General features: G+C 62.6%; 52 protein-coding genes (1 of these 52 cut by a window edge). 33 read left to right on the top strand and 19 right to left on the bottom strand.

The window, feature by feature from the left end; genetic code table 11:
* Nucleotides 1-200: 200 nt before the first annotated feature.
* Nucleotides 201-2,051, top strand: a complete 1,851-nt coding sequence (locus tag AC1DYO_RS06440) for a phospholipase D-like domain-containing protein (RefSeq protein WP_477261391.1) — start codon at nt 201-203, stop codon at nt 2,049-2,051.
* A 576-nt stretch (nt 2,052-2,627) separates the two neighbouring features.
* On the opposite strand, the gene AC1DYO_RS06435 is transcribed toward AC1DYO_RS06440, so the two are convergent.
* The gene (locus AC1DYO_RS06435; protein ID WP_477261389.1) at nt 2,628-3,656 is read right to left on the bottom strand and encodes an aldo/keto reductase; all 1,029 of its coding nucleotides are present in this window, start codon (nt 3,654-3,656) and stop codon (nt 2,628-2,630) included.
* Nucleotides 3,657-3,833: 177 nt separating this feature from the next.
* Between AC1DYO_RS06435 and AC1DYO_RS06430 the strand changes: the two genes are divergently transcribed.
* From AC1DYO_RS06430 to kdgD, 4 genes are all read left to right on the top strand, one after another.
* Nucleotides 3,834-4,910, top strand: a complete 1,077-nt coding sequence (locus AC1DYO_RS06430; RefSeq protein ID WP_477261387.1) for a substrate-binding domain-containing protein — start codon at nt 3,834-3,836, stop codon at nt 4,908-4,910.
* 110 nt (nt 4,911-5,020) lie between these two features.
* Nucleotides 5,021-6,094 carry an ABC transporter permease gene (locus AC1DYO_RS06425; RefSeq protein WP_477261385.1) on the top strand — a complete coding sequence of 358 codons (1,074 nt, stop codon included), beginning with the start codon at nt 5,021-5,023 and terminating at the stop codon, nt 6,092-6,094.
* Nucleotides 6,091-6,918, top strand: coding sequence for an ATP-binding cassette domain-containing protein (locus AC1DYO_RS06420; protein WP_477261383.1), 828 nt, complete (start codon nt 6,091-6,093; stop codon nt 6,916-6,918). The genes AC1DYO_RS06425 and AC1DYO_RS06420 overlap by 4 nt, the downstream gene beginning before the upstream one ends.
* Nucleotides 6,919-6,997: 79 nt before the next feature.
* Nucleotides 6,998-7,930, top strand: a complete 933-nt coding sequence (kdgD, locus tag AC1DYO_RS06415) for a 5-dehydro-4-deoxyglucarate dehydratase (RefSeq protein WP_477261381.1) — start codon at nt 6,998-7,000, stop codon at nt 7,928-7,930.
* 168 nt (nt 7,931-8,098) lie between these two features.
* On the opposite strand, the gene AC1DYO_RS06410 is transcribed toward kdgD, so the two are convergent.
* Nucleotides 8,099-8,818, bottom strand: coding sequence for a FadR/GntR family transcriptional regulator (locus AC1DYO_RS06410; RefSeq protein WP_477261379.1), 720 nt, complete (start codon nt 8,816-8,818; stop codon nt 8,099-8,101).
* A 155-nt stretch (nt 8,819-8,973) separates the two neighbouring features.
* On the opposite strand from AC1DYO_RS06410, the gene AC1DYO_RS06405 reads away from it, so the two are divergent.
* Nucleotides 8,974-9,801: an NAD-dependent epimerase/dehydratase family protein gene (locus tag AC1DYO_RS06405; protein WP_477261378.1), complete on the top strand. Its 828-nt coding sequence runs from the start codon at nt 8,974-8,976 to the stop codon at nt 9,799-9,801.
* A 4-nt stretch (nt 9,802-9,805) separates the two neighbouring features.
* Here the strand turns inward: AC1DYO_RS06405 and AC1DYO_RS06400 are convergent, their stop codons facing one another.
* The gene (locus AC1DYO_RS06400; protein WP_477261376.1) at nt 9,806-11,320 is read right to left on the bottom strand and encodes a GMC family oxidoreductase; all 1,515 of its coding nucleotides are present in this window, start codon (nt 11,318-11,320) and stop codon (nt 9,806-9,808) included.
* A gap of 217 nt (nt 11,321-11,537) precedes the next feature.
* Here AC1DYO_RS06400 and AC1DYO_RS06395 point away from each other — a divergent pair, with 217 nt between their 5' ends.
* From AC1DYO_RS06395 to AC1DYO_RS06380, 4 genes are all read left to right on the top strand, one after another.
* On the top strand, nt 11,538-12,608 hold the full coding sequence (locus AC1DYO_RS06395; protein ID WP_477261374.1) for a sugar ABC transporter substrate-binding protein: 1,071 nt from the start codon (nt 11,538-11,540) through the stop codon (nt 12,606-12,608).
* 159 nt (nt 12,609-12,767) lie between these two features.
* Nucleotides 12,768-13,751 (top strand): ABC transporter permease, encoded by a 984-nt coding sequence (locus tag AC1DYO_RS06390; RefSeq protein WP_477261372.1) that lies wholly within the window; start codon nt 12,768-12,770, stop codon nt 13,749-13,751.
* Nucleotides 13,752-13,756: 5 nt separating this feature from the next.
* Nucleotides 13,757-15,259, top strand: a complete 1,503-nt coding sequence (locus AC1DYO_RS06385) for a sugar ABC transporter ATP-binding protein (RefSeq protein ID WP_477261483.1) — start codon at nt 13,757-13,759, stop codon at nt 15,257-15,259.
* 4 nt (nt 15,260-15,263) lie between these two features.
* Nucleotides 15,264-16,232 carry an ABC transporter permease gene (locus AC1DYO_RS06380; protein ID WP_477261370.1) on the top strand — a complete coding sequence of 323 codons (969 nt, stop codon included), beginning with the start codon at nt 15,264-15,266 and terminating at the stop codon, nt 16,230-16,232.
* Between the two features lie 74 nt (nt 16,233-16,306).
* On the opposite strand, the gene gloA is transcribed toward AC1DYO_RS06380, so the two are convergent.
* A complete protein-coding gene (gene gloA / locus AC1DYO_RS06375) occupies nt 16,307-16,717 on the bottom strand; it encodes a lactoylglutathione lyase (protein ID WP_019856614.1) in 411 nt (136 codons plus the stop codon).
* Nucleotides 16,718-16,872: 155 nt separating this feature from the next.
* Between gloA and AC1DYO_RS06370 the strand changes: the two genes are divergently transcribed.
* Together AC1DYO_RS06370 and AC1DYO_RS06365 are read left to right on the top strand one after the other, a co-directional pair.
* Nucleotides 16,873-18,315, top strand: coding sequence for an FAD-binding oxidoreductase (locus tag AC1DYO_RS06370; RefSeq protein WP_477261368.1), 1,443 nt, complete (start codon nt 16,873-16,875; stop codon nt 18,313-18,315).
* A gap of 3 nt (nt 18,316-18,318) precedes the next feature.
* Nucleotides 18,319-19,116 (top strand): FadR/GntR family transcriptional regulator, encoded by a 798-nt coding sequence (locus tag AC1DYO_RS06365; RefSeq protein ID WP_477261366.1) that lies wholly within the window; start codon nt 18,319-18,321, stop codon nt 19,114-19,116.
* A 116-nt stretch (nt 19,117-19,232) separates the two neighbouring features.
* On the opposite strand, the gene AC1DYO_RS06360 is transcribed toward AC1DYO_RS06365, so the two are convergent.
* The 5 genes from AC1DYO_RS06360 to AC1DYO_RS06340 form a co-directional block, all read right to left on the bottom strand.
* Nucleotides 19,233-20,981: an adenylate/guanylate cyclase domain-containing protein gene (locus AC1DYO_RS06360; protein WP_477261364.1), complete on the bottom strand. Its 1,749-nt coding sequence runs from the start codon at nt 20,979-20,981 to the stop codon at nt 19,233-19,235.
* A 145-nt stretch (nt 20,982-21,126) separates the two neighbouring features.
* Complete coding sequence (locus AC1DYO_RS06355; protein ID WP_477261481.1) at nt 21,127-22,002, bottom strand: AraC family transcriptional regulator; 876 nt, start codon at nt 22,000-22,002, stop codon at nt 21,127-21,129.
* A 409-nt stretch (nt 22,003-22,411) separates the two neighbouring features.
* Nucleotides 22,412-22,903 (bottom strand): DUF4411 family protein, encoded by a 492-nt coding sequence (locus AC1DYO_RS06350; protein WP_477261363.1) that lies wholly within the window; start codon nt 22,901-22,903, stop codon nt 22,412-22,414.
* A 7-nt stretch (nt 22,904-22,910) separates the two neighbouring features.
* Complete coding sequence (locus AC1DYO_RS06345; protein WP_477261361.1) at nt 22,911-24,110, bottom strand: ImmA/IrrE family metallo-endopeptidase; 1,200 nt, start codon at nt 24,108-24,110, stop codon at nt 22,911-22,913.
* A gap of 128 nt (nt 24,111-24,238) precedes the next feature.
* A complete protein-coding gene (locus tag AC1DYO_RS06340) occupies nt 24,239-25,144 on the bottom strand; it encodes an NAD(P)-dependent oxidoreductase (RefSeq protein WP_477261359.1) in 906 nt (301 codons plus the stop codon).
* 104 nt (nt 25,145-25,248) lie between these two features.
* On the opposite strand from AC1DYO_RS06340, the gene AC1DYO_RS06335 reads away from it, so the two are divergent.
* The gene (locus tag AC1DYO_RS06335; protein ID WP_477261357.1) at nt 25,249-25,989 is read left to right on the top strand and encodes a FadR/GntR family transcriptional regulator; all 741 of its coding nucleotides are present in this window, start codon (nt 25,249-25,251) and stop codon (nt 25,987-25,989) included.
* Between the two features lie 47 nt (nt 25,990-26,036).
* On the opposite strand, the gene AC1DYO_RS06330 is transcribed toward AC1DYO_RS06335, so the two are convergent.
* The 5 genes from AC1DYO_RS06330 to AC1DYO_RS06310 all read right to left on the bottom strand — a co-directional run bounded on the left by AC1DYO_RS06330 (nt 26,037) and on the right by AC1DYO_RS06310 (nt 30,639).
* Nucleotides 26,037-26,756 carry an ABC transporter ATP-binding protein gene (locus tag AC1DYO_RS06330; protein WP_477261355.1) on the bottom strand — a complete coding sequence of 240 codons (720 nt, stop codon included), beginning with the start codon at nt 26,754-26,756 and terminating at the stop codon, nt 26,037-26,039.
* Entirely contained in the window at nt 26,753-27,475 is a 723-nt protein-coding gene (locus tag AC1DYO_RS06325; RefSeq protein WP_477261353.1) for an ABC transporter ATP-binding protein, read from the bottom strand. The genes AC1DYO_RS06330 and AC1DYO_RS06325 overlap by 4 nt, the downstream gene beginning before the upstream one ends.
* On the bottom strand, nt 27,472-28,482 hold the full coding sequence (locus AC1DYO_RS06320) for a branched-chain amino acid ABC transporter permease (RefSeq protein ID WP_477261351.1): 1,011 nt from the start codon (nt 28,480-28,482) through the stop codon (nt 27,472-27,474). Before AC1DYO_RS06320 ends, AC1DYO_RS06325 begins: the two co-directional genes overlap by 4 nt.
* A complete protein-coding gene (locus AC1DYO_RS06315) occupies nt 28,479-29,351 on the bottom strand; it encodes a branched-chain amino acid ABC transporter permease (protein WP_477261349.1) in 873 nt (290 codons plus the stop codon). Before AC1DYO_RS06315 ends, AC1DYO_RS06320 begins: the two co-directional genes overlap by 4 nt.
* A 73-nt stretch (nt 29,352-29,424) precedes the next feature.
* Nucleotides 29,425-30,639 (bottom strand): ABC transporter substrate-binding protein, encoded by a 1,215-nt coding sequence (locus AC1DYO_RS06310; RefSeq protein ID WP_477261347.1) that lies wholly within the window; start codon nt 30,637-30,639, stop codon nt 29,425-29,427.
* 177 nt (nt 30,640-30,816) lie between these two features.
* On the opposite strand from AC1DYO_RS06310, the gene AC1DYO_RS06305 reads away from it, so the two are divergent.
* A complete protein-coding gene (locus tag AC1DYO_RS06305) occupies nt 30,817-31,803 on the top strand; it encodes an aldo/keto reductase (RefSeq protein WP_477261345.1) in 987 nt (328 codons plus the stop codon).
* Nucleotides 31,804-31,944: 141 nt separating this feature from the next.
* On the opposite strand, the gene AC1DYO_RS06300 is transcribed toward AC1DYO_RS06305, so the two are convergent.
* On the bottom strand, nt 31,945-32,217 hold the full coding sequence (locus tag AC1DYO_RS06300; protein ID WP_477261343.1) for a hypothetical protein: 273 nt from the start codon (nt 32,215-32,217) through the stop codon (nt 31,945-31,947).
* 200 nt (nt 32,218-32,417) lie between these two features.
* Between AC1DYO_RS06300 and AC1DYO_RS06295 the strand changes: the two genes are divergently transcribed.
* A complete protein-coding gene (locus AC1DYO_RS06295) occupies nt 32,418-33,005 on the top strand; it encodes a TetR/AcrR family transcriptional regulator (protein WP_477261341.1) in 588 nt (195 codons plus the stop codon).
* A 110-nt stretch (nt 33,006-33,115) separates the two neighbouring features.
* Nucleotides 33,116-33,697: a DUF308 domain-containing protein gene (locus tag AC1DYO_RS06290; RefSeq protein WP_477261339.1), complete on the top strand. Its 582-nt coding sequence runs from the start codon at nt 33,116-33,118 to the stop codon at nt 33,695-33,697.
* A 288-nt stretch (nt 33,698-33,985) separates the two neighbouring features.
* On the opposite strand, the gene AC1DYO_RS06285 is transcribed toward AC1DYO_RS06290, so the two are convergent.
* On the bottom strand, nt 33,986-34,444 hold the full coding sequence (locus AC1DYO_RS06285; protein ID WP_477261337.1) for a DUF3237 domain-containing protein: 459 nt from the start codon (nt 34,442-34,444) through the stop codon (nt 33,986-33,988).
* Between the two features lie 93 nt (nt 34,445-34,537).
* Here AC1DYO_RS06285 and AC1DYO_RS06280 point away from each other — a divergent pair, with 93 nt between their 5' ends.
* From AC1DYO_RS06280 to AC1DYO_RS06265, 4 genes are all read left to right on the top strand, one after another.
* Nucleotides 34,538-35,395 (top strand): LysR family transcriptional regulator, encoded by an 858-nt coding sequence (locus AC1DYO_RS06280; RefSeq protein WP_477261479.1) that lies wholly within the window; start codon nt 34,538-34,540, stop codon nt 35,393-35,395.
* Between the two features lie 140 nt (nt 35,396-35,535).
* On the top strand, nt 35,536-35,745 hold the full coding sequence (locus AC1DYO_RS06275) for a hypothetical protein (protein WP_477261335.1): 210 nt from the start codon (nt 35,536-35,538) through the stop codon (nt 35,743-35,745).
* Between the two features lie 24 nt (nt 35,746-35,769).
* On the top strand, nt 35,770-36,078 hold the full coding sequence (locus tag AC1DYO_RS06270; protein ID WP_477261333.1) for a PilZ domain-containing protein: 309 nt from the start codon (nt 35,770-35,772) through the stop codon (nt 36,076-36,078).
* A 297-nt stretch (nt 36,079-36,375) separates the two neighbouring features.
* A complete protein-coding gene (locus tag AC1DYO_RS06265) occupies nt 36,376-38,727 on the top strand; it encodes a trypsin-like peptidase domain-containing protein (protein ID WP_477261332.1) in 2,352 nt (783 codons plus the stop codon).
* A 704-nt stretch (nt 38,728-39,431) separates the two neighbouring features.
* Here AC1DYO_RS06265 and AC1DYO_RS06260 read toward each other — a convergent pair.
* Together AC1DYO_RS06260 and AC1DYO_RS06255 are read right to left on the bottom strand one after the other, a co-directional pair.
* Nucleotides 39,432-39,623 (bottom strand): hypothetical protein, encoded by a 192-nt coding sequence (locus AC1DYO_RS06260; RefSeq protein WP_477261331.1) that lies wholly within the window; start codon nt 39,621-39,623, stop codon nt 39,432-39,434.
* Nucleotides 39,624-40,016: 393 nt separating this feature from the next.
* Nucleotides 40,017-40,961, bottom strand: a complete 945-nt coding sequence (locus tag AC1DYO_RS06255; RefSeq protein ID WP_477261329.1) for a DMT family transporter — start codon at nt 40,959-40,961, stop codon at nt 40,017-40,019.
* A gap of 362 nt (nt 40,962-41,323) precedes the next feature.
* Here AC1DYO_RS06255 and AC1DYO_RS06250 point away from each other — a divergent pair, with 362 nt between their 5' ends.
* Both AC1DYO_RS06250 and greA read left to right on the top strand, forming a co-directional pair.
* The gene (locus AC1DYO_RS06250; protein ID WP_477261327.1) at nt 41,324-43,324 is read left to right on the top strand and encodes an AI-2E family transporter; all 2,001 of its coding nucleotides are present in this window, start codon (nt 41,324-41,326) and stop codon (nt 43,322-43,324) included.
* Between the two features lie 232 nt (nt 43,325-43,556).
* Nucleotides 43,557-44,039, top strand: coding sequence for a transcription elongation factor GreA (gene greA / locus AC1DYO_RS06245; protein ID WP_477261325.1), 483 nt, complete (start codon nt 43,557-43,559; stop codon nt 44,037-44,039).
* Nucleotides 44,040-44,238: 199 nt separating this feature from the next.
* On the opposite strand, the gene AC1DYO_RS06240 is transcribed toward greA, so the two are convergent.
* Nucleotides 44,239-44,898 (bottom strand): GntR family transcriptional regulator, encoded by a 660-nt coding sequence (locus AC1DYO_RS06240; protein ID WP_477261477.1) that lies wholly within the window; start codon nt 44,896-44,898, stop codon nt 44,239-44,241.
* A gap of 323 nt (nt 44,899-45,221) precedes the next feature.
* On the opposite strand from AC1DYO_RS06240, the gene AC1DYO_RS06235 reads away from it, so the two are divergent.
* The 11 genes from AC1DYO_RS06235 to AC1DYO_RS06185 all read left to right on the top strand — a co-directional run.
* Nucleotides 45,222-46,349, top strand: a complete 1,128-nt coding sequence (locus AC1DYO_RS06235; RefSeq protein ID WP_477261323.1) for a BMP family ABC transporter substrate-binding protein — start codon at nt 45,222-45,224, stop codon at nt 46,347-46,349.
* A gap of 17 nt (nt 46,350-46,366) precedes the next feature.
* Nucleotides 46,367-47,509 carry an ABC transporter permease gene (locus tag AC1DYO_RS06230; RefSeq protein ID WP_477261321.1) on the top strand — a complete coding sequence of 381 codons (1,143 nt, stop codon included), beginning with the start codon at nt 46,367-46,369 and terminating at the stop codon, nt 47,507-47,509.
* Nucleotides 47,509-48,435 (top strand): ABC transporter permease, encoded by a 927-nt coding sequence (locus AC1DYO_RS06225; RefSeq protein ID WP_477261319.1) that lies wholly within the window; start codon nt 47,509-47,511, stop codon nt 48,433-48,435. Before AC1DYO_RS06230 ends, AC1DYO_RS06225 begins: the two co-directional genes overlap by 1 nt.
* 14 nt (nt 48,436-48,449) lie before the next feature.
* On the top strand, nt 48,450-49,151 hold the full coding sequence (biuH, locus tag AC1DYO_RS06220) for a biuret amidohydrolase (protein ID WP_477261317.1): 702 nt from the start codon (nt 48,450-48,452) through the stop codon (nt 49,149-49,151).
* A 10-nt stretch (nt 49,152-49,161) separates the two neighbouring features.
* On the top strand, nt 49,162-50,685 hold the full coding sequence (locus tag AC1DYO_RS06215; RefSeq protein ID WP_477261315.1) for an ABC transporter ATP-binding protein: 1,524 nt from the start codon (nt 49,162-49,164) through the stop codon (nt 50,683-50,685).
* A complete protein-coding gene (locus AC1DYO_RS06210; protein ID WP_477261313.1) occupies nt 50,685-51,353 on the top strand; it encodes a cysteine hydrolase family protein in 669 nt (222 codons plus the stop codon). The genes AC1DYO_RS06215 and AC1DYO_RS06210 overlap by 1 nt, the downstream gene beginning before the upstream one ends.
* Complete coding sequence (locus tag AC1DYO_RS06205) at nt 51,346-51,696, top strand: cupin domain-containing protein (protein ID WP_477261311.1); 351 nt, start codon at nt 51,346-51,348, stop codon at nt 51,694-51,696. Before AC1DYO_RS06210 ends, AC1DYO_RS06205 begins: the two co-directional genes overlap by 8 nt.
* Nucleotides 51,693-53,543, top strand: coding sequence for an allophanate hydrolase (atzF, locus tag AC1DYO_RS06200; RefSeq protein WP_477261310.1), 1,851 nt, complete (start codon nt 51,693-51,695; stop codon nt 53,541-53,543). The genes AC1DYO_RS06205 and atzF overlap by 4 nt, the downstream gene beginning before the upstream one ends.
* Nucleotides 53,544-53,859: 316 nt before the next feature.
* On the top strand, nt 53,860-55,869 hold the full coding sequence (locus tag AC1DYO_RS06195) for a CocE/NonD family hydrolase (RefSeq protein ID WP_477261308.1): 2,010 nt from the start codon (nt 53,860-53,862) through the stop codon (nt 55,867-55,869).
* An 18-nt stretch (nt 55,870-55,887) separates the two neighbouring features.
* A complete protein-coding gene (locus AC1DYO_RS06190; protein WP_477261306.1) occupies nt 55,888-56,838 on the top strand; it encodes an ABC transporter permease in 951 nt (316 codons plus the stop codon).
* Nucleotides 56,822-57,253, top strand: the start of a protein-coding gene (locus AC1DYO_RS06185; protein ID WP_477261304.1) for an ABC transporter permease. It continues 456 nt past the right edge of the window; 432 of the gene's 888 nt are visible here — the first part of the coding sequence; its start codon is at nt 56,822-56,824; the stop codon falls past the right edge of the window. The genes AC1DYO_RS06190 and AC1DYO_RS06185 overlap by 17 nt, the downstream gene beginning before the upstream one ends.

The following is a 57,253-nucleotide window of genomic DNA, read 5'->3' as shown; positions in this document are numbered from 1 at the left end:
GTTCTATGGGCGGCATGGCGGGGTTTGGCAAGCCAGGCCATCAAAGCATGGCCTGGCATCCGCCCCTGCCGGGAGCGTGAGCAAATTCATAGAGGAGCACCGGCTGAGGCGTAAGATGGCTGTGCACCGCAATGTCTTTGCGAGGCTGTCATCCAATTCTTGCATTGTTCAGCATTCAACTCCAGCCACTGGGAGCAGCCATGCGTGTGACTAAGGGCAATGATCATCTCAAGGTGAAGGCGGTTGCCGGCACGCGTGTCGTGCTGCTGGCGCTGGATATGGACGAAGCGTCCCGCGAGGGCTTGCTCGGCTTCGCGGTCAAACGCGGGGTCAAGGGACACGAGCAGACCTGGCTGAGAGGCACCAAATATTTTAGGGATCTGGTTCCGCATCCCGACCCCAAGGACGACTATTCCTCGCGCGACCAGCCGTTCCAGACCTTCCTGTGGTCCGACTACAAGGCATTCGCGGATACGGACTACGATTTCACCATCGTCGCGCTCTATGGCGACATTCATGCGTTCGAGGAAAGGTATGAGCTCACATTCTCGATCCGTACTGAGGCTGAGGACGATCAGTATCATGGCGTCTGGTTCAATCGCGGTGCCATTGCCAGCCACGCTTTCGAGACAAAATTTCACAACAAGCGGCTGACCGACGAGATGACGGACAACGTCAGCGACGACGGCAAGCTGCTCGACGCGGAAACCGAGTGGCTATCGCGCGGCCTGGCGGAAGCCTGCCTGAAATACATCAACGAAACCGGCCCCGGCGAGGGGCTCCGCGTCTGCGCCTACGAGTTCACCTATCTGCCGATCCTGCGGGCGCTGAAACGCGCGCTCGATCGCGGCGTCGACGTCCAGATCGTTTATCACGACACCAAGAAAGACGACGATGCCAACCGCGCGGCGATCGTCAAGGCGGGGCTTCCGGACAAGGTTGTTCGCGGCGGCCAAGAGACGCAAATTCTGTTTCGGCGCACGCGCACGCCGATCCCGCACAACAAGTTCATCGTCAAGCTCGTCGGCGGCAAGCCGAAACGGGTCTGGACCGGATCGACCAATTTCACCGACACCGGCTTTTTCGGACAGACCAATGTCGGCCATCTGGTGACGGACGTGGATACGGCCAGGACCTATCTTGCCTATTGGACGGAACTGTCCGGTGATCCGACGCACAGCGTCGCGTTGAAGAACGCGACCGGGCTGACGCCCAATCCTCCCAACGTCATTGCAAAAAAGTCGATCGCGGCATTCTTCTCGCCGCGCATCGCCGACAACATGCTCGACTGGTACGGCCAGCGCATCACCGACACCACGACGCTGGCGATGATGACGATCCCGTTCAACGTGGCCAGCACGATACTTGCCGCGCTCGGCAAGAAGCAGGATGCGATGCGGCTGGTCGTGCTCGAGGACGTGCCGGCCGCCGAGGTCGCCGCGGCCGAAAAGGCCAATCGCGGCAAGCTCGCCTTCTCCAACGGCGCAATCCTGGGAAAATCCTTCATCAAGTACAAGGTGGGCGGCGCCAAGGTGGTGCCGATCGCCAATTCCGATCTCGATGAGTGGTTTGTCGAGGAAGAGCTGGCGCGCCCGACCAACAATGGCCACGTCTTTTTCATCCATTCCAAAGTGCTGCTGATCGACCCGTTGTCCGACGATCCGCTGATCTGCTCGGGGTCGGCGAATTTCTCCACCAACTCGCTGATCTCCAACGACGAGAACATGCTGCTGATCCGCGGCAATACACGTGTCGCCGACATCTACATGACCGAGGTCGATCGCATTTTCCGCCACTTCCGCTCGCGCGACATCATCAACCACAATGCCGAGGCGGGCGAGCACAACAAATGGCTGGAGCTCGACACGACCGGCAAGTGGATAAGCCCGAATTTCAAGGCGGGCAACTACAAGAACAACCGCCGGCTGCTGTTCTTTCCCGAGGCGGATGCCGGGACGTGGAGCGATCAGGCGGCCAACGATCCCGATCCGTTTGCGGACGAGAAGGAACGCGCCGCTGACAAGAAAAAGAAGAAACCGCCGCAGGCGTGAGCGCCGTTGGCGCTCGCCGTGGCGTGCTGTCTTCCTTGCGAGGGGAGGGGGATGGCCGGCGCCACAGGGGGCGGGGGGTTGGGATGGGGTTGCCTGAAGCACCGGCCAAAGCGGGACAAGTCCCACGCCCAACAAGCTAGCAGAGGTTGGATCGGTTCATATGGTGTGATCGCGGAACTGGCGCAAAGCCGCGTTTGCCGCGCCGCTTCGGTGTCGCCAAAGGCCGCGCAACCGGGGGTTTCCAGTGGGTTGCGTGGGTTGCGCAAGCGCCGGTTGAAGCTCGGCGGACGGCTGTCGTTTTGAGTGCGGCTCGGGCGTGACGTGTTCATAGCAAGGCAGGGCAATCGCATAGGGCGGCGCCGGCCCCCACTCCGTCTCGGCTTCGCCGAGCCACCTCTACCCCCACATAGTGGGGGAGAGGAAATACCAAGCTTTTTGAGGGGAGAGCGAACCCAAGTTTTTGGAGGTCGTGGCCCTCGCGATTAGCGTTTCCTCTCCCCCACGGATGTGGGGGTAGAGGTGGATCGGCGAAGCCGAGACGGAGTGGGGGAGCGCCCTATGCGATTACGCTGCCGCTCAAGGCGTCGGCGCGGTTGCTTCAATCAACCCGGCCTGCTTCAGATCGGCCCACAGCGCTGGCGGAATGGTCTCCCTGAGATAGCCAAGGTTCTGCTTCAACTCATCGACAGAGCGCGCTCCCGGAATGACGCTCGATACCAGCGGGTGACCGAGCGGGAACTGCAGCGCTGCCGCCGGCAGCGACACCTTGTGTTTGGCGCAGATCGCCTCGATGCGGCGCACGCGCTCCAGCACCGGCTCCGGTGCCGGCCTCGTGTTGAACGTCGCGCCCTTCACAGCGCCGGTTGCCAGGATGCCGGAATTGTAAGGGCCGCCGATGATGATCCTGGTGCCGCGCTGTTCGCAGAGCGGCAGCAAGGTTGCCAGCGGCTCCTGCTCCAGCAGCGTGTAGCGGCCGGCGAGCAGGAAATAGTCGAAGGCGCCGGCGACGACGAAATCGGACAGCATCTGCCATTGGTTGATGCCGACGCCGACCGCCTTGATGACGCCTTGCGCGCGCAACTCGTCGAGTGCCGGATAGGCGCCGTCCATCGCCTCCTTGAAACGGCTCCTGGCATAGGGATCCTCGCCGGGACCGAAATGGATGGCCTCGTCGGGATCGTGGATCGAGACCATGTCGACATAGTCGGTGTCGAGGCGCTTCAGCGTGCCTTCGAGCGAGCGCATCACGGCATCGCGCGAATAGTCGAACTCGGCGCGGAAGGAGCCGGGCTGGTCCCACAGCGCCGGCTTCAACTCTTCGGGCGGGATCGGCACGAGGTCGTAGCCGATCTTGGACGAGATGACGATGTCCGCGCGGGGCAGCGACTTGATCGCCAGCCCGAGACGCATCTCACTGACACCAAAGCCGTAGACGGGTGCTGTATCGAAATAGCGGATGCCATTGTCATAGGCTGCCTGCACCGTGTTGACCGCGGCGTCCGTATCGACGGCGCGGTACATGTTGCCGAGCCCTGTGCCGCCGAGCCCGATCGTCGTCACCTTCAGGCCATTCTTCGCGACAGCCCTGAATTCGATTTCAGCCATTTTCTCTTCCTGTAATCCCTGATCGTCATTTTTGCCGGCCGCCTTCCCGCGCCCATTCAGACCGCCAAGGCCGTCGTGAATTCGGCGGCGAAAGACCATTGACACAAAAGTTGTCATATAACAATGTAACCAGACGACAAATGTAGCGACGCCTACAAAACGACAGGGGAGGAATGCATGGACGACGACACGAAAAATCAGATGGCCGGCATCAGCCGGCGCAGCGCTTTCGCGCTGGCGGGAAAACTCGGCCTCGGTGCCGCTGGCCTCGCCAGTGGACTGGGCGCCGGCCTTGCAGGCGGTGTCAGTGCCGCCCGGGCAGCCGATTCATCGCCCGGCCTGCCGAAGAAGCCCTACAAGTTCCACTTCGTCTGCCATGTGACGCTCGACCAGTTCTTCACGCCGACGGTCTATGGCATCCAGGATGCCTGCGCGGCCTTCGGCTGCAGCTACCAGTGGACGGGTTCGCAAAAGAACGTCGTCTCCGAAATGGTCAGCGCCATGCAGACGGCGATTGCGCAGAAGTCGGACGGCATTGCCGTTTGCCTGGTCGATCCGACGGCGTTCGACGCCGCCACCGACATGGCGGCGCAGGCCGGCATTCCGGTCGTCGCCTTCAACGCCGACGTGCCGGTCGGCAGCCCCAACAAGCGCCTGTCCTATGTCGGTCAGCCGCTCTACCAGTCGGGCTACAACTCGGCGCTGAAGTGGCTGAAGCTGATCCCCAAGGGCGGCCATGTCATGCTGTCGATCGGCGTGCCGGGTTCGCTCAATACGCAGCCGCGTCTCGACGGCTACATCCAGGCGATCAAGGACAGCGGCAGCGGCGTCACCTACGATGTCGTCAACACCGGTCCGGATCCGGCAACGGAAATCTCGCGCGTCGAGAGCTATTATCTCAGCCACAAGACCGTCAATGGCCTGTTCGGCACCGGCGGCTCCGACACCTATGCCTGCGGTTTCGTGTCCAACAAATACGGGCTGGTGAAAGCCGGCGGTGCGGTTGCCGGCTTCGACCTGTTCCCGCAGACGCTGGACTTCATCAAGGGCGGCGACGTCAACTTCACCACCGACCAGCAGGCCTATCTGCAGGGCTTCCTGCCGGTGCAGCAGATGTATCTCTACAAGCTCTCCGGCGGTCTCGTCGGCCCGGCCAACAGCGACACCAGCCAGGCCTATGTGACCAAGGACAATGTCGACGCCTATGTCGGCAAGTCCCGCTTCGAGGGCCGCTCGGACGTCGAGCCGACCTGACGCTGTCAGCCTATAAACTCCAGCCCTCGCCGCGTCATCCCGGGATGATGCGGCGAGGGTGCCGGTTGCTGCCGTTCAGGCAGTCGTTTCAGAAATCAGGAAGACAATAAGTGCCGCCAAGCAAAGCCATAACAGCCGGGAAAGGCGCCGTCGGCGTCAAGGTTCCGCAGACGATGACGGAAAGGCTGCTCATCCTCTTGTCGCGTTACCGCGAGGCGAGCATCGCGGTCGTCGCCATCGTGCTGGTGATCTATTTCCAGGTGGGCAGCGACGGCGGTTTCCTGTCGCCGCAATTCATGAGCGTGGTGCTGCGCGACACCGGCCGGCTCGGGCTGATCGCCGCGGCGGAAGTCATGCTGATGATCACCGGCGAGATCGATCTGTCGCTCAGCGCCATCTTCTCGATCGCGCCCTATGTCATGGCGCTGCTGTCGGTTACCTATGGTGTGCCGCTGGCCGTCGGCGCGCTGATCGGGGTCCTGATCGGCATCCTGGTCGGCGCCATCAACGGCATCATCACGGTGCGCTTCAAGGTGCCGTCGCTGATCACCACGGTCGGCATGCTGTTCTTCCTGCAGGGCATCGTCGTCTCGATCTACAACAGCCAGCCGATCGTGGCGCCGGTCGAGCAGCCCTTCAACGCCATTTTCGGCCAGAGCCTCTACCAGCCTTCGGACGGCCTGTTCTCGTTGCACGGCATCACGGCCTTCACGCCCTTCCTGTGGGCGGTGGTGCTGGTGCTGGTGCTGGCGCTGGTGCTTTCCCGCACCACATTCGGCCTGCACACCATTGCCACCGGCTCCAACATTATCGGCGCGCGCGAGATCGGCGTGCGCACCGACCGGATGAAGATCTACAATTTCATGATCGCCGGCGGCTTCGCTGCCTTTGGCGGCATCATCAACACGGCCCAGTTCACCTCGGCCGACCCGCAGGCCGGCAGCCCGTTCCTCACCTTGCAGGCAATTGCGGCCGCGGTCATCGGCGGCACTTCGCTACTGGGTGGCTCCGGCACCGTCATCGGCGCGCTGATCGGCGCCTTCGTCGTCGCCTCGCTCAACAACGGCCTGGTGATGATCGGCGCCCAGGCCACTGTGTCCGACATCTATCTGGGTGCTGCCATCATCGCCGCCATGATCCTCTCAATCCAGGTCGACCGCCTGCGCACACGGAGGCGCGTATGAACACGCTGACCATTCCACCGCTCGCCGCCGATGCGCCGACTGTGCTGGAGATGAACAATATCTCCAAGAGTTTCGGCGCCGTCACCGCGCTGGTCGATGTCTCGATCAAACTGCGCAAGGGCGAAGTGCTGGCGCTGGTCGGCGACAATGGCGCCGGCAAGTCGACGCTGATCAAGATCCTGTCCGGCTTTCACCGGCCCGACACCGGCACCATCGTCTCGCAAGGCAAGGAAGTGCGCTTCGCCTCGCCGCGCGATGCGCGCGCGCAAGGCATCGAAACCGTCTATCAGGACCTGGCGCTGGTCGGCGACCTTAGCGTCTTTCACAACATGTTTCTCGGCCGCGAGTATCACAAGCGCTTCCTCGGGCTGAACCTGCTCGACAACAGGAAGATGCGCGAACAGGCGAAGCTCTATCTCGACACGCTCGGCATCACGATCCCCAGCGTCAACAGCACCGTCGACCTCCTGTCGGGCGGACAGCGCCAGTGCATTGCGGTCGCCCGCTCGATCTATTCGTCGCCGAAAATCCTGGTCCTCGATGAACCGCTGGCGGCCCTTGGCGTGCGCGAGAGTGCGCATGTGCTGGGCCTGATCCAGAATTTGCGCCAGCAGCGCCAGGTCTCGGTGATCCTGATCGTCCACAACTACAACCAGATCTTCGAGGTCTGCGACCGCATCAACTTCCTGCATGCGGGCGAGGTCGCGCTTGACGCCTCCACGGCCGACACCAGCGAGGAAGAACTGATCCGCATCGTCAAGTCGGGCCTTGGCACCAGGGCGATCGAAGCCGCCGCGGCCGAAGTCCGGCCGGGCCTCGTATGAACCAGCCGCCGTCAGCGGCTGCCAAAATCCTTGCCGGCAAGAGCTCCCACTTGCCGGTGCCTCGCATGGAGTATTCGTCTTGACGTTCTCACCCACTGAACTCACCAGATCCCTTGGCCGTGGCCTGCTGTCCTTTCCGCTGACCTTTTTCGACGATGACGGCGCGTTCAACGAGGACGGCTATCGTGCCCATGTCGCCAGCCAGGGCACCGCCGGCGCGAGCGGGCTTTTCGCCGCCGGTGGCACCGGCGAGTTCTTCTCGCTGACGCTGGAAGAATACAAGCGCGTGGTGCGCGCGGCGTCGGACGAAGTTCCCGACACCATGCCGCTGCTCGCCGGCGTCGGCTACGGCACGCATATGGCGGTCGAGTTCGCCAAGGCCGCCGAAGCCAATGGCGCCGACGGGCTGCTGGTGCTGCCGCCCTATCTCGTCAAGTCCGAGCAGGAAGGCCTGCGCCGGCATCTCACCGCCATCTGCCGCTCGGTCGGCATCGGCGTGATTGCCTATAACAGGGACAACGCCATTCTGACGCCGGAGACGCTCGAGCGTGTTGCGCAGGATTGCCCGAACCTGATCGGCTTCAAGGATGGCGTCGGCGATATCGAACTCCTCACCGCAACGCGCTACCGCATGGGCGACCGGCTGGTCTTCATCGGCGGCATGCCGACGGCCGAAGTCCATGCCAGTGCGGCGGCGGCGATCGGCATGACGACCTATTCCTCGGCGATCTACAATTTCGCGCCTGATATCGCGCTGCGCTTCTTCAACGCTCTTCGCGCCGGCCGCGCGGCGGAAGTCGGCGATCTCATCCGCTCGTTCTTCCTGCCCTATCTCGCCATCCGCAACCGGCGTGCCGGCTATGCCGTGTCGATCGTCAAGGCGGGCGCGCGCATTGCCGGCATCGATTGCGGACCGGTGCGGTCGCCGCTTCTCGACCTGACCGCCGACGAAGAGCGTCAACTCACTGATCTCATGCAGTCCTGCAAGATGCCGGTGGCGGAGCTGGCGTAGGCACAAATGGATTGGGCGGGCGAATTGAAGACCAACGGCGCGTCAGGGCGGTTCGCCGTTTCGCGGAAACGCCGAACAGCCTTATCCCTTTGTTTGGACGCAATTCCCAAGGGAAAGCGCTATGCGCTTTTCCCGGGAAAACCGTCTCACACTTTTCCTGGAATTGCTCTAGCCGTCGACCATGCGGCGGTAGCGCTCGCGCCCGGCTTCGAGATGCTCGCGCAAGGTGAAGCGGGCGGCTTCGACATTCTGCCGCTCGATCGCCTGATAGATGCGGCGATGCTCCATCTGGACCTGCTCCAGATAATGCCGCCGCTGCTCGGGCGTCTCGTCCCGCGGGCGCATCAGCTGGCGCGGAATGAGGACGGGTCCGAGGAAATGCATGAAGCGTTCGAAATAGGGATTGCCGGTGGCAGACGCGATCGCCCGGTGGAAGGCGAAGTCCGGCTCGATGGCGCTTTCGCCGGCGGCGATCGAGGCGTCGATGGCATCGAGGCAATCGCGCATGCGTGTAAGGTCGTCGTCACCGCGCTTTTCGGCGGCAAGGCCCGCGGCTTCCAGTTCCACCGCGAGCCGAAGCTGCAGCACGTTCTGGACTTCGGTCAGCGAATGCAGCTCGTCGGAAATAATGCGGAATGTGGTGTTGGTCTCATGATCGGCAACGAACACGCCGGAGCCTTGGCGGCTCGTCACCAGTCCTTCGGAGCGCAGCGACGCCATGGCCTCGCGGATCACCGTGCGGCTGACGCCGAATTGCGCGATCAACTCCTGCTCGGTCGGCAATTTCTCGCCACTGGTCAAATGACCTGCCCGTATTTCGCGCGCAAACCAGTCGGCAACCTGCGCCGTGCGGCTGATCTGCGGGGGAAGGCCAAAGGAACGTTTCATCGTCCCCAAGCAATAAACGAACCGCGTTTCTTGGCAACCCATTATTTGTCTGGTGATATGATAAGATTTCCAGCGCGCCAGCCGCGCCCAACCTTCATTCGCCTTGCCTCATCCGCGCAAACATATCCGCCGTCTCGGCGAAAGGGCAGAGCGTGATGATCTCGGAAAAACCGGTGCTGCTGACTGGAGCTTCCGGCACGATCGGACGGCTGTTGTCAGCTAGGCTCGCGGCGCTGGGCTGGACCTTGCGGCTCACCGATATCGTGCCCTTGCCGATCCCGCTGCCGCACAATGCCAGCTTCACCATCGCCGATATCGAGGACCGGCAGGTGGTGAACGATCTCGCGCAGGGCTGCGGCCTGATCCTGCATTTCGGCGGCATCTCCACCGAGCAGTCCTTCGAGACCGTGCTTGGCCCCAATTTCCGCGGTGCCTTTCACATTTACGAGGCGGCGCGCAGAGAGAAGGCGCGCGTGGTGTTCCCGTCTTCGGTGCATGCGGTCGGCCTTTACGAGCGCACGGAGATTCTCGACCAGGACTGCCTGCTCAGGCCCGACGGTTACTACGGCCTGTCGAAGGCCTATGGCGAGATGTTGGCGCGGCTCTATTTCGACAAGCATGCGGTGGAAAGCGTGCTGATCCGTATCGGCTCGGTGCTGCCCGAAGTGCCCGACGAACGCATCCTGTCGACCTGGATATCGCATGACGATTTCGTGCGACTGATCGAGCGCTGCGCGGCGGCCGAAAAAGTCGATTGCTCCGTCATCTGGGGCCAATCCAACAACAGCCGCGGCTTCTGGCGGCACGATGCCCGAGAGACGCTCGGCTGGGCGCCGCTCGACAGTTCCGACAGCCAGGCCGAACGGGTGCGCGGCAAGGTGACGGACAATCCGGTGGTCGAGCGTTATCAGGGCGGCAAGTTCATCGTCGTCGACTACAGCCGCGACGGATTGCCGCCGCGCGAGATGTTTCCGGAGGAATAGTCCCTTAAGCCGCCGGCGCCTTCCGCCCGGCGATCAAATCCGCCGCCTTCTCGGCAATCATGATGACGGCCGCGTTGGTGTTGGAAGACACGATGCTCGGCATGACCGAGCTGTCGCAGACGCGCAGCCCCTGCAAGCCGCGCACGCGAAGCTCAGGATCGACGACGCTGTCGGCGCCCTGCATGGCCGCGCCCGGCAGATGCTCGCGGCTGATGTATTTGGCGAAGGCCGGCTGCGACAGGATCTCGCGGCTGATCTCGATGCCGTCAATGGCGCGTTCGAGATCGTAGCGCTCGGCAAACGGGTTGGGGTCGATAACAGGGGCTTCGCGCAGGTCTGCGGACTTGAGCGTGACGCTGCCGCGCGAACGAGGCCGCACATGGTAGGAATTCAGCGTGCAGCCATTGCCGCCGGGCACCGAGCCGATGCCTTCCTCGACGCCGGCGCCGGGCAGGAAATGGAACTGGATGTCGGGCGTTTTCTCCGCGCGGTCGCCCCACCAGAAGCCGCCGGCCTCGACGATGTTGGAAGCCACCGGTCCCTTGCCGAACAGCGCGTATTCGATACCGGCAACGGCCTGCCAGCGCTTCTTCTTGTAGCGGTCGATGCCATGCGGTCCGTTGAGCTCGGCGACGACATCGACATCCATGTGGTCGTGCAGATTCTGACCGACGTTTTTCGCGTCGTGGATCACCTTGATGCCGTGCTCGCCGAGATGCGCGGCCGGGCCGATGCCGGACAGCATCAGCAGTTTCGGCGAGCCGATGGCGCCGGCGGTGACGATGACCTCGCGTTCGGCGCGCAGCAATTCCGTGCGGCCGTTGACGAGGATCTCGACGCCGATGGCGCGGCCGTTCTCGACCACGATGCGGCTGACCGTTGCATCGGTGCGCAGCGTCAAATTCTTGCGGCCGAGCGCAGGCTTCAGATAGGCGACTGCCGTGCTTGAGCGTTTCCCCCGGCGCGTCGTCGTCTGGTAGAAGCCCGCGCCCGCCTGTTCGCCGGCATTGAAGTCGGCGCGGAAGGGAAGGCCGGCCTGCTGCGCCGCCTTGACGAAGACCCGCGTCAGCGGATGCGGTGCGCCGCTTGAGACGCCGAGCGGCCCGTCAATGCCGTGCTGCGCATCGGCGAAGGTGTCGTTGCCCTCGGAGCGGACGAAATAGGGCAGCACGTCGGCATAGCTCCAGCTCGTGCAGCCATCGTCGGTCGCCCAACCATCGTAATCCTGCGGGCAGCCGCGGGTGAAGACCTGGGCGTTGATCGAGGAGCCGCCGCCCAGCACGCGCGCCTGCGGATAGACCATGGTCCGGCCGTCGATCGCCTTGCCGGGCGCGGTGTCATAACCCCAGATCAGCGGTCCCGACGTCATCTTGAAGAAGCCGACCGGTAGATGGATGTAGCGGTCGGTGTCGGGCGGGCCGGCTTCGAGCAGGACGACTGAGACGTCCGGGTCTTCGCTCAGCCTAGCGGCCAGAATGCAGCCGGCCGAACCGCCGCCAACGATAATGTAATCCGGCATTCTCACTCCCTTTGCCGGGGCAAAATCACTGCCCCCTTCTCTTGCGCGCGACGATCTCAAGTCGCTTGTGCCGCGTCAAGAGAAAGGGTATGGTTATCGTGTTGAAGGGTTGTCGTACAAGTAGAGGAACTTGACGACCAGTCACCAGGAGGTCCCGGCCGCGCTCCCCGCGCAAGATGCCGGGCGGAACAGAATTCAATCGGGAGGTTTTCGAGACATGAAGGACACGAAGAATTTTACGGTCAATCGGCGCACGCTGATGATGGGCGCCACCGCCGGCGTGGCGGCACTCGCCATGCCGAGCGTGCTGCGCGCGCAGGACAAGCCGACGCTGGTGACATCGATCCGCTCTTTGTCCAACCCGTATCACGCGGTGTGGAAGACCGGCGCCGAGGCCTACGCCAAATGGGCTGGGCTCGAACACGTCACGCTGGTTTCGGAAGGCAACAGCGAGAAGGGCATTGCCGACATCAAGGCGATGCTGGCCAAGACCGGTGGCAATATGGTGCTGAACTCCGATCCGAACGACACGCCGGATGCGCGCCCGATCGTCGAAGCCTGCGCCAAGGCCGGCGCCTATGTGGTGACGCAGTGGAACAAGCCTGGGGATTTGCATCCCAAGGACTTCAACCCGAACTATGTCTCGCATATCGAGTTCGACGGCATCGACAGCGGCAAGACCATCGCCGAGATCCTCTTCAAGACCATCGGCGGCAAGGGCGGCATCGTCGCGCTCGGCGGCCTGATCTCGACCACGGCGGCGATCGAACGCAAGAAGGGTCTCGACGCGGCGCTTGCCGCCAACCCCGACATCAAGTTGCTCGACTTCCAGGTCGCCAACTGGAAGTCGACCGAAGCCTTCGACCTGATGGGCAATCTGCTCACCCGCTTCGGCGACGACATCAAGGGCATCTGGGCCGCCAATGACGATATGGGCTCCGGCGCGCTGGAAGCGTTGCGCGCCGAGAACCTCGCCGGCAAGGTGCCGATCGTCGGTGTCGACGGCATCAAGACGGCGGTCGACGCGGTGCGCACCGGCGAGTTCGCCTGCACCGTCACGTCGGATCCGTTCTGGCAGGGCGGCATGGGTCTGGCCATCGGCTACAACGCCAAGATCGGCAAGTTCGACCCGACCAAGGAGCCGCCGGAACACCGCGAATTCTACGGCAAGGCGGTGCTGATCTCGCACGACAATGTCGAGGAATATTACAAGACCAATGTCGACGCGAAGCCCGAGATCGACTGGAACGATCTGTGGGGCCGGGTGACCGGAGCGATCCGCACCTGATCCATCGGAGCGGGCTGCAACTCCCTGGCGGCCCGCTTCCTCCCGCAGCCGTCGCGATCCCCTTGTCGCGACGGCTGTCACCAGCAGACGGGAAGCGGTTTCTTGACAATCCATACAGAACCCCTGAAGTCCGTTTCGGACATCGAGCGGACGACTTCCATGAGTTTGATCCCCGGCCGCATCGCCACATTCTTCGGCGGCAGGCGCTGGCGCAGCCTGGCGCCGCTGGCGGTGCTGATTGTGCTGTGCGTCCTGATCGCCATTGCCAATCCCAATTTCATCGAAGTCCGCAATCTGGTGCGGCTTGCCAATTCGGCCGCCGTGCCGCTGACGCTGGCGATGGGGCTGACCTTCATCATCCTGATGGGCAGCATCGACCTGTCGGTCGAAGGCACTCTATCGGTGTCGGCGATGGTGCTCGTGCTGCTCGCAGCCAACGACGGCAATGGCAACGACTATGGCTGGTGGGCGGTGCTCGCCGCAATCGTCGCCGGCACCGCGATGGGCTTTGTCAGCGGTCTCGTCCAGACCATGCTGCGCATCCCGTCCTTCATGGGCACGCTCGGCATGTGGTTCATCGGCCTTGGCTTGTCGGTCTATATGCTCGGCGGCTCGGCCATCAAGCTGAACGATGCCTCGATCCGCGACCTCGCCCTGCACCGTTTCCTCGGCCTGCCGGTGGCGGTCTGGGTCGCGACCGGAGCTTTCCTGTTCGCCACTGTCATCCAGTACCACACCAAGCTCGGCCGCCACATTCTGGCGATCGGCGGTGACGAGGATGTCGCCAAACTCTCCGGCGTCAATGTGGTGCGCGTGCGCATCACCGCCTTTGCGCTGGCCGGTTTCTTCTTCGGTATTGCCGGCGTGCTGGCCGCAGCGCAGCTCGGCCAGTCGCACGCCGTCATCGGCGACGGCAGGCTGTTTGCGGCCGTCACCGCCGTGGTCGTCGGCGGCACGGCTTTGACCGGCGGCGAGGGCGGCGTCGTCAACACCCTGATCGGCGTGCTGATCGTCACCGTGCTTGCCAATGGCATGATCCTGCTCGGCATCTCGCCCTACATCCAGCAGACGGTGCAGGGCCTGATGATCATCGCCGCGGTGGCGCTGTCGCTCGACCGCGTCCGGCTCAGAATCGTGAAGTGAGCGCCATGCTGCAGGCGTCCAACATCATCAAGAATTTCCCCGGCGTCCAGGCCTTGCGCGACGTCTCCATCGAGGTGCGGCCCAACGAAGTGGTCGGGCTGATCGGCGAGAACGGCGCCGGCAAGTCGACCCTGATGCGAGTGCTGGCCGGCGGCTACCGCCCGGACGGCGGCAGTCTCACCCTGGACGGGGAACAGCTGCGCATGCGCAATGCCCGCGACGCCGCGCGGCACGGCATCGGCATGGTGTTCCAGGAACAGTCGCTGGTGCTCAACCTGACGGTCGCCGAAAACATCTATCTCGGCGAGGAGGACCGCTTCACCCGTTTCGGCCTCGTCAACTGGCGGGCCATGAACGCGGCGGCACGGCGGCAGCTGGCCAAGATCGGCATCGACATCGACGTTACCGCGCGCACCTCCGAACTCACCTTCGCCGCGCGCCAGATGGTGGAGCTCGCCAAGGCGCTGACCCTGGAGGAAGTGGTCGAGCGGCAATTGCTCATCCTGCTCGACGAGCCGACCTCGGTGCTCAACGCCGCCGACATCGAAGTGCTGTTCGCACGCGTGCGCTCGCTCAAATCCCGCGCCAGCTTCGTCTTCGTTTCGCACCGGCTCGACGAGGTGCTCAACATCTCCGACCGCGTCTACACGATGAAGGACGGCGCTGTCGTTGCCGAGCACCGGGCCGCCGAGGTGACCGCGCCGGAGTTGCATGAGATCATGGTCGGGCGTGGGTTGCAGGCAGAGTACTACCGCGAGGCCCGCCAGCAACCGCCGCGCAACACGGTGATGGTCGAGGCCAAAGGCCTTGGCGCGAACGGCTTCTATCACGGCGTCGATCTCTCGATTCGTGCCGGCGAGATCGTCGGCATTGCCGGCGTCGTCGGCTCAGGCCGCGAAGAGGTGACGCGGACCATTGGCGGCTTCGTGCAGCATGATGCGGGCGAAATGAAAATCGCCGGCGATGCCGTGCGCTTTGGCTCGCCGGAACCGGCGGTGCGCAAGGGCATCGGCTATGTGCCGCGTGAGCGCCGGCTCGAAGGGCTGGTGATGTTCCTGTCGATCGCGGAAAACATTTCGCTCGCCGATCTCTCCAGCGTCATGCGCCATGGCGCCATCGATTATGGCAAGGAGCGCAGGCTTGCCGCCGACTGGATCAAGCGGCTGCGCATCAAGGCGCCGGGTCCCGATGCCGCCTGCCGCAAGCTCAGCGGCGGCAACCAGCAGAAGGTGGTGCTGGCGCGCTGGATGACGGCGGGTTCGCGCATCCTGGTGCTCGACCATCCGACGCGCGGGCTCGATGTCGGCGCCAAGGAAGAGGTCTACGAACTGGTGCGCGATCTCTCGGCGCAAGGCGTGGCGATCCTTTTGATCTCCGACACGCTGGAGGAAACGATCGGCCTGTCGCACCAGGTGCTGGTGATGCGCGACGGCGCAATCACCGCGCGCTTCGATGCCAGCCCCGGCAACAAGCCCAAACAGGTCGATTTGTTAAGAGCGATGGTGTGAGCCGATGAATGAACCGTTCTCCATCAAGCGGGTGTTCGAAGGCAAGTGGACGCAGGGCGCCATTCCGCTGATCCTGCTGGTCGCGCTGCTGTTGATCATCGAGATCGCCGCGCCCGGCTTCCTGACCGGCGAAACCGTGGCGCTGCTGTTTGCCAACACCGCCGTGCTGTTCATCCTGGCGACCGGCGTCACCTTCGCCATCCTGCTCGGCGGCATCGATTTGTCGATCCAGGCCGTGGCGTCGCTGGCCAGCGTCATCCTGGCGCAATTGCTGCCCTCGCTCGGCCTTGCCGCCTTTCCGGTGGCGATCCTGTCCGGCCTTGCCTTCGGCATCCTGAGCGGCGTCGTCCACGTCAAGCTGCGGGTGCCATCCTTCGTGGCGACTCTCGCCACCGGCGGCGTGGTCACCGGTTTGGCGCTCTGGGTCTCCAATGGGCGCGCCATCACCATCGAGGAAGGCGGGCGCGAAAACACCGCGTGGATCAATGCCACCGTCGCCGGCATTCCGGTGGTGGTGCTGATCTCGGCGGTCATCGGCATCGCTGCCTTTCTGGCGCTGCGCTACACGCGCTTCGGCCGCCAGGCGATCGCGGTCGGCGCCGGCGAGCCCGCGGCCTGGGCGGCGGGCATCAATGTCGACCGCACCAAGATCATCGCCTTTGCCGCCTCTGGCATGCTCGCCGCTGTCGCCGGCGTCGTGCTGGCAGCCAGGCTGTCGAGCGGCTCGCCGGTGCTGGCCAACCAACTGCTGCTGCCGGCCATTGCCGCCGTCATCGTTGGCGGCACGGCGATCACCGGCGGGCTGGGCGGCGTTGCACGCACGGCGGTCGGCGCGCTGATCATCTCGATCGTGCGCATCGGCATGACCTTCGTCGGCGTCAACATTTTCCTGGAAAACATGGTGTTCGGCGCGGTGCTGATCGCCGCCGTCGCCATCACCATCGACCGCAGCAAGATCGCGGTCATCAAGTGATCCCGCCTCCCAAGCAAGCGCGGACAGGACGGGACCGCATCGGCGCGAGGCCGATGCGGTCCGGCCTGATCAGATCACATCGTGTCGAGGCCGATCAGTTCGATCTTGTAGCCGTCGGGGTCTTCGACGAAGGCGATGTGGGTGGTGCCGTGCTGCATCGGGCCGGGCTTTCGCGGGATCTTGGCGCCGCGCTTTTCCAGTTCCGCGCAGACGGCGTAGATGTCGTTGACGCCGAGCGCCAGGTGGCCGAAGCCGGTGCCGATCTCATAGGGTTCCTCGCGGCCCCAGTTCAGCGTCAGCTCGACAACGGCTTCCTTGTCCTCGGGGCCGTAGCCGACAAAGGCGTTGGTGAATTTGCCGCCGGGATAGTCGTCGCGGCGCAGCAAGGTCATGCCGAGCACTTCGGTGTAGAAGGCGATCGACTTGTCGAGGTCGAGCACCCTGATCATGGTGTGCATATAGCGAAAGCCCGGGGCGTCGCTCATTGGGTAAGTCCTCCGAATTCAGGGATTTGCTGGTCTGACCGTCCACATCAAACGGTAGGCGTGGCTTCGCTTGATGTTCTAAATCAGGGTTGTATGATAACACGACAACGCCAGTATTTGTCCAGTCGTTTTCCCGAGGGGTCCAGAGCCAATCCATGAATGCCGTGCCGCCACCCTCCGCATCGCAGATCGCTGCCCTGGCCGGCCTGCTGCCGAATGGCGGGCTGCTGACCGAGGAAGAGGATCTGGCGCGCTACAGCCGCGACTGGTCGGGCGACCATTTCGGCCGGCCGCTGGCGGTGGCGCGGCCATCCTCGGTGGAGGAAATGTCGGCGCTGATGCGATTCTGCCATGCCGAGCGCATTCCGGTCGTGCCGCAAGGCGGCCTGACCGGGCTCGTCGGGGCAGCGGTGGCGGCGGATGGCGGCGAGGTCGTCATCTCGCTGGAGCGCATGAACAGGATCCGCTCGATCAGCCCGATCGACTTCGCCATGGTGGTCGAGGCCGGCTGCATCCTCGAGGATGCCAAGCGCGCCGCCGAGGAGAGCGACTGCCTGTTGCCGATCACCTTCGGCGCACAAGGCAGCTGCCGCATCGGTGGCAATGTCGCCACCAATGCCGGCGGCTTCAATGTGCTGCGCTACGGCATGACGCGCGACCTGGTGCTCGGCCTCGAAGTGGTGCTGGCCGACGGCCGGATCTGGAACGGGCTAAAAGTGCTGCGCAAGGACAATCGCGGCTATGATCTGAAGCAGATTTTCATCGGCTCGGAAGGCACGCTCGGCATCGTCACCGCCGCGGCGCTGAAACTGTTTCCCAAGCCGACGCAGATCGAAACAGCACTGGTTGGCCTGCGCTCCGTCGAGGACGCGATGGCGCTTTATGCCCGCGCCCGGCGCGATTGCAGCGATCTGCTCACCGCTTTCGAACTGATCCTGCGCATCGGCATCGAGATCACCATGCGCGAAGGCCAGGATTTTGCCGATCCGCTTGATAAACCCTATCCGGTCTATGTGTTGATCGAGGTTTCCTCCGGCGGTCTGATCGACCTCTCCAGCATGCTGCTCGGTTTCCTCGGCAGCGTCGACGATATCGTCGAGGACGGCATCATCGCCTCGACGCGAGCCCAGGCCGAGCGGCTGTGGCTCTACCGCGAGATCATGGTCGAGCGGCAGGGCAGGGGCGGCCGCTATCTGCGCACCGATGTGTCGGTGCCGATCTCCAGGCTTGCCGATTTCGTCAGGGATGCGCTGACCGCTCTCGACAAGGCGCGGCCCGATGCGCTGGCGGTCACCTACGGCCATGTCGGCGACGGCAACATCCACCTCAATGTGGTGCCGCCGGCAGGCATGGCACCGGAAGCGATCGAGCATCTGTTCGAAGAGGCGGAAGCCGAGATTTTCACCGTCGTCGACCGCTATGGCGGCTCGATCAGCGCCGAGCATGGCATCGGCCGGGTCAAACAGAAGGCATTCCTCGAACGCATCGATCCGGTGACGCTCGATCTTGCCGCCGGCATCAAGGACGCGTTCGACCCGCGCCATATCTTGAGCAACGGCCGCATTCTGGCGTCCGCATCCGCCGTCGACTATAGGTGAGCGATGACGCTGAAACTCGACAAGGTCAATCGCGGCCCACACCTCTCCACTCTGGTGGCCAGTTCCATCTCGCGCGAGATCGCGCAAGGCCGGCTGAAGACGGGCGACCAGCTGCCGACCGAACAGGCGCTGGCGACCACCTTCGGGGTCAGCCGCAACGTCGTGCGCGAGGCCATCGCGCGGCTGCGCTCGGAAGGCCGCATCTGGTCGCAGCAGGGCCGCGGCGCCTTTGTGGCGGAGACCAACAACCCGACGGTGCTGACCATCGACCATGAGACGCTGCAGCGCGCCGATTCCTTCCGCAACCTGTTCGAACTGCGCGGCATCCTCGAAGTGCAGGCGGCAGCCCTTGCCGCGAAGCGGCGCGGCGACGCCGATCTGAAAGCCATGGGCGATGCGCTGTCCGGCATGCGCGCCGCGCCCTATGGCAGCGTCGCCTGGCTGCGCAGTGACCTCGAATTCCACCGCACCGTCGCCGAGGCGACGCGCAATTCCTACATGGGCCAGTTCCTGGTCTTCGTGTCCGAGCGCGTGCGCGAAAGCATTCTTGCCGCCGGCAACCAGCAGAAATCCGACGACATGGCCCGCATTACGCTCGGCGAGCACGAGCGCATTTTCGCCGCCATCCGCAATGGCGATGTCGAAGGGGCGCAAGCAGCGATGCGCGACCACCTGGCGGGCGCGGCACTGCGGGTTGGGCTGCATGATGGGGAGGCGGTTGTTGAGGCAGCGCCGGTGCCGGAGGTGGCATCGCCGGTGCGGCATTCGAGGTTGCGGAAGGCTGTGCGTGAGCAGTTCTAGGCCGTGAGCCCATAAATCAGCCGGGCGGACGACTTGCCGGCGTCCGCTATGCACCGAAAGCGACCAACGTTTGCAGCGCAGCTAAAAGAAGCAATGGGCCACAAGCAGAAGTTAACTCAACTTGCTCGTAAGGGGCGCACATACTGCTCCGGCAGGCCCGCCTTCCGCAGGGCATCAATCAAGTGTTGCTGAGCTTCAGGGCGTGCGTAGTGCAGTACCTGGATCACATTCCGAAGCGATAAATCCGGTTTCACCAGCTTCACCTTGGCGATCACCTCACTTGCACCAGTTAAGTCGCCTAATTGCGCGCGCGCGGCGGCTAGATACAAGAAGCCACTGGAGCGTTGTACAGGGACACTCTCGAGCGCTTCGACTGCGTCAGCATATCGAGCGAGGTCAAAGAGCGTCAGGCCGCGAACCGCTGCAAACCAATCGGGCACGAAGGGACCCAAGCCTATGGCGGCATCGATTGTGGCCAACGCATCGGCCGGCCTGCCACTGGCGCGCTGCCAGTTCGCGTAGTCGCCCTTAATCTGTATATCGGCCGGATTGAGTGTCAGCGCCCTGTCAAAATGGAAGCGTGAACGGTCATGGTCGCCTGTCCAAAGGTAGTAGAGCGCTCTTGCCCAATGAGACGTGGCGTCGTTGGCATCTAGTTCCAGCGCTTGTTTCGAAGCGCTCTCAGCCTTGGCCATCTGATCGTCATCGAGCAGAATGACATTGCTCATGGTAAGAGCTATCGCCAGCCAGGCATGAGCGAGTGCAAAATGCGGATCGACGGCAATTGCGCGCTCAAGTAGGGGTACGGCTTCGGCATCACGCTGATGGTCACATAGGTCGCGGCCTTGTAACAGACAGTCATAAGCCGACCAGCTAGTAGTTGGTTTTGCACGGGCTTTTGCTGCTTCTGCAGCGTACATACGGCCCTCCAGCGTTGTTACGATTGCGGCCACAACAAGGTCCTGGATAGCGAAGATATCCTGCGCATCGCGATCGTAGCGGTCGGCCCAGACGTGATTGCCGGTTCTGGCATCGACCAATTGGGCTGTGATGCGTATTCGGTCGCCCAATTTGCGTAGACTACCCTCAACTACATAGGCAACGCCCAGTTCCCGCGCTACTTCGATATGACTTTTTCCTCTGTTGGCAAAATGAAACGACGCGTGGCGAGCTACTACGGATAGGCCGCGAAAGCGGGCGAGTTCGGTAATGATATCCTCGGTGATCCCGTCGGAAATGTACTGTTGCCCGGGATCACCACTCATGTTGGTAAATGGCAGTACTGCTATGGACGGTTTGATTCGTTCTACCGCTGTTGGTCGCACCGATGTTCCTGAGGGAGCTCCCAGACGATAGACCCGGACCGGCTGGGCGATATTCTTGAGTTGCTGCTCACCCATGTCTTCAAACGAGAGATCAAGGCGACTTCCTACGCTGTCATGAACCATGCCGGTGACTGCAACGCCGCCCGCCGGGGCAAGTCCCTCGATCCGCGCAGCGACGTTCACGCCTTCACCGAAAACATCGCCATCCTCAGCAATCACATCCCCCAAGGTGACGCCAATGCGGAGTTGGATGGCTCGGTCCTCTGGCAGCTCTGCGTTCCGTGCTGCCATATCCTTCTGTAATGCAACTGCGCAGGCCACGGCCTTCACGACGCTGGGGAATTCCGCGAGAAAGCCATCCCCCATAGACTTAAACAGCCGACCTTGGTGCTCGGCGATCCTAGTTTCGATCACTTCGGCGCGGAGGTTCCGTACGACCGTCAGAGTGCCGTCCTCGTCCACGCCCATGAGGCGACTGTAACCGACTACATCGGCTGCAAGGATGGCAGCCAGATGGCGCTGAACGGAGTTCTCCACCACTCGATAGTGCCCCAGTTGGTCACCTGGGCTCCTTGCAGAGCCTGGTTGATGACACGATAGCACTGCCGCGCCTGGCCGCAACCAGTGGTCCCGGAGCGAAGTCAGGCTGCTACGCGTCATGTCTGCTAGGGGCCACTCCACCGCGCTATTTCAGCGGCAGAAAAAGCACAAGCACCACTTCGCGCAGCGGCCCGTTCGGTAAGAACGAAAAATGTCGTTGGCAATAGATCGGAAAGTCGCGCGCCTCCTCGCCGCTGGCGGGAAGCCATTCGCGATAGAGGTAAAGTGCTGCGGGCTCGAGATTGTTGGTGTTACCGGGATAGCGCAGCACCGCGCAGCGTCCGCCGGGAATCACGCCAGCCTTCATCTGCGCGTCCTCGATCGGCAGGTCGGTTCCGGCGCAGATGTCCATGCTGTAGTCGGCAGGCACCGCCGGCTCCCTTTCGGACCGGAAGATGTTGAAGGTCGAGCTTGTCTCGGGCGACAGGCCGGCGGCTTTGCACCAGGCGATGAAGCGCTGGATGGTGTCCTGGAGCGTCGCCCGGTCGCCGCGATGCTCCATGATCGCCACCGGTGTCGGCGGCACATCGCGGATCGTTACGTCGTTGGGTTCGAAGATTATCTGCATGAGCGTGGTCCTTGCTTTTTCGAGCGGCCCGAAGGCTATGAGCCACGCCCCCCAGTCGGGAGACTTCCGGAACGACGAAGGCGATTGTCCGAACCGTTGCCGAAAGGCTCGGGCGAAGGCATCCGGTGCGTCGTAGCCGGCGTCCATCGCAATATCGGTGACGCTTTGGGCGTCGCTCTCGGCAAGCCTATAGGAAGCGCGCTTCAGGCGGGCGAGCTGGACATAGCGATGCACGGACAGCCCGAAGGTTGACGTGAACTGCCGGTGGAAATGGAACTTCGAGAACGCCGCAACGCCGCTCAAAGCTTCCAGGCCCAGATCATCGTCCAGATGCTGGTCGATATGATCCAGCACCCGCTGCATCCGGGCTTGGTAGTTTTCAAGTGGCGTCATCAAACGTCTCGTCCTGCGTGGCGACACCAGATAGGCGCTCCGGGACATGTCGCGCTCGACCGATCTTGCGGTTTGACATGGAAGGACGAGTGGCCGCCAGCCTACAGGCGCGGCTGATCTGGCGGAGAGTGATGCGGCTGCGGAGGTGACGCCTGCGGCATTCACGGCTGTGGAAGGCTGTCCGCGGGTAAGCTGGCGGATAGGTAATGGTATTGTGGCGGCCAAACACATGGACCGCTACCTGCTGATTCACTTTCCGGTCGAACTCATGATCCACAACGCGATGTTCGACCTGATTGTGCTCCCGTCTAATCACTTTGGACGCCGCCCTAGGAAGGCGACCTCATCAATCAGATCGATCCCGCAGCTTCGGCGTGGCGGATAGATCCCACGAATGCCGCCGCTAAAGTCATATCTTAATTCCTTTCGCGCGGAGCAAATCGTTGAAGTCCATGTGCGACACCTTCTCAAGGCTGCATATGTCCGGGATCCGGCGCTTGTTTGTGCTCGGCTGGAAAACGTTAGCCTTTTCCATGCTCACCACAGGAAGTTTCAGCGTCTTGGCGAGAGCGATGATGGATATGTCGTTGAGGCCGACGGTCCCTTTTCGGTTCCCATTGTACTCTGAAATCACGGATTCATGAACGACCCTCATGCGTTCAACATGCTCCAGGTAGGCTTCCCAAGCCCAGTCACCGTTGCCTATTTCCCTGATTAGGCAGTGGCCATGATCCTTGATACAGGTGCCAAGGGTGCCTGTAATGGACAGCATTTCATCATAGATTTCGGGCGTGCAGCAAAATACGCCCTCCTTGATGAGGTTTTGGACCCGGTCCCACAGCCCCTCATAGATATCCCCGGGGAGGACTTCCCACGGATTGCTGATCCCGGATGTGTCCAAGCAATACTCAGTCATTCGACATCCAGTTCGACCGAATGTCATTAAGATGATCTAGGTTCCTAATCCCCATGAACTCGGCGGCGTTGTGGTTCGTGATCCGACCAGTGTTCCACGCCTCAAGGACAAGGCCCGTGTATAGATCACCCTTGGAACTGCGATAACGCGAGCCGTAATATTTTGGCCTACCAAAGCTCTGATATTCTTCTTCCTGCTTCACAAACTCTGGTCTTTTCACGCGCCAGTAAAACGATGGCTGCACATAACCAAGGTTGACAAGACGTATGAGAGCGGCGTGTGGGCTGACTGCGTATCTTGCGGAGACTGATGCCAGATGGTCATCTGCTATCGATTGAGAACCCTTCGGGAATTTCCCCATGAAAGCAGTCACCGAATCTGCTGGCATGAGAAAAGCAGCCGCGAAGCGATTGCACCACCCTTCTATTTTTTTTAGCGAAGTGCCATTTCCAAAGCGCGGGTAGCTGCTGAGAGCGCTTTGCCTCAGCAGGATATGTGCAAACTCATGTACCAGCGTGAATGCTGTGCCGCCCGGCGACTCGTTGCCAAAAACGATGATTGGGAAAGTCTCGCTATAGAGACATATACCTCGGGTTCTGACACGGCTCAGGCCGCTTTGTTTGAGTACAAGAATTCCAAGTTCTTCCAGCCTCTGCCGAAGGATGGCAGGAAAGCCATCTCGGTCCTTACTCGACCGCATCCTTGTCTGTATCTCTACGGGGAACTTGATCTGTTCACGGACCCGAGATGCCGCTCTGTCGACATTGTCTTCGATGCTGCAATATAGCTCGGATGGGAATGCAGTTGGATGCTCCCCAATCAGGTCTAGGAGATCGAGGGTGTTCAGCCGGCTCTCTTCAGCCCAAGCTTGCACTTCGACAAGGGCAGCAGCTTCAGAGGCCGCCGGCGGGATCCTATGGAAGCGAAAATCGGGAGCCAGTTTAGGCTGCTGGACAGCAGGTATGTCTCTTGAGAAAAATTCGAGAAACGGTCGCCCATACATATCCGCAAGCGCTCGTGCCTGCCTGACGGTCGGTGCGTCCGACCTTTCATCGTGCTCCCACGCGATAACTCTCTCTGGCGGAACATGTATCCGGCGGGCCGCGTCTTCAACACCAATGCTCACCCGCTCCCGCGCCCATCTCATGACGCGTGGATTGTATGGAATCTCCCTTTTTGCTGCCGTTGCCATGCAGTGAGTCTAGAAACCTCGCCCCTCGAAATCCATCGCTTTCTTGGCAGGGTGAACCGATTTCGTTAACGCCAGCCCAAAATCTGTGGTGGCACTCAAAATGCTTCGTAGGCCATCTGCCTATCTCGTCACTCCGCCGCCGGCCCCACCAGCGACACCCCGTTCAGTCCCGCCACAATATCCGACAGCGCCGGCACAAACTTCTCACCATGGCCGGTGGTAACTGCCGTGGCAAACCCATTCCGCACCGCCGAGCCGATCGGGTTGGCGACGCCGGCGGCCTGGGCGAAGGAGGCGAGGTAGGTCATGTCTTTCAGCGCGTTGGCGATGGCGAAGCGCTGGGCGTTTTCGTTGCGGTTGAGGACGAAATCGAAGAAGGCCTGGTAGAAGCCGCAATCCATGCGGCTGCCGGAGATGACGCTGTTGAAGACCTGCGGCGTCAGGCCGGCCTTGGCGCCCAGCGTCAGCGCTTCGGAATAGATCGCGGAATAGCCCATCGAGACGAAATTGTTGAGCAGCTTCATGGTGTGGCCGCTGCCGGTCGGGCCCGTGTGGACGACACGGGCGGCGAAGGCTTCGAGCACCGGCCGCGCGCGGGCGACGATCTCGGCCGGGCCGCCGACCATGACGTCGAGCTTGCCCTCGGCGGCTTCCTTGGGCGTGCGCGCCAGCGGCGCGTCGATCAGCGTTATGCCTTGCTGGGCGAGGTCGGCGGCCAGTGCTGTCGTCGATGAGGGATTGGAGGTCGAGCAGTCGATGATCAGCAGCGGCTTTCCTGCTGCAGCAAGGCCGTCCGGACCCTTGATCAGCATCTCGACTTCGCGCGAACCGGTGACGCACAGGATGACGATGTCGCAGGCGGCGGCGAGTTCGCGCGGGCTTGCCGCTTCGGTGGCACCGGCCGCGATCAAACGGTCGGCGGCGGTGCGGCTGCGATGCACATGCACCGTCAGCGGCCAGCCCTTGCGCAGCAGATTGTCGGCCATGCCGGCGCCCATGCTGCCCAGGCCGATGAAGCCGATGCGTTCCTTCATGCAATCCTCCTATCGCCCGCGCCTGCAGGCTGAACTTTCGTCACCTTGCGGCGGGCACCTGTCGATGCAATCCTTTGAACAAGAATCGAACCGGAGTCGCGCCGATGGCGGAGCCCATGACTTTCGATGCCATACCGCAGGCGCCCAATCTCAGGACCGGGCTGGTCAACACGCTGATCGCGCAGATCGAATCCGGCGACCTTGCGCCGGGCCAGCGGCTGCCGACCGAACAGGAGATCGTTGCAGCGACCGGCGTCAGCCGCACCGTGGTGCGCGAGGCGCTGGCGGCGCTGCGCGCCCGCGGGCTGATCACCACGCGCCAGGGCCTCGGCGCTTTCGTCGCCAAGGACCCGCTGCCGAAGACGTTTTCCGTGCTGCCCGACGATCTCGAATCGATCGACGAGGTGCTGCGGGTGCTCGAACTGCGCATGGGCATCGAGGTGGAAGCGACCGGCCTTGCCGCCGAGCGGCGCAGCGAGGCGGCGCTGGCGCAGATGAGCGCGCGGCTCGATGCGCTGGAGGCGGCGGTGCGCGCCGGCGGCTCCGGCTCGGAAGAGGATTTCGGTTTCCACCGCGCCATTCTTGCGGCGACGCAGAACCCGAATTTCACCCGGCTGTTCGACACGTTCGGCAGCGCCATGATCCCGCGCCAGTGGACGCGGCTCGACCGGATGACGGATGCCGAGCGGGAAAAATATCTCGACCGCATGCAGCGCGAGCATCGCGCCATCCTCGGGGCGATCGAGGCGAGGGACGTCAACGCGGCGCGGCGCGCCATGCGCAGCCATCTGACCAAGAGCTATGCCCGCTTCGAGGATCTGCGCGACAAAGCTGTTCACGAATAAGGGGCCGCTCACGAATAAGGGGCAAGTCACGACTGATTGCTTGCTCATCAGGCGACCCCGCCGAGATAAAGTTCGCGCATCAGCGACATGTCGCGCAATTCGGCGATCGGTCCTGAGACGACGATCCTGCCGTTCTGCATGAGATAGCCGCGTGACGCCACGGCGAGCGCCAGGCCGGCATTCTGCTCGACCAGCAGCACCGAGGCGCCGAAGCGTTCGCCGATGCCGAGAATGATCGCCTTGATCTCCTTGACCAGCAGCGGCGACAGGCCGAGCGACGGCTCGTCCAGCAACAGCACGCGCGGTCGTGTCATCAGCCCGCGCGCAATGGCCAGCATCTGCTGCTGGCCGCCGCTCAGCGAGCCGCCCCGGTCGCGGCGCTTGGTGGCGAGGATCGGGAAGAAGGCCAGCATGGTTTCGAAATCGGCCTCGACGGCGGCCTCGTCACGGCGGGCATAGGCGCCGAGGCGAAGGTTCTCCTCCACCGTCATGTCGACGAAGATTTTTCTCCCCTCCGGCACCAGCACGACACCGCGCCTGGCCATGACGTCGGCGGCAAGCCCGGTGACATCGGCGCCGTCGAAGGCGATGCTGCCGGCGCGTGGCTTGATCAGCCCGGCGATGGTCTTGAGCAGCGTCGACTTGCCGGCGCCGTTGGGGCCGAGGATGGTGACGATCTCGCCCTTGTCCAGCGTCAGCGAGACGCCGCGATTGACGATGGTCGGGCCATAGCCGGTGACGACATCGGAGACGGCAAGCAGGCTCACAGCTCGCCTCCGAGATAGACGTCGAGCACCCTGGGGTCGGCAAGCACCGCCTCGGTCGCGCCGTCGGCGATCTTGGAGCCGAAGTCGAGCACGGCAAGGCGCCGGCACAGCATCTGCATCAACTTCATGTCATGGTCGATGACGCAGACGGTGATGCCGTGGCCGGGAAGCTGGCGTACCAGCCCGACAAGCGCCGTGGTTTCGCGGTCGTTGAGGCCGGCGGCCGGCTCGTCGAGCAGCAGCAGCGACGGCCGTGTGGCCAGCGCCAGCGCAAGGCCGAGCAGGCGCAGGCTGCCGAAGGGCAGCACGCCAGCCTTTTCACCGGCAAGGGCGCTCAACCCCACAAAGTCGAGCAGCGCCTGCGGCATCGGCCATGGGCTGGCGGTGCCGGCGGCTCGCGCATGCTCGCCGGCGATCTGGACATTTTCCAGCACGCCAAGGCCGGCGAAGGCCATGGCCTGCTGGAAGGTGTAGCCGATGCCGGTTCGCGATATGGCATGCGGTGCGAGGCCGGTAATGTCGCGGCCACGAAACATCACAGTGCCGCCACTGGGTTTGTGGACGCCGGTGACGACATTGAACAGAGTGGTCTTGCCGGAACCGTTGGGGCCGACGACGCCAAGGATTTCGCCCTCCTCGATGGCGAGGTCGACGCCGGCAAGCGCGGTGACGCCGCCGAACTGTTTGCTCAACCCGTTGATCGCCAGGATCGGGCTCATTGCCGCGCCTCAGAAGGTGCGGCGTCGCGCTGGTCTGCCTCAGACTTCGGCTTGCCGGCGAACAGGCCGCGCAGCGCGCGCACGATGCCGCCGATCAGGCCGTCGGGCAAAAGCATGATCACCGCGATCAGGCAGACGCCGTAGACGATGCGCGATTGAACCGGGTCGAGGTTGAGCACCTCGGACAGGAAGGCGACTAGGATACCGCCGGCGAGCGGCCCCTCGATCAGCCTGGCGCCGCCGATCATCACCATCAGCGCGAGATAAATGCTGGGGAAGGAGGAGAATTGCGAGGGCGAGATATGGCCGAGGAAATAGGCGAGCAGCACGCCGGAAATGCCGGCAAAGACGCCGCTGACGACGAAGGCGCCGATCTTGTGCCGGCCGACATTGATGCCGAGCGACGCCGCCAGCTTTTCATTCTCCCGGATGGCGCGCAGCGTGCGGCCATAGGAGGAGTGGATGATGGCCCAGCTTGCCACCGCCGCTGCCGTGACGAAGGCCACCACCATCAGATAGTAGCGGGTAAGGTCGGTCATGTCGGCGCCGAACAAGGTGACGTGATCGGTCAGGTCGAGACCGGTCGCGGCACCCGTGTAGTCGCCGCCATTGGTGAGCACGATGGCTAGCAGCTGGCCGAACGCGAAGGTCATGATGACGAAGTGATGGCCGCCGACGCGCAATGAGGGAATGCCGACGATCATGGCAAACAGCGCGCTGGCAAGAGCGGCGGCGGGCAGTGCCAGCCAGAAACCGACGCCGAAGTCGCGCGCAAGGATCGCTGCCGCATAGGCGCCGACGCCGACCAGGGCGGCATGGCCCATCGACAGGATGCCGGTCTGGCCGAACAGCACCGACAGGCCGTAGAGCGCAATGACGTTGATGCCGGCCGAGATCGCCAGCGACAGGAAGCGGTTCGAGGGCGAGGCGAGCGGCACCAGCGCGATCAACGCCAGGATGACCAGCACGGGAAGCAGCGAGCGCAACGCCTTCGGGGCGATGCTCATGACGCCATCCTCGGTCCGCTGGTGCCGCCGAACAGGCCATGCGGGCGTACGATCAGCACCAGGATCATCAGCACGAAGGAGTAGGCGTCGGTCCATTGCGAGAAGCCGTAGCCGGCACTGAAACCTTCGACGATGCCGAGGATGAGGCCGGCGGCGACGGCGCCGTAGATGTTACCGAGCCCGCCGATCAGCGCCACGGCAAAACCCTTCATAACCATGGTGCCGCCGGTGAAGGGGGTGATCGGGAACAGCGCGATCAAAAGTGCGCCGCCGAGCCCGGCCAGTGCGCTGCCGAGCACGAAGACGCCGGTGATGTAGCGGCGCACCGGAATGCCCATCAGCGCGGCGGTGTCGCGGTCCTCGACGCTTGCCCTCAGCGCGCGGCCATAGCGGCTGGCGGTGATCATGCGGAAGCTCAGCGCCACCACGGCGATGGTGATCAGGATGACCATGACGCGCACCGAGGCGATGCGCACGCCGCCGACCTCCCAGACGGTGGTCAGCGGGCGCGGAATGCTCTTCTGGTTGGGGTTCCAGAACAGCACGACGACATGCTGCAGGACGACGATGAGGCCGAGCGAGACGATGAAGCCGTTGGTCGGTCGCTCCAGCGTGAAGCGGAACAGGCCGCGCTCGAGGATGTAGCCCATCAGCCCGACGGCCAGGATCGCCAGCACCGCCGCTACGGGGAAACCAAGCCCGGCGCTGACGGCGAGCCAGGTGACGATGCCGCCGATCATCAGGAACTCGCCATGGGCGAAGTTGATGATGCCGGTGAGGCCGAAGATCAGCGTCACGCCGATGGCGATGAGTGTGATGACGCTGGCGATGGAAAGGCCGTTGAGGATTTGCTGGATGAAAATATCCACGGCGATCGAGACCTGCTGCATTTCAGAAAAGAAAAGCTGGCGGCGGGTGGCGCCGCCAGCTTGTGATGATGCCTTAGCTCTTCGGCGCTTCGGCCGGCGGCTGCTGCATCGAACAAGAGATATCGCCGCCGGGTGCTGCCGCGCAGACCTCCGTCGCGTGGGTGACCTGATGCGTCGGGTTGAAGGTCAAATCATCCGAGACCACGCCCTGATGGTGGAGGCTGAGCAGCGCCTCGACCGTATTGTCCGGATCGAAGCTGTCGGCCTTCTGCCAGGCTTCGACGAGGAAGTGGACATAGTCGTGGTAGAGCAGCGACACCGACGAGGTCACGCCATGCGGTGCGCCGGCAGCGAAATAGGCGTCGAAATAGGCCTTGGACTTCGGGTTGGACGATTCACCCCAGCACACCGGCACGCAGCTCATCGCCACCGGCACATCGGCGGACAGCTGCTTTTCCTTCCAGATGCCGGGGTCGACGCCGAACAGGAAGTAGCTCTTGGCCGCGCCCAGTTCGACCGCCTGTGGCAGCGCGGTGAGCGTTGAATCGCCATTGTACCAGAAGTGGATGACATCCGGATTGAGGCTCTTGGCCCGGGTCAGGAAGGGCGAGAAATCGGTGGTGTCAGGCGGGTAGAAGATGATGTCGGGAACGTCCTGGCCCTCGGCCTTCAGCGCCTTGAAATAATAGGACGACAGGAACTGGCCGRTGGCGTCATTGCCGACGATCATCACCGACTTCTTCGGCTTGAAGCCGAGCAGCGGCTCGAGCAGGGTCAGCACACCGCGCGCGGTCGATCCGGAGCGCTGGAATTCCTGCGGTTCGGACTGGAAGAGATAGTGATCCTCGCCGCCGGGCTTGACCGAGTCCGGCGTCAAGATTTTCGCCAGCGTCGAATTGCCGGCGAAATGGATGATCTTGGCCGGCTGGGTGATCTTGGCCATGGCCAGCGTGAAGTCATGCGTTTCCGAGCCGAAGATCGCCTGCACCTTGACGTCGCGCACCAGCTCCTGTGTGGCGGCGATGGCAGTAGCGATATCGGTGCGGTCGTCGCGCTTGACCATTTCGAGCTTGTAGGTCTTGCCGCCGACCTTGAAGCCGCCGGCATCGTTGATCTGCTTGACGGCGAGGCCGACGCCTGCCGGCAGCGTATGGCCGGCGGAGACGAACGAGCCGGATTCAGCGGCGACGACGCCGATCTTGACGATGTTGTCTTCGGCCAGGGCTGGATGGGCAAACGCACCAAGGCATAAGGCCGCTGACGCGGCCAGTTTCAGAACGGTTTTCAACTTGAGATCCTCCCGACTTCAAATCATTGCATTCTTACCGGGTTGTCATACAACCCTGTAATCTGGTAAATCTTACCGAAGGGGATGTCAATCGCGTTGCCATGCGATATGAGGCTTCCCGAAAATCGGAATCATGGAGCCGGTATCGCCGGCCAAGCCGCAGTCAGGAACAGCGAGATGCATTCACGGAAATTTGGCCGGACCGGCCGTACTGTCAGCGAGATCGGCTTTGGCGCCTGGGCGATCGGCGCCGCCTGGGGCGAGGTCAATGACGACGATGCCATTGCCGCCCTGCATGCGGCGCTCGACGCCGGCGTCAGCTTCCTCGATACGGCCGACGTCTACGGTGACGGCCGTTCCGAAAAGCTGATCGCCAGGGTGATGAAGGAACGCGGCGGCGCGCGCCCGTTCATCGCCACCAAGGCCGGACGGCGGCTGCCGAAGCAGAGCGTCGAAGGCTACAGCCTCGAGAACCTGACCGGCTGGATCGACCGCAGCCTGAAATACCTCGAGACCGACACGCTCGACCTGGTGCAGCTGCACTGCCCGCCGACCGATCTCTATTACCATCCGGACGTGTTCGAGCGTCTCGACAAGCTCACAGAGCAGGGCAAGATCCGCAATTACGGCGTCAGCGTCGAGCGCGTCGAAGAGGCGCTGAAGGCGATGCAATATCCCGGCATCGTCAGCGTGCAGATCATCTTCAACGCCTTCCGCCAGCGGCCGGCCGAACTGTTCTTCGACCAGGCGAAAAAGAATGATGTCGCCATCATCGCCCGCGTGCCGCTGGCCAGCGGACTTTTGTCGGGCAAGTTCAAGGCGGACACCAAGTTCGAGAGCACGGACCATCGCCTGTTCAACCGTAGTGGCGAAGCCTTCGATGTCGGCGAGACGTTTTCGGGCGTGCCCTATGAGGTCGGCCTGGCGGCGGTCGAGAAGATCCGGCCGCTGGTGTCGGGCGATACGACGATGGCGAAATTCGCGCTGCGCTGGATCCTGATGTTCGACGCGGTGACGGTGGTCATCCCCGGCGCCCGCAACCCGGCACAGGCGGTTTCCAATGCGGAAGCGGCGGAGCTTGCGCCGCTGTCGGATGCGCTGATGGCCAAGGTGAAGGCGATCTACGACCAGGGCATCAAGCCTTACGTGCATCAGCGCTGGTAATGAAATGCCTGCAGCCTTGACGAGACCTTGGGCTCGTCAAGGGCGGGGCCCAGCCGAAGAGGAAGCTGCTCTGCGGCGCTGTACAGTTGGTCGCCGCTGTCCTGGCCGCGCGCGGTGGGCCGCCGTCCATGAACGCCAAAACTAGGGCGGTGTCAGGACGTTGAAAATGGCGACGCCGACGACCGCACACAAGACTGTGACCCCAAGTCCTCCCGCGATGATGCACCACCAGGCGCGGCCATTTCCCTGAAGCATGGGATTCAGTTTCAGCATCCGTCGCGCCCGCACTCCTTGGTAAAGCGCATAGGAAGATCCGAAACCGGCGAGCCAGACAATGGAATATACGATGCCGCGTGTGAGCATGCTGTTGAGCCTGGCTTGCTCGATCGTCAAACTTGCATTCTCAGTATCCATGCTTCGCCCCTTTTGCGAACCGCCTGTTGCGGTTGGCTCGTGCGTTTGTTGTCGAGCCGTTTTTGAGATTTGTCGAGACGTTCGGAGAGGCCTCGCAACACGCGCCCATACTTCGCCTTTGCGTATCTGGCCTTGGCGTATATTTCCCTGCTTGAAAATTGGGGATTGACAATCATCCTACTAGTAGGTAGGTAAGTTCCATGAGCAATCTTGTGATGACCTCCGATCAGATCCTGGCGTCGGCGCGAAACTTCATCGTGGCGGGCGGCTACAACGGATTCAGCTATGCCGATATCGCCGGCGAAGTGGGAATCCGGAAGGCGAGCATTCACCATCATTTCCCCAGCAAGGTCGACCTTGTTCGCAGCCTTGTGGCGCGCCATCGCGAGCGTACCGAGGTCGGCATGGCAGATCTGGAAGGTAAATTCCCTGACTCGCTTGCACTGCTTCGAGCCTATGCCGGGCACTGGGCGAAATGCATTGAAGACGCGAGCGTCCCGTTTTGCGTTTGTGCGCTGCTTGCCAGTGAACTCCCGGCACTCCCGCCGGAGGTTGCCGTCGAAGTGCGGACCTACTTTCGATTTCTGTCGTCCTGGTTGACCAAGGTCATGGAGCGGGGCGCCGAACAGGGGGCACTCAAATTCGCCGGCTCTGCCGGGCTGGAGGCTGAGACCTTCATGGCGACTGTCCATGGCGCGATGCTGTCGGCGCGTGCCTATGGCAACCCTGCCGTCTTTGACGCCATCCTGACGCCGACCGTGCAGCGTCTATCGGCGAAGGTTCACTAACAGGGAATTTGCACGACTGAAGGGCAAGCCCTCCACCGACTCCCCGCAACGTGTTCATCTCGCCTACCTTCTAGTAGGTATACCAAGCCAAGCACGAAAGGAAAATCACAATGCTTGCCAAGACGAATGAAACCAACCTCGTCCAATCATCCTGGCTGAAGAGCTACTATTTCACACGCTTTGCCGTGGCGGCCGCCTGGGTCTTGCTCGCGTTCACGGTCGCCAAGGCAATGCCGTCCCTGGCAGCCATCATGCTGGTCGCCTATCCCGCCTGGGATGCGCTGGCCAACTTCGTCGACGCCCGGCGTAGCGGCGGCTTGAGCCGCAACAAGACGCAGCTGCTTAACTTCGTCATCAGCATCGTCACCACGGTCGCGGTCGCCATCGCTCTCGGCAAAAGCATGAATACGGTGCTGGCGGTGTTCGGCGTCTGGGCGGTGCTGTCAGGCCTTTTCCAGCTCGCCACCGCGATCCGACGCTGGAAGTCCGGCGCGCAGTGGGCAATGGTGCTGAGCGGCGCCCAGTCGGCGCTGGCCGGCATTTTCTTTGTGAAGATGGCGGGCAGTGCGGAGGCGATCGACATCACCAATGTCGCGCCCTATGCCGCCTTCGGCGCCTTCTACTTCCTGGTCTCCGCCGTCTGGCTGACGGTGAGCGACGCTAGGCGCAAGTCGGCACAGGCAGCTGGGTGAAGGTATCGCACGGCTGGCGAGGATGGGATGGCGGCCTTGCCGATTGCGCCGCACCGTTCAGCGACCGAAGTGACATGGCCTGGCTAGCGTTCATCGAGGCGGTCTGTTGGCCGTGGCGAGACTTTTCCGTTGGAGCTGCGGCGCTGGCCAATGTCGCTGAGTTGCTCGTCTGTCAGCTCGCGCAGCATGCGCGAGCTTTGGCGCCTCTGCATTTGGAGCCAAAACCAGCGAAGCATCATCTGCCATGCTCGCACCAAGCGAGGCGTATTGGGTAGCCGCGCTTTCACGTCAGAGGATTTCAAAGACCTCATATTCGACACCGCTTGCCGTCCGGCCACCGCTGGCGACCGATACAATGCTGTTGAGCCAGGCATGGGCCGGCGCAGCGGTCTCGAAATATGGCGTTGTGCGTAGATAGTATTCGGATGCATCGACCAACTCTCCGCGTGCCAGGCGTTCGTCGATGGCCTGAGACGCGCGCCTGACGCCGCGATAGGTCATGATGATCAAGCCGCCATCGTTGGCGACGAGAAGCAGCCTGACATCCTGTTGGAATGTGCCGTCCGCTCGGCCGAGAAGCAGATCGGACCCGATGAGCGGCGAGACTGTGCCGCTAATGCGCTCGCCCTCGAAGTTTCCGCCCGAGACCGCGAAAATACGTCGGCCGCCCGCCGGCGTGTGCCCAAGATCCATGACCGGGTGAAGCGTCATGAAGAGGGTAAACAAGTGTCTTGATTGCAGCGACATGAAATGCCTCCTAGTTTCGAGGCCGGCATCTACACCAGTGCGCGTTTCTCAAAAAACGCGCTCTTCTTGTCGCTGTCACAAGGAAAACTAATCATGCGGCCCTCCCTGGAATCCTTGCGCATTCTCGAAGTATGCGTTGCGACCGCCAGCTTTGCGCGGGCGGCCGAACGCCTTTTCCTGACGCCTGCGGCTGTTAGCCTGCGTATCCGCTCGCTGGAGGCCGAGCTTGGGCAGCCGCTTTTTGTACGCGTTCATGGGCGCGTTGTGCCGACACCTGCCGCCGCCGCGCTGGCAAGCCGGGTTCGGGAATCACTCGCCGGAATAGCGGAGGCGGTCGACCGATTTCAGGCGGCGACGCCTCCTCTAAAGGTGACCGCACCACCCACGTTCGCATCACGCTGGCTCGCACCGCGTCTACCGCACTATCCTGAGTCGGGACCGGCCGGCATCGAGCTAGATGTCTCGACGGATATACGCGATCCCAACGCATTTGACGTCATCATCAGAACGGGTCGTGGTGGGTGGACCGGCCTTGAGGAACACCGGCTCATCCCGGTGGACGTGACGCCAATGCTGGCGCCGTCCCTGCTCGGAGCGCATTCGCTTGCAGTTCCGGCGGAACTGGTCGATTTCGAGCTCTTGCCGCATCCCGACTGGGAACAATGGTTCATCATGGCGCACGGCGAAATCCCGTCGGCCATACGGTTCGCCGCAGTCGATTTCCCGACCCATGAACTCAATGCCAATGCCGCATTGGCAGGTGGTGGTGTGGCACTGCTGTCGCCCACCCTGTTCGGTTCTTTGTTGGCCCAGGGCCTTCTGGTCGCCCCCTTCCGTCACGTGCTGAGCGGTCCTGCCTGGCACTATGCGCTGATGCGCGTCGACGACCGCCGCACGGCTCCGAGGCATTTCTGCGCCTGGCTGTGGGAGCAGGCCGGCAATCCGCCATGAAGATGGCGAGCGCGGCACAGGCCGCTGTGTGAGAGCTTCGCACGTTCGAAACGGCATTCGCGCCGCCTGGGCGCCCTCAACAGGTGAGTTGAGTTTCCTGGCCGCGGTCGTATGTTCGTGACTGCGGTGGAGGATAACAAGTGACCATTCGAAGCAAGGCCACGGAGGCTGGCATTCTGCGGCCATCCGAACTCGACCTGTTGGGGCGTGTATTCCAGCAGCTTAAGCTCGACGGTCAATCGCCAGAAGCACGCGACGCTCTCGCATCCCGGATTATCGCGAACTATATGGCCGGCGTGTTCGACGAAGCCGAGCTCGTCACTCTTTCGAGGCAGCCGCTCGGCCGGTAGTGCGCTTCCATCCCGCGTGCCGGAATGAAGGGTTTCGGTTCGTCAACTCAGAGGAACAAGGCAATGCCGACTGACCCACCAATAGAGCGACGGTCGCATATCCGTGACCTTGTTCTGAAGGAAGCGACAATCCACGCCGGCGACGCCACTATCAATTGCCTGGTTTGTAACCAGCACGCTCACGGTGCGGAGTTACGGGTGAAGGCCGACATCGCAATTCCCGACCGTTTCGTGCTTCACGTGCCTGTAGATCATACCAGTTATCGCGCCGTGGTGCGGTGGAGACGGAAGGAGCGACTTGGCGTGCAACTCGATTCGGGAAGGCAGACATAGATGGCGGTTGCCAAGTCCGCGTGGCGTGCCGCTCAGCGCCGCAATGGAAGGTTGCTGGATGTGCCGGGTATCAGAACCTAATTATGCCTTGCGATTGGAGAAGGTAGGGAACACCAAGATTGCGATCCAGTCGGCTCATAAGGCGATCCTCATTAGCATGAGCTTGGTTGCGTCCGTCAACGCGCAAGCCTCGCCCCGCAACAGAATGATCCTTAGACCTGACGACCCCGCACCGCTTGCGTTGACGCGCACAAGATAAGATCATCTACGCGCGTTTCTGCAGTGGGGTGGGGAGCAATGGATCTAGACGGCCCGCAGAAGAAGATGTTGCGGCGTGCGTTGCTTGCGGCGTTCGACCGGGATTCGCTGAACAGGTTGCTTCGCGACAAAGGCCATCAGAGCCTCGAAGAACTGGTCAAAGACAATCCGTTCCGAGATGAAGTGTTCGACCTGATCGAGGTTGCACAAAAGGAGGGATGGCTAAACGTTCTAATTGGCGACGCAGAGCAGGAGTCGGCCAATCCCAAAATAGCAAGCCTTCGTGCAGACTTGGCTATTGTCCACGTCGCGGAAGGGGACTTACCGAGGCTCGTTGAGGGTTCGTTGGAGCGGACCGTCAGTAAGGCTGCGGGGTTTGCGAAGTTCGATGATTGGTTGGAGAAGATCACGGAGCGTCGCGGCTGGGTCTGCCGGATTGAAGATCCTCGAGACTCTCGGAAGGCCTTGGGAACTGGGTTCCTCGTCGGTCCCGATCTAGTCCTAACCAACTATCATGTGGTTATGGACTATTTGCCCGGACCAGATGGCCGCGCCCCGAAATCAGATACCAGTCAGCTTGCCTGCCGCTTCGATTTCTCAACGGAGCAACCTCAAATTGATGGGAACGTGGTTCCCGTCGTAACGGACTCGCCTTTTCTCTCGTTCGCACCATTCAGTCGCTTTGACCCTGGCGACGCGGGTGGTCTCCCGGTTGTTGGGGAAGCGGACTATGCCCTGCTGCGGATCAGTAGGAAGATCGGAGACGAAGGCAAACGCAAATGGGGTAGGCTCTCAAACATGGTGCCGCGGCCGGCGTCGCCAGACACCCTGATCATCCTTCAGCATCCCGAAGGCGCGCCACTCAAACTTGCCATAGGCACTGTTCTGCGCCTCAACCAAAACGAGACACGACTACTCTATAGTACAAATACTGAGGGGGGCTCTTCCGGGTCGCCGTGCTTCAATTTCAATCTCGAACTCGTCGCCCTTCATCATGGTGGCGACCCTGATCACTCGCGGAGTGCTGAATTCAACCAAGGCGTTCCGGTTGAACGGATCCTGGATCATATTCGCAAAAATCCGAAGCTGGATCAGGCAGTTAAGACAATTTTATTCATTCAGCCCCCGGTAAATCCTGCAGCGGCGCTTGAGGTGAATAAGCCACTACCTTCGCCGCCGACTACGCCAAAGCCGTCATCGCCAAGGAATATCCCCTCTGATAGGCAATTTGAGGATGCGATGAGGAGTTCGCCAGGATCGGTCAGAAATGTCGTCAATGCTGCGTATGCTGTCCTTGCCATTTCGGCATTGTTACTATCGTGGAAATTCGCGCCTGGAGTTCTTTGGCCGACGGCTATCGCCGTATTTTTACTTGGTTTCATAGTTTATCTAGCCGCAAGAGGTGCAACGGGACCTGGCTCTTCATCCCCAGCTAGAACGGTGTCCTGGTTCGTAATAGCCGTTGTGGTGGTCGTGACATCCCTCTTCATTTCGGCAGCGTTTTTCAGATGGCCGCCTGGCGGCACCGAGTTATTGGCACGCATACTAAACCAGCCAGGCTGGATGGGACCGGACGAAACCACGACAGTTACCGTGCGATCAGCCGCTGACATCCCTCCAATCGTATTTGCCACAGCGGAAGGCAGCGGAGAATTCGACCGGTCTGTATATCTGTCGAAGCTGCCCGCAATAAAGCTGGATCCCGGTGCAAAAATTGAGATCGGCGGGCGAGAGGTCTTGTCTGCTTCAAGCCTCGATCTCAACAACGGGACAATTATTACAAACGGCGACTTTTCGATCGAAACGCTCAACCTCATCGGCAACGGCGGAGTGATAAGAGCGCGTGCTAGTGATGGAAAGGTGCCGTTTGGCAGTTTAGGAGGCGCAGGGGATATCACTTTGATCGTGCATTCAAAGCTAGGAGGGAAGTTCTTGGTGGATGCTTCCGGGCGATCAGGGGCTGACGGGGCTCAGGGGACCCCCGGCGTGAACGGTGCACCCGGCGCGGAAGGTGATCATTCAAGCTCTCGTGTTTTTTGCGACCGTGGGCCTGGACGAGGCCAGGACGGAAAGCCTGGCGGGAATGGCGGCCCCGGCGCCCCGGGCGCGGATGGTGAAGATAGTGGTATCATCAGAATTGTAGTAGGTGACCAAAAGGTTTTCAGCCGACCTGGAAACTTGGTTGTGTCTGGTGGGAAAGCTGGCATGGGGGGGGCCGGCGGCATGCCCGGCCAAGGTGGCGATGGTGGGAACGGCGGGGCTTCCGGAGGCGCGTGTACTGGACGAGGCGCCCACGGCAGTCAGGGACCCTCTGGTAACCCGGGCACTCCCGGAGCCAATGGAAAGCCAGGAAAGGATGGACAGGTGATAGTGGAGCAGGTTGGCCAATAGGGGTGTTTGTGCACGACGAATTGCTGTCGCGTCCTTTCATGTGTCTAGAGCCAAACGTCTGATCGTGTAGGCGGCAGACGACCAGGCCAGATCGACGCGCTCACCTCAGTACCCACCAAACAATGGCGGCACACAGCAAAAACACGAGCGCGGCACACGTAATCAATATACCTCTTCGCGATTGCCATCCTGGCGGCTCAGCCGGCACAAGCGTGAATTGCCGGGCATGCTCCGTAGCGATTTTCAGGAGGGATGAAGCCGTTTCGCGCGGCGTCCACCCTTGCGCTTCCGAGGCAGTCACCAGCGCTGCGAATGCGGCTTCCAAGGCGACTTCACAGTTTGCCTCCCGGTCTGGGCTATCCTTTGGCAATATGGGTGGTTCGACGGCTCGGGACATGCAGACAAATCGGCTGGCCGATAAAAGGTTCCCCGCGTGATCAGGGGCAACCTGTCGATCAGCTGGCAAGGGTCAGCAATCATTCACCGTTTGTTGACCATATTAGGCCACGCTCATAAACGGACATGCTAGGTAGCCCGTACATGCCTAAGGCCCCAGCGCATCGACCCAGCGCCGGGGCCTTTTTAGTTTTTCGCCCCTCCAGCTGGGTAGCGCCCTATACAGGCCTGCCAGCGGCCAATGCGCCTCTATCACCTTGGGCGAGGCGTCCAGCCGTTCCATTGCTCATGCAAAGGCTACTGCTGGTCTACAATCGCTTGAAGTCCGCAAGCCCCAACCGTATTCGCTGACCTTCCGCATAGGCCAGAGCGAACGATTCCAGATCGAATGATCGGGTCAGTTCCTGGTCATCCTCGACCACGCGGACGAACCATTCGCCGCAGGCCTCGATCACTTCAACACAGGGGCAAACCCAGACGTTGAATGTTACATCATCCATTTCGCACTGCCTCCCGCGCAATGTGGACAATCACGAATTTATGGGACCGCCGAAATCAGTTCTTCACGTAACAGAAGTCTTTAGGGTCTCGACCAAACTCAACCGAGGACCCGCGCCCTCTCCCTACACGGAAGAAGCGCGCAGGCCGCCGGCTACCCCACCCCGCCAAGCAATGGGATTATCTGCAGAGGGACCGTTGCCCGCAATAAAGTTTGACATAGTGGGACGAAAATCCTGCGACGAGGCAAATCTCGCGATAACCCACCCACCTTTGCGATCAGCGGGTCCAGCGCCTGCGGGACGACTGCGGACGAACATCGCAACATCGCACGCGGCAGGAGCATGGTCGCGGATCAAGCAACCCTTGTCAAAGTTGCGTTGCCGGTCTGGTGGTCAAGCTGGCCTTGGTTTGATAACGGTGGCAAGTACGATGCCGGCGACGATGAAGGCCGCACCGACCAGATCGTAATCGTGCAACTCCTCGCCGAGCAGAAGATAGGCGAGCACAGCGACGAACACCGTCTGCAGGTAGAGCAGCATGCTCGCCCGGCTCGCGCCGAGCGTTTCCACGCTTTTGTTGTAGAGATAGTACATCAAGGCGCCACCGGGACCTGCCAGATAGGCGAGCGCGAGAATGCTGTGGACGTTCATGCCGGAGCGTTCGTCGTTGAACAATTCCCACAAATGGAAAGGCAAGGCGACCAGCGCACCGGCGCCGAGCAGCAGCACGACCATCGGCAGGAGTTCGATGCCGAATTTGGCACGGCGCAAAAGCACGGTGTACAGGCCCCAGCAGAAGGCGCTGCCGACGATCCACAGCTCACCGGCGTCGAACTTGAGTTGCAGCAGCGCCGTCAGGTTCCCGTGGGCAACGATGAAAATCACCCCGGCGAGCGCAACCAGCGCGCCAAGCGACTTCCACAGCCCGAGCGGCTCGCCAAGCACGAAACGGGCGAGCACCATCGTCATGACAGGCGACAGCGCCATGATGATACCGGCCGTGGTGGCGTCGGTGTCGTTGAGGCCATGGTAGATCATACCCTGGCACAGCGTTAGGCCGATCGCCCCCACGGCGATGACCTCCGCGGCGCGCATGCGCAAAAGCCCGATCATCGCGTCGTGATGACGGTGCACAATCGGGAGCAGGATGGCGCAAGCAAGCGTCAGCCGCCAGAAGCAGAGGCCCCAGGGCGGCATCTCGGGCGCCACCCATTTGGCCGCGATATAGACACCAGCCGAAAGCAGCCAGCACAGGACGGCAGCGGGATAGCCGGTCAAGGAGGATATGGGCCCGACCTCGGGTTGCGCGGCTTCATGCGCTATCGGCATTGCCTGCATGTCATGCCCTCTCCCTCGATGACGTATGCCCGACGGGGCAACATAGCCTGCGTCGTTAGGTTGTGCATCCGTTTTGAAAGGATGAGGCGTCGCCAGGACGCCGAACGCAAACCCAAACGTCAGCAGCCAGGCCGAGAAATTGGCCCACATGACACCTCTTTGAGCATGTTCGTGATCCGAAGCGTGGGAACGCAGATCAACATACTCACAGGCGGGAGGCTCCCGAGCGCGGTTTCACGGTTAAGAGAGCGTGAGGCGGAAAATCTGGAGCCTGCAAACCGCTAAATGCATGTATTCGACCCTGCTAACATTGCCCGGCAGTCGAATGGGTCTAACTATCGTGAGGCAACGGGGGGAATCAGGTGGCCGCCAATCGTCGAAACGACATCCCATCGCCCGAGCAAGGGCTAGGACGCATTCTGGCGGCCGGGACTGCCCATCCGCGCACAGCTTTGCCCACCGTCGCAACTGTCGTCACGACGGTAGCTGCCTTGTATTTTGGTCGCGAGGTTTTTCTCCCCATCGCCGTCGCACTGCTTTTGACATTTGCGCTGGTGCCGATGGTCTCCGCACTGAAGCGTGTCGGCTTGCCTCGGCTGCCCGCAGTGCTTCTCAGCGTCATTGGAGCATTCGCGGCTTTGGGTTTGTTCAGCTTCATTGTTGCGACCCAGGTGAGCGAGCTTGCCCAGAACATTTCAGCCTACCAGACAAACATTCTGACCAAGGTGCGTTCCCTCAAGGAAACGGGCGTTGGTGGCGGCATCATTGCCAGGCTGAGCAGCGTGATCGAGCGCGTCGGCCAGGAGATCAACAAGCAGGACGTGGCGCCGCCTGTGGCGGACAAGCCCCGGCGCGAACCTGTTCCCGTCGAGATCGTCGCCCGAGAGCGACCGCTCGAGGTCTTGCAGAACATCATCGGACCGTTGATCAGCCCGTTGGCATCGGCTGGCCTGATCATCATCGTGGTCATCTTCATGTTGCTCGAGCGCGAGGATCTGCGCGACCGGTTCATTCGCCTGGTCGGCTACGGGGATCTCCACCGCACGACAGAAGCATTGCAGGACGCCGGCAAGCGGGTGGGCCGCTATCTGCTCATGCAATTGGTGGTCAACATTGTCTACGCAATACCCATTGCGATCGGGCTTTGGGTGCTCGGCATTCCCAACGCGCTGCTGTGGGGATTGCTGGCACTGGCGCTTCGCTTCGTTCCCTATATCGGCCCCGTGATAGGCGCGCTGCTGCCATTGTTCCTCGCCTTGGCCGTGGCACCCGGCTGGTCGCTCGTGCTGTGGACCGCTGCACTGTTCATCGTGATGGAACTGGTAACCGGCAATGTCGTCGAACCGTGGCTCTACGGTTCGCGCACGGGACTTTCCCCTTTGGCTATCATCGTTGCGGCGATCTTCTGGACATGGCTGTGGGGGCCGCTCGGCCTGGTCCTCTCGACGCCGCTGACAGTTTGTCTCGTCGTCCTCGGGCGACACGTTCCGCAGTTCGAATTTCTCGACGTCCTGTTTGGCAACGAGCCCGTCCTCGAACCTCACGCCCGGCTCTATCAGCGGCTCCTGGCCGGCGATCCCGACGAGGCCACTGACCATGCCGAGGAGATCCTCGAGGACAAGTATCTGATCGATTTCTACGACAAGGTCGCCATTCCTGCTCTCCTCTTGGGCGAGCAGGACCGCATGCGTGGCGTGATGGGCGATCAGCAGCAAAGGCAGGTGGCGGCGAGCGCCCAAATTCTTGTGGCAAATCTTGCCGACGATGCACAGGAAGAAGCAAGCGAGGAAGATGAGCCGACAGCCACCGCGGAAGGCAGCGCGAGCAAGGAACCAGATGGCGTCGATGAGGAAGAGATCGAGTTGCCCGATGGCAAGGACATGTCGGTGCTTTGTGCCGGCGGTCGCGGGGAACTCGACGATGCCGCTGCCGCCATGCTCGCTCAGGTGCTGGAGGTGCAAGGCGCAACAGTGGCGAAGGCAAGTTTCGTCGATATGGAGCCGGCAGGTATTCGTCGTCTCGAACTAGAGACGATCGACACCATCGTGGTCGGTTTCCTGAATCGCGACTCCCTCAAGCATGCTCGCTTTCTGGTCCGCCGACTGAAACGCGCCAAGGCAGGATTGAGAATTGGGATTGTGTTCTGGTCGGACGCGGAGCAGGGCGATGCCGGGCAACAAGGGCAAGCTGTGGCCGCCGACATCAGCGCCGATTTCGTAGCCAACGGCATGATCAACGCTGTGCTTGGCGCGCTGTCTCCAGCGCCGGCCGTTCCCCTCAAAGTGGTTTCGAAACGCCGCGATCGACGCCGTCCTGCTCCTCGAAAACGGGCCCCGGCTCAGGCGACGGCCGCAACAGCCTAGCCACGACGCTATGTCTCAGATTGCTGCGCCGGTGCTGGAGTGTCAGGTTCGATCGGCGGAGCGTCGATGGTGCGAGAGTCGCTATCGTGCAGATACTGCTCGGCCCATGGCAGGTTCATCAGCCACGGCTCCCGTCGCCCGATCCAGAGTTCACAGCCCAGATTGTTGCAGCTTTACCGTCAGCCCTACGTTATCTGATTAATGACGGTGTTCGACAGGGAGTTTTGACCAATTGAGCGTAGCATTTGCCAAGGAGGAAAGCGCCGAGGCAGCGGCGGAAACCATATTGCCGGCTCGGCCTATCTCCGATCGGATCAACCTCGTCACTGAGGCGGGGCTTAAGATGCTGCAGGATGAACTGGCTCGCGCCCAGCAAGCGCTCGAGGCCGCTAACATGCTGGAAGATGTCAACGAAAGGCGGCGGCAGTCGGCGGTTCCGGTTCGAGATATGCGCTATTATACCGAACGCGTCCGTACGGCTCAGCTTATGTCTGTGCCGACGTCCAATGAAGTGATCACCTTCGGTCACACCGTTACCTTCGAGCGTGATGATGGCCGCACTCAGACCTTCCGCATCGTCGGTGAGGATGAGGCCAACCCGTCTCAAGCTTCCATATCGCATGGTTCACCGGTTGCCATCGCGCTGATTGGCAAAACCGTTGGAGATATTGTCCATCTGGGCCAGCGCGAACTCGAGATCCTGTCCATCTCTTAGTTGGACATCGGGGGAAGGCGCACGACCGAATTGCCGTGGGCGCAACATGGTGGTTGCAAGGCGGCAACTCAGGACCAATGGCCGATAACGGACAGGCAGATTCTGGGGTGCGAAGAGCATAGCGGACGTTCCGCTCGGTGCGAGGGTCTCCGGCTGACAAAGCAGACTTTGGCCTCCGGTCGTTTGGAACTTTGCTTTTTCAGGTGGCGACAAGCGGCATTGTCGTACTAGCGTGCTTCGTCTGTTCGCCAACGGCAAACACAGCGCTCGCTTCGCTGACGATCGAGACGTGATCCTTGGCAGCCTTGCCAGCGGCATTGCCGTCGCCACGCATGATTGCGGTGACAATGGCATCGTGCTCCTGCCAGGATTTGGCGAGCCGCCCCGGCAGCATGAATTGCGCCCGGCGGAAGGGTGCCAGGCGGCCGCGCGTCATCACCGTCATTTCGTAAATATGCGTGTTGTGGGCGCCCCGGTAGAGCCGGCTATGGAACTCGGTGTTGAAGTATTCATAATCCTCCTCGGCGCCCAGCTGCACCAGCCGCGCCGAGCCCTGATGCTCGATCTCGAGCGCGCGGCGCTCGATGCTGGTCATGCGCTCGGCGGAAAAGCGGGCGCAGATCGCCTCCAGTTCGGCCATGCTTTCGAACATCGAGGCGAGATGTTCCTGCGTCACCACCGCGACGATGGCACCCCGATTGGGACGCCTTTCGACCAGACCCATGGCGCTGAGATGGCCGAGCGCCTCGCGCACCGGCGTGCGTGAGACGTCGAAGCGGGCGGCCAGCGATGCTTCGTCGAGCTTTTCGCCGGGACGCAGGAAGCCGGTGACGATGCGGTCGCCGATCGCCCTCACCATCTGATCGACCGTCGTGCCCGACCTGATCAACCTGCGCTTTCCCGACACGTCTCCTCCGTCCAGTCTTTTTGCAGGGTTGGCTCGCGGGCCAGTCCCGACTCGGGTCGCCTCACTCTATGCCTCTATTTTAATCTACATGTCAAACTGACTATTTCCAAGGCAAAAAGTGTATGCAATTGCCTTTCGCTTGTGCAGGCGTCATCGGCGTTTCCACTGATTTTATTGAATAAATTACAATTTTGGAACTGGCACATTGATTGCATGCACTTTCCTGAGAAGGCGTTAACCGATCCGGAAAAGGGTCCTACAGGGGAGCATAAGAGATGACCGACAGATTCATGCTTAACCGCCGCCAGCTGCTCAAGACCTCTGCCACAGGAGCAGCACTTGGTCTTGCCTCGGCAGCCTTTCCAGTCAGCAGGGCCTTCGCCGCGGCCGCCACGGTCGGCTTCATCTATGTCGGACCGAAGGATGACTATGGCTACAACCAGGCGCATGCCGAAGGTGCGGCGGCGCTGAAGGGCATCGAGGACATCACCGTTGTCGAGGAGGAGAATGTGCCCGAGACGGTCGATGTCCAGAAGACGATGGAATCGATGATCAATCTCGACGGTGCCTCGCTGATCTTCCCGACCTCGTTCGGTTATTTCGATCCCCACATGCTGGCCATGTGCAAGAAGTTCCCTGACGTGCAGTTCCGCCACTGCGGCGGCATGTGGGACAAGGCCAAGCATCCGATGAATGCCGGCTCCTATTTCGGCTATATCGGCATGGGCCAGTATCTCAACGGCGTCGTCGCCGGCCACACCTCGAAGACCAAGAAGCTCGGCTTCGTCGCCGCCAAGCCGATCCCGCAGGTGCTGCTCAACATCAACTCCTTCCTGCTCGGTGCGCGCTCGGTCGACCCGACCATCACCTGCCAGGTCATCTTCACCGGCGAATGGTCGCTGGCGGTCAAGGAAGCGGAAGCCACCAACGCTCTGGTCGATCAGGGCGCCGACGTCATCACCTGCCATGTCGACAGTCCGAAAGTTGTGGTCGAGACAGCCGCCGGGCGTGGAGCGTTCGTCTGTGGCTATCACGCCAACCAGAGTCCGCTCGCGCCTGAAAAATATCTCACCGGCGCCGAATGGAACTGGGCCAAGGTCTACAAAACGTTCGTCGACGACCTTACGGCGGGTACGCCGCTGCCCAACTTCACCCGCGGCGGCCTGGCCGACGGCTTCGTCAAGATGAGCCCGCTCGGCCCCGCCGTCGGCGAGCCGGCGCGCAAGCAATTCGATGCCACGCTGGCCGAGATGATGAAGGGCGGCTTTGCCGTCATCAAGGGTCCGCTGAAGAGCAACAAGGGCGTCGTCGTCGCCACCGAAGGCCAGGCCTTCGTCGAGACCGCCATAGAACTCGAGAGCATGGACTATCTTGTCGAGGGCGTCGTCGGCTCGACCGCGTGATGTAAGGGGAGCGGGCGATGGTGGACACGGTGGCAGGATCCGGCATGCCGGCACTGTTCGGCGCCAGGGGATATCCGCCGGCACTGGAATGGATTGCGCGGCGGGCGGAGGCCTTTGTCATCCCGCTCGCGGCGCTGATCGTCGGCATGGCCCTGTTCAGCCTGTTCATCCTGGCTGTCGGCAAGTCGCCGATCCTGCTCTACGAGACCATGTGGCGGGGCGGCTTCGGCTCCTGGTTCTCGGTGCAGAATTCGCTGTCGCGGGCCGCACCGCTGCTTCTGGCGGCGCTCTGCGTGGCGCTGCCGGCGCGGCTCGGCCTCGTCGTCATCGGCGGCGAGGGCGCCATCGTGCTTGGCGGAGTCGGAGCCGCTGCCATCGGCGTGGCGCTCAGCGGCGCGCCTTCCTTCATTGTCATTCTTGCCATGGGCGTGGCGGGCATGGCCGCCGGCGGCATCTGGATCGGTGCCGTCGGCGCGCTACGCCACTACAGGGCTGTCAATGAAACCATCTCCAGCCTGCTGCTGGCCTATATCGCCATCGCGCTGATGAACCAGCTGGTGGAAGGGCCGCTGCGCGATCCGGCCTCGCTCAACAAGCCGTCGACCCAGCCGCTGGCGGATATCTACCGCATCGGCAACATTCCGGGCATGGATGTGCATTGGGGGCTGGTCGTCGGCGTCCTCGCCTGCATCATATCCTGGGTGCTCATTGAAAAGACCCGCTGGGGGTTTGCCGCGCGCATCGCCGGCGGCAATGTGCGGGCAGCGCAAGTGCAGGGACTGGCTGTCGGCCCCTTGATCGTCGGCTTTACCGCACTAGCCGGCGGCTTTGCCGGGCTTGCCGGCATGCTGGAAGTCGCGGCGGTGCAGGGCAGCGCCAACGCCTCGCTCGCGGCCGGCTACGGCTACACCGGCATCCTCGTCGCCTTCCTTGCCCGCCATAATCCACTGGCCATCATTCCGGTCGCCATCCTGCTTGGCGGCATCGATGCCTCGGGTGGACTGATCCAGCGCCGCATGGACCTGCCCGACGCCACCGTGCTGGTGCTGCAAGGCATGATCTTCATCATCATCCTGCTCAGCGAAACCTTCTATGGCCGCTTCAAAGCCTTCAATCCTGATCTTTGGAAGCGGCCCGATCTCGTGCGGGGGACTGCCTGATGGATGCGACCGAGATCGGCCTCTGGGGCGTGCCGCTGGCCATACTGGGCGGCGCCATCCGTGTGTCGACGCCCTTCATCTTCGTCTCGCTGGGCGAGGCGATCACCGAGCGGTCCGGCCGCATCAATCTGGGGCTTGAAGGCACGCTCGTCTTCGGCGCCATGACCGCCTATGCGGTGGCGGTGATGACCGGTTCGCCGTGGCTTGGCCTGCTCGCCGCGGCCTTCGCCGGCCTCTGCTTCGGGCTGTTCCATGGCTGGATCTGCAAATTCCCCAGGGTTAACGACATCGCCATAGGCATCGCACTGATGCTGTTCGGTTCGGGCCTCGCCTTCTTCTTTGGCAAGCCGTTCATCAAGCCAAAGGCGCCCAATCTGCCGGCCATTCCCTTTGGCGGCTGGTCCGATACTCCGCAGGTGCAGGCGGCGCTCGACGTCAACGTGCTGTTCCTGATCGGCGCGGTGCTGTCAGTCATTCTGTGGTGGGCATTCCGCAATACGCGCGCCGGGCTGATTGTGCGCGTCGTCGGCGACAGTTCCGATGCCGCGCGCGCCATGGGCCTCAACCCCGACACGGTGCGGCTGCTTGCCACCGGCGTCGGCGGCGCGCTGGCGGGGATCGGCGGCGCATATCTGTCGCTCTATTATCCCGGCAGCTGGACCGAACGTATTTCGTCGGGCCAGGGTCTGATGGCGGTGGCGCTGGTCATCTTCGCGCGCTGGAACCCGCTCGGCTGCTTTGCCGCGGCACTTCTGTTCGGTGGCGCCGGTGCGCTAGGCCCCGCGCTGCAATCGGTCGGCGTCACGCAAGGCTACTATCTGTTCTACGCCGCGCCCTACATCCTTACCCTCATCATCATGATTGCCACTTCGTCGCCGACACGCTCGCTTGCGGGTGCGCCGGGCGAATTGTCGATCACCAAATGACTGGAGTTTTACCCGTGAACGCCAGAGCCGAAATCACCCAGCGCACGATCGACGCCGAGCCTTATGCGTGGCCTTACAATGGCGATCTCAGGCCCGACAACACGGCGCTGATCATTATCGACATGCAGACCGATTTCTGCGGACCGGGCGGCTATGTCGACCATATGGGCTACGATTTGTCGCTGGTGCGGGCACCGATCGAGCCGATCAAATCGGTGCTCTCAGCGATGCGGGCCAAGGGCTACACAATCATCCACACACGCGAGGGGCACCGGCCCGATCTTGCCGACCTGCCGGCCAACAAGCGCTGGCGCTCACGGCGCATCAATGCCGGGATCGGCGATCCCGGTCCGTGCGGGCGCATCCTGGTGCGTGGCGAGCCGGGCTGGGACATCATCCCCGACCTCTACCCGATCGAGGGCGAGCCGATCATCGACAAGCCTGGCAAGGGCTCGTTCTGCGCCACCGACCTGGAGCTGATCCTCAACCAGCGCGGCATCGAGAACATCGTGCTGACCGGCATCACCACTGATGTCTGCGTGCACACCACCATGCGCGAGGCCAATGACCGCGGCTATGAATGCATGATGCTGGAGGATTGCTGCGGGGCGACCGACCACGGCAACCATCTGGCGGCGATCAAGATGATCAAGATGCAGGGCGGCGTCTTCGGCACGGTGTCGAATTCGAAGGCGCTCGTTGCGCAGCTGCCGTGAGGAGGCCGCGATGAGTGGCAGGAAAGCGGTCGGCGTCGAAACCATCGGCATGACCATGCGCTTCGGCGGCTTCACGGCGCTGGACGCCGTGTCGGTGAAGGTGCCGGCGGGTTCGTTCCACGCGCTGCTCGGCGAGAACGGCGCCGGCAAGTCGACGCTGGTCAAATGCATGATGGGTTTTTATCATCCGACCTCCGGCGACATGCTGGTCGACGGCCGGGAGGTGGCGATCGCCAGTCCGCGCGACGCCTCGGCGCTTGGGCTTGGCATGGTCTACCAGCATTTTACACTCGTGCCGTCGCTGACGGGGGCGGAGAACCTCGTCATCTCGCGCGAAAAGGTTCCCGGCATCATCGACTGGCGCAAGGAGCGTGGCGACCTTGCCGAGTTCATGGAGCGCATGCCGTTCAAGCTGCCGCTCGACGTCAAGGTGGCGGAGCTAGCGGCCGGCGAGAAGCAGAAGCTTGAGATCATCAGGCAGCTCTATCTCGGCCGCTCCTTCCTGGTGCTGGACGAGCCGACCTCGGTGCTGACGCTCGGCGAGGCGCAGGAGGTGCTGGGCCTGGTGCGCGACATGACCAAGGCGGGCGACCTCACCGTGCTGATGATCTCGCACAAATTCCACGAGGTCACGGCATTCGCCGACGATGTCAGCGTGCTGCGCAAGGGCAAGCTCACGGGAACCGGCCGCGTCGCCGATCTCGACCACAAGGCGATGGCGGCGATGATGATCGGCGACCAGCCGATCGCCGCGCTCGACAGCCGTGCCGCGCCAAGGTCAGACGCCGAGATCGTGCTCAAGGTCAAATCGCTGAAGGCGCCGGACCGAACCGGTTTGAAGTCGATCCGCATCGAGGATCTGGGCGTGCGTTCAGGTGAGATCGTCGGCATCGCCGGCATTTCCGGCAACGGTCAGAAGGAATTTCTGGAAGTGCTGGCCGGCCAGCGCCCGCGCGACGCCGGCGAGGTGCTGGTGCGCGGGGCCGCCTATGCGGCGACGCGGGCCGAGGCGCGCGCGCTCAATGTGCGGCTCATTCCCGAGGAACCGCTGAAGAATGCCTGTGCGCCGAAAATGACGGTGGCCGAGAACATCTCCTTCCGTACCTTCGACATGGACGGCAACGGCAGGCCGGTGAGCTGGATCAGCACCAGCGCCATCCGCGCCTTCAGTGCCAGGCTGGTCGAGCAATTCAAGGTCAAGACCGCCTCGCTGTCGTCGCCCATCGCCTCGCTGTCGGGCGGCAATGTGCAGCGCGCGGTGCTGGCGCGTGAGCTGACCGGCGAGGTCGATCTGCTGATCGTCTCCAACCCCTGCTTCGGCCTCGATTTCTCGGCGGTTGCCGAAATCCGCGCCCGCATCATGAAGGCGCGCAATGCCGGTGCGGCCGTGCTGCTAATGTCGGAAGACCTCGACGAACTCTTGGAATTGTCGGACCGCATCTTCGTCATGTCGGATGGCGCGCTGGTCTACGAGACGCCGATCGCGCAAGCGAGCGTGCAGACCATCGGCGAGCATATGGCGGGACATCATTGATGGCTGAAATCGACGCGCAGCCGTTTTCCTTCACCTTCAACCCGCAGACCATGGCGCTGGTSGTCATCGACATGCAGCGCGAYTTCGYCGAGCCCGGCGGYTTCGGTGCCAGCCTCGGCAACGACGTCAGCCGGGTGACCGCGATCGTGCCGACGGTGAAGCGACTGATCGAAGGCTTTCGCGCTGCCGGCTTGCCGGTGATCCACACCATGGAGTGCCACAAGCCCGACCTCTCCGACTTGCCGCCGGCCAAGCGCAATCGCGGCAATCCGTGGATCCGCATCGGCGATTCCGGTCCGATGGGTCGCGTGCTGATCGCCGGCGAGCCGGGCACGGCGATCCTCGACGAGCTTGCCCCCCTGCCTGGCGAGATCGTCATCGAGAAGCCCGGCAAGGGCGCCTTCTATGCCACCAGGCTTAGTGATGAACTGAAGAGGCTCGGCGCCCAGCAACTGGTTTTTGCCGGCGTCACCACCGAGGTCTGCGTGCAGACGACGATGCGCGAGGCCAATGATCGCGGTTATGAATGCCTGCTCGCCGAGGATGCGACGGAAAGCTATTTCCCCGAATTCAAGGCGGCGGCCATCGCCATGATCCGCGCGCAGGGCGCCATTGTCGGCTGGACGGCGACCACCGACCAGGTGCTGCAGGGACTTGCCAATGGCTAATCTGAGTTTTGCCGGCCTCGTCGATGGCGGCTGGCGCGACCTGGCGTTCGAGCCTTTTCGTGAGGGCATCACCGTGCACTGGCTGCTCAAGGGCGGACCGGTTGAGCCGTCGGTGGCGATCCTCGACTACCGGGCCGGCGCCGGCGTGCCGCGCCACCGCCATGTTGGGCTGGAAACCATCGTTGTGCTCGAGGGCACGCAGAGCGACGAGAATGGCGACTATCCCTCGGGCAGCGTCATCCTGAATCCGGTCGGGACCGAGCATTCGGTGTGGACGAAGGATGGCTGCGTGGTGCTGATCCAGTGGGACCTGCCGGTGATCATTCTGGGAGAAGCCACATGAACGAGATCCGCTTCGACATCGGCAGTTTGCACGCGGCCTATGCCAGCGGTGTCACTGTCGTTGCCATGATCGATGCCGTGCATGCCCGCATCGCGGCGGCTGACGATCCCGGCATCTTCATCCACCTCGCCGACAAGGCGCACATGCTGGCGCAGGCGCAAGCGCTCGGGCCGTTCGATCCGATCAACAAGCCGCTGTGGGGCGTGCCGTTCGCGGTGAAGGACAACATCGATGTTGCCGGAATGCCGACGACCGCCGCCTGCGCCGAATATGCCTATGTGCCCGACAAGGACGCCACCGTGGTTGCCCGGCTGAAGGCCGCTGGCGCGCTGGTGGTCGGCAAGACCAATCTCGACCAGTTCGCCACCGGCCTTGTCGGGGTGCGCACGCCCTACCCGATCCCGAGGAACGCCGTCGATGCCAGCCTGGTGCCGGGCGGGTCCTCGTCGGGGTCTGCTGTCGCGACGGCGCGCGGCATCGTCTCGTTCGCGCTCGGTACCGACACGGCGGGGTCCGGCCGCATCCCCGCCGGCCTCAACAACATCGTCGGGCTGAAGCCGACCGTCGGCGCGCTCTCCGCCGCCGGGGTCGTGCCGGCCTGTCGCACGCTCGACTGCGTCTCGGTGTTCGCGCTCACCGTCGACGACGCCTACGCAGTGTACGGCGTGGCGGCGGCCAAGGACCCGGCCGACGCCTATTCGCGTGCGATCAAGGCGCCGACGCTTGCCGCACGCCCACCATTGCTGAGCGTCGGCGTGCCGGCGGAGGCGGATCTCAAATTCTTCGGCGACGCCTCGATGCAGGCTGGCTTTGAGGCGGCCCTTGGTCTCCTGGAGACGCTCGGCTGCCGGCTGGTCGAAATCCCGTTCGCCGATTTTTACGCCACCGCCAACCTTCTCTACGAGGGCGCCTGGGTGGCCGAACGCTATGCGGCGATCCACGACTTCATGGACGCCAACGAGGCGGCCCTGCACCCGGTAACGCGCAAGATCATCGGCGGCGCGCGCACTCTCTCGGCGGCGGACGCCTTCAAGGGCCTCTATGCGCTTCAGGCCTACAAGGCCAAGCTCGCGTCGGTCATGGCTTCGGTCGACCTGTTCTGCGTGCCGACGGCGCCGACGCATTATGCGCTTGATGCAGTGCTCGCCGATCCGATCACCACCAACAGCCGGCTCGGCACCTATACCAATTTCGTCAATTTGCTGGACATGTGCGGCATCGCCGTGCCGACCGGCAAGCGCCTCGACGGGCTGCCGATGAGCGTGACCTTGCTCGGCACCGCGGGCAAGGATTGGCTGACGGCGGCACTCGCGCGCGACATCCATGCCGCAAGCGGCCTGCCGCTTGGCGCGACCGGCTGGCCGCAGCCGGGCCAGTCGCGGCTTGGAGAATGCGCGCCGGACGCGATGATCGATCTGGTGGTTGTCGGCGCGCATCTTTCGGGCATGCCGCTCAATGGCCAGTTGCTTGAGCTTGGCGCCCGATTCTCGAGGAGTGCAAAGACAACGCCTTCCTACCGGCTCTACGCACTTGCCGGCCAATCCGTACCCAAGCCTGGCCTCGTGCGCGTCGCCGGCGACGGCATGCAGATAGATGTTGAGGTCTGGCGGCTTGATCCGGATGCCTTCGGACGCTTCGTCGCCGCCGTCCCGGCTCCGCTTGGCATAGGCACGATCGAACTCGACGATCGTACGTCGGCAAAAGGATTTCTGGTCGAGACCGCCGGCCTCGCAGGCGCATCTGATATCTCTGCCCATGGTGGCTGGCGCAGTTTTATTGGACGCGCCCAAGATATTGCTGGTCAATCTGAACCGCAGAAAAAAAAGCCCGCCGTGCACCCGATGTAATCGAGTGAACACTAAAATTCGGGATTCGGACGTCTGTTTTCAGGAAACGGCGAGGCTGACCTGAACGACCAATATGAGGCGCATTTCAGACACTTGATCAGCGGCTAGTCAGAGGCTCGTGCAAACGGGCGCGGTCGATGCCGAGGAGGATTGTGAGGTCTGAACACATGCCGCGCGTCGCGTTTTATGAAGATCCTCCCTTTCTGCAGATAGACGGGTTTGTTCGCTGTCAGGATTAAAAAGCGCAAAGCGGGATTGCGCCTTAAATCGCCTTGTTGTACGAACGTTCAACAAGGCGATTTAACGAGTACCTGCCGTGGTACGAACCGAGTTCCCCTTTGCCGTCGAAACCGTCGATCCGCTCTGGATCACGCTGGCTGACGGCACGCGCATAGCCGCCACTCTGTGGCGCCCGCGCACTGATGCCAAGGTGTCTGTCGTCGTCGAAATGGTTCCCTATCGCCGCCGTGACGGCACCGTGGCGCGCGACATCGACATCCATCCCTGGCTCGCCGGCCATGGCATCGCTTGCGCCCGCATCGATATCAGGGGCTCCGGCGATTCCGATGGTGATCTGGCCGACGAATACTTGCCGCGCGAACAGCAAGATGCCTGCGAGATCCTTGCCCATCTCGCAGCACTGCCCTGGTGCAACGGCAATGTCGGCATGACCGGCATTTCCTGGGGCGGCTTCAACGCGCTGCAGGTCGCGGCACGCCGGCCGCCGGCCTTGAAGGCCATCATCACCAATTGCGCCACCGACGACCGCTATGCCGACGACATCCACCATATGGGCGGCGCGCTGCTGACCGAGCAGGAGATGTGGTCGAACTTCATGCTGGTGAAGAAGGCGATGGCGCCCGATCCGCAGATCGTCGGCGACGCTTGGCGTGCCATGTGGGCCAGCCGCCTGACGGCCACCAGTTCGCTGTCGGAAACATGGCTGGCGCATCAGCGCCGCGACGACTATTGGCGGCAGGGGTCGGTCTGCGAAGACCATTCCGCGATCGAATGCGCCGTCATGGCCGTCTGCGGCTGGGAGGACAGCTACTCCAATTTTGTCCCACGCCTGCTTGAACATTTGCCGGGCCCAAAACTTGGCATTGTCGGTCCGTGGTCGCATGCCTATCCCTGCCGTGGCGCGCCGGGACCGCTGATCGGTTATCTGCAAGAGGCGCTGCGCTGGTGGCGTCACTGGCTCTGCGGCGAAGACACCGGCATCATGGACGAGCCGCTCTACCGTGTCTGGATCACCGGCGAGGAGCGGCCGCAACCTTTTTATCTCCCCGACCATGCCGGCTGCTGGGCCGCCGAGGACCAGTGGCCGTCGCCGCGCATCGAGCGCCGCACCTTGCACCTGAACGCCGCCGGGCTGGGCAGGGAATCGGCGCCGGGTTCCACGCTCTCGGTATGCTCGCCCGCCACCGCCGGCCGTGACTGCGGCCGCTGGGGCGGCTATGGCGGCTCCTGTCCGGACATGCCGATCGACCAGCGCCGTGAGGACGGAATGGCGCTGTGCTTCGACACGCCGCCGCTGGATGACGACCTGACTTTGCTCGGCGCGCCGGAACTGGATCTGCTCGTCAGCGTCGACCAGCCGCATGTCAATCTTGCCGCCCGGCTCTGCGACGTCTATCCCGACGGCACCTCGGCGCTGATGACCTATGGCGTGCTCAATCTCAGCCATCGCGACAGCCATGAGCATCCGACGCCGTGCCCGGTCGGGACACCGTTCCGCGTGCGGCTCAAGCTCAATGATTTCGCCCGCACCGTGCCGACGGGCCACCGCATCCGGCTGGCGCTGGCCAACCAGCATTGGCCGATCCTGTGGCCACAGCCGAAGCTGTCGACGCTCTTGGTTGCGACCGGCGACAGCACGGTGATGCTTCCGGTCCGCTCGCCGTCATCGCGCGACCGCGACGTCCGTTTCGAGCCAGCCGAAACCGCTCCGCCGGTTCCCACCACGACACTGGACGAGGGCTTCGATCGCCGCATCGTCACCGACGACGTCGGCTCCGGCGTGCAGACCATAGCGCTGACCTCCGACCACGGCCGCCGGCGCTATGACGATCGCGGCATCACCGTGTCCTCGGCCAACAGCGATACGATGAGCATCAGCAGTGACGATCCGCTGTCGGCAAAACTCGTCACCGAATACCGCTGGGCCATCGCCAGCGCCGATGCCGACACCGAGGCGGTGGCGGTGACCGAGCTAACAGCTGATGAAACGCATTTCAATTTGAGTTGGCGGCTTGAGGCGCGAGAGCGGGGCACGCTCGTCCACAGCGCCTCGGCAAGCCGGCGCATCAGGCGCGATTTCGCCTGAGGAGAGGGAAGGGAGGCCATGCTTGCATACGCAGTGAAGCGCATCGGTCTCGGCCTCCTGATCCTCATCCTTGTCATGATCGCCATGTATGCGGCCGTCTTCCTGGTGCCGGGGGATCCGGCGAGCGTGGCGCTTGGTCCGCGCGCTACACCGGAACTGAAGCGGCTGCTGATCGAGCGCATGGGCCTCGACCAGCCGGTCTGGTGGCAGATCGTCGAATTCTTCCGCAACGCGCTGACCGGCAATCTCGGCTATGACGTCTGGTCGAACCGGCCGGTCTCGACCCTGGTCATGGAGGCGTTGCCAAACACGCTGATCCTCGGCCTGACTGCGCTCACCGTCGCGCTCCTCATCGGCGTGCCGCTCGGCTGCCTGTCGGTGATGCGGCGCGGCACGGCAGCCGATGCCGTCATCGGCGTGCTCTCGGTCGGCGTCATCGCCGTGCCGTCCTTTGTCGTCGCCATCTATTCACTGCTGCTCTTCGCCGTCACGCTGCGCTGGCTGCCGGCCATCGGCGCCGGCGAGGCCGGTGACTTCGTCAGCCAGGCCAAGGCGCTGGTCATGCCGGCGGCGGCAATCGCGCTCGGCTGGATCGGCTACATCGCCCGCATGGTGCGCGCCTCGATGATGGAGGTGATGGGCGAACCGCACATCCGCACCGCGCGCTCCTTTGGTTTGCCGGAGTGGAAGATCGTCTCCAAATACGCGCTGCGCATCGCCATCATCCCGACCATCTCGCTGGTCGCCGTCGGCCTCGGCAGCATCCTGTCCAGCGCCGTCTTCGTCGAGGCGGTGTTTGCCCGGCCCGGCATCGGCAAGTTGATCACCGACGCCGTCAACACCCGCAACTATCCGGTGGTCATGGGCACCGTGCTGATCATGACCGCCATCTACGTCTCCATCACCATCGCAGCCGATCTGCTGATTGCGCGGCTCGATCCGAGGGTGCGTGATGTCTTCCGTGGCTGAGGCCTCTTTATCCACGCCGGCTCGACAACGGTTTCCGCTGCTGCGCGCACTGCTTGCCGATCCGTTCACCTGCGTCGCGCTGATCCTGGTTGCCGGGTTCCTCGTCACCGCCGTCTTCGCGCCGTGGCTGGCGCCGTATTCGCCGCTCAAGATCGATGTGCTGCACAAGCTGCAGCCGCCATCGGCCGAACACTGGTTCGGCACCGATCATCTCGGCCGCGATCTCCTGTCGCGCGTCATTTATGGCGCGCGCACCGCGCTGACCATCGCCATGGTGTCGGTGGCCATCGCCGGCGCCATCGGCCTGCTGCTCGGGCTGGTCGCCGGCTACGGGCCGCGCTGGCTCGACGCCATTCTGGTGCTGACGTTCGACAGCCTGAATTCGCTGCCGATGATCATGTTCGCGCTCGCCGTC

The sequence above is a fragment of the Mesorhizobium sp. P2_F5 genome (assembly GCF_056403715.1).
This window is presented reverse-complemented; position numbering and strand designations above follow the sequence as displayed.

Bases quoted from the DNA above. Each gene is read 5' to 3' on its own strand.
- AC1DYO_RS06440 (WP_477261391.1), top strand. From the start codon at position 201: ATGCGTGTGACTAAGGGCAATGATCATCTCAAGGTGAAGGCGGTTGCC.
- AC1DYO_RS06435 (WP_477261389.1), bottom strand. From the start codon at position 3,656: ATGGCTGAAATCGAATTCAGGGCTGTCGCGAAGAATGGCCTGAAGGTG.
- AC1DYO_RS06430 (WP_477261387.1), top strand. From the start codon at position 3,834: ATGGACGACGACACGAAAAATCAGATGGCCGGCATCAGCCGGCGCAGC.
- AC1DYO_RS06420 (WP_477261383.1), top strand. From the start codon at position 6,091: ATGAACACGCTGACCATTCCACCGCTCGCCGCCGATGCGCCGACTGTG.
- AC1DYO_RS06410 (WP_477261379.1), bottom strand. From the start codon at position 8,818: ATGAAACGTTCCTTTGGCCTTCCCCCGCAGATCAGCCGCACGGCGCAG.
- AC1DYO_RS06405 (WP_477261378.1), top strand. From the start codon at position 8,974: ATGATCTCGGAAAAACCGGTGCTGCTGACTGGAGCTTCCGGCACGATC.
- AC1DYO_RS06400 (WP_477261376.1), bottom strand. From the start codon at position 11,320: ATGCCGGATTACATTATCGTTGGCGGCGGTTCGGCCGGCTGCATTCTG.
- AC1DYO_RS06395 (WP_477261374.1), top strand. From the start codon at position 11,538: ATGAAGGACACGAAGAATTTTACGGTCAATCGGCGCACGCTGATGATG.
- AC1DYO_RS06390 (WP_477261372.1), top strand. From the start codon at position 12,768: ATGAGTTTGATCCCCGGCCGCATCGCCACATTCTTCGGCGGCAGGCGC.
- AC1DYO_RS06385 (WP_477261483.1), top strand. From the start codon at position 13,757: ATGCTGCAGGCGTCCAACATCATCAAGAATTTCCCCGGCGTCCAGGCC.
- AC1DYO_RS06380 (WP_477261370.1), top strand. From the start codon at position 15,264: ATGAATGAACCGTTCTCCATCAAGCGGGTGTTCGAAGGCAAGTGGACG.
- gloA (WP_019856614.1), bottom strand. From the start codon at position 16,717: ATGAGCGACGCCCCGGGCTTTCGCTATATGCACACCATGATCAGGGTG.
- AC1DYO_RS06370 (WP_477261368.1), top strand. From the start codon at position 16,873: ATGAATGCCGTGCCGCCACCCTCCGCATCGCAGATCGCTGCCCTGGCC.
- AC1DYO_RS06365 (WP_477261366.1), top strand. From the start codon at position 18,319: ATGACGCTGAAACTCGACAAGGTCAATCGCGGCCCACACCTCTCCACT.
- AC1DYO_RS06355 (WP_477261481.1), bottom strand. From the start codon at position 22,002: ATGACGCCACTTGAAAACTACCAAGCCCGGATGCAGCGGGTGCTGGAT.
- AC1DYO_RS06345 (WP_477261361.1), bottom strand. From the start codon at position 24,110: ATGGCAACGGCAGCAAAAAGGGAGATTCCATACAATCCACGCGTCATG.
- AC1DYO_RS06340 (WP_477261359.1), bottom strand. From the start codon at position 25,144: ATGAAGGAACGCATCGGCTTCATCGGCCTGGGCAGCATGGGCGCCGGC.
- AC1DYO_RS06335 (WP_477261357.1), top strand. From the start codon at position 25,249: ATGGCGGAGCCCATGACTTTCGATGCCATACCGCAGGCGCCCAATCTC.
- AC1DYO_RS06325 (WP_477261353.1), bottom strand. From the start codon at position 27,475: ATGAGCCCGATCCTGGCGATCAACGGGTTGAGCAAACAGTTCGGCGGC.
- AC1DYO_RS06320 (WP_477261351.1), bottom strand. From the start codon at position 28,482: ATGAGCATCGCCCCGAAGGCGTTGCGCTCGCTGCTTCCCGTGCTGGTC.
- AC1DYO_RS06305 (WP_477261345.1), top strand. From the start codon at position 30,817: ATGCATTCACGGAAATTTGGCCGGACCGGCCGTACTGTCAGCGAGATC.
- AC1DYO_RS06300 (WP_477261343.1), bottom strand. From the start codon at position 32,217: ATGGATACTGAGAATGCAAGTTTGACGATCGAGCAAGCCAGGCTCAAC.
- AC1DYO_RS06295 (WP_477261341.1), top strand. From the start codon at position 32,418: ATGAGCAATCTTGTGATGACCTCCGATCAGATCCTGGCGTCGGCGCGA.
- AC1DYO_RS06290 (WP_477261339.1), top strand. From the start codon at position 33,116: ATGCTTGCCAAGACGAATGAAACCAACCTCGTCCAATCATCCTGGCTG.
- AC1DYO_RS06285 (WP_477261337.1), bottom strand. From the start codon at position 34,444: ATGTCGCTGCAATCAAGACACTTGTTTACCCTCTTCATGACGCTTCAC.
- AC1DYO_RS06280 (WP_477261479.1), top strand. From the start codon at position 34,538: ATGCGGCCCTCCCTGGAATCCTTGCGCATTCTCGAAGTATGCGTTGCG.
- AC1DYO_RS06270 (WP_477261333.1), top strand. From the start codon at position 35,770: ATGAAGGGTTTCGGTTCGTCAACTCAGAGGAACAAGGCAATGCCGACT.
- AC1DYO_RS06265 (WP_477261332.1), top strand. From the start codon at position 36,376: ATGGATCTAGACGGCCCGCAGAAGAAGATGTTGCGGCGTGCGTTGCTT.
- AC1DYO_RS06260 (WP_477261331.1), bottom strand. From the start codon at position 39,623: ATGGATGATGTAACATTCAACGTCTGGGTTTGCCCCTGTGTTGAAGTG.
- AC1DYO_RS06255 (WP_477261329.1), bottom strand. From the start codon at position 40,961: ATGCAGGCAATGCCGATAGCGCATGAAGCCGCGCAACCCGAGGTCGGG.
- AC1DYO_RS06240 (WP_477261477.1), bottom strand. From the start codon at position 44,898: ATGGTGAGGGCGATCGGCGACCGCATCGTCACCGGCTTCCTGCGTCCC.
- AC1DYO_RS06235 (WP_477261323.1), top strand. From the start codon at position 45,222: ATGACCGACAGATTCATGCTTAACCGCCGCCAGCTGCTCAAGACCTCT.
- AC1DYO_RS06230 (WP_477261321.1), top strand. From the start codon at position 46,367: ATGGTGGACACGGTGGCAGGATCCGGCATGCCGGCACTGTTCGGCGCC.
- AC1DYO_RS06225 (WP_477261319.1), top strand. From the start codon at position 47,509: ATGGATGCGACCGAGATCGGCCTCTGGGGCGTGCCGCTGGCCATACTG.
- AC1DYO_RS06215 (WP_477261315.1), top strand. From the start codon at position 49,162: ATGAGTGGCAGGAAAGCGGTCGGCGTCGAAACCATCGGCATGACCATG.
- AC1DYO_RS06205 (WP_477261311.1), top strand. From the start codon at position 51,346: ATGGCTAATCTGAGTTTTGCCGGCCTCGTCGATGGCGGCTGGCGCGAC.
- atzF (WP_477261310.1), top strand. From the start codon at position 51,693: ATGAACGAGATCCGCTTCGACATCGGCAGTTTGCACGCGGCCTATGCC.
- AC1DYO_RS06190 (WP_477261306.1), top strand. From the start codon at position 55,888: ATGCTTGCATACGCAGTGAAGCGCATCGGTCTCGGCCTCCTGATCCTC.